At 72.8% G+C, this 56,933-nt stretch carries 52 protein-coding genes and 1 pseudogene (1 of these 53 running past the window's edge); 31 read left to right on the top strand and 22 right to left on the bottom strand.

All coding sequences use genetic code 11. The annotated features are described in order from the left end of the window. The 4 genes from ACL02R_RS22220 to ACL02R_RS22205 form a co-directional block, all read left to right on the top strand. On the top strand, positions 1–2,021 hold the 3' portion of the coding sequence (locus ACL02R_RS22220) for an SUKH-4 family immunity protein (RefSeq protein ID WP_412798727.1). Its footprint begins 268 nt before the window's first position; 2,021 of the gene's 2,289 nt are visible here — the last part of the coding sequence; the start codon falls outside the window, past its left edge; it ends in the stop codon at positions 2,019–2,021. Between the two features lie 88 nt (positions 2,022–2,109). Further along, complete coding sequence (locus tag ACL02R_RS22215) at positions 2,110–3,000, top strand: cellulose-binding protein (RefSeq protein ID WP_412798726.1); 891 nt, start codon at positions 2,110–2,112, stop codon at positions 2,998–3,000. A gap of 97 nt (positions 3,001–3,097) precedes the next feature. Continuing rightward, positions 3,098–4,561: a bifunctional UDP-N-acetylglucosamine diphosphorylase/glucosamine-1-phosphate N-acetyltransferase GlmU gene (gene glmU, locus ACL02R_RS22210; RefSeq protein ID WP_412798725.1), complete on the top strand. Its 1,464-nt coding sequence runs from the start codon at positions 3,098–3,100 to the stop codon at positions 4,559–4,561. A gap of 66 nt (positions 4,562–4,627) precedes the next feature. Beyond that, entirely contained in the window at positions 4,628–5,605 is a 978-nt protein-coding gene (locus ACL02R_RS22205; protein ID WP_362958088.1) for a ribose-phosphate diphosphokinase, read from the top strand. Positions 5,606–5,953: 348 nt separating this feature from the next. Here the strand turns inward: ACL02R_RS22205 and ACL02R_RS22200 are convergent, their stop codons facing one another. Continuing rightward, complete coding sequence (locus ACL02R_RS22200; RefSeq protein WP_412798724.1) at positions 5,954–6,532, bottom strand: TetR/AcrR family transcriptional regulator; 579 nt, start codon at positions 6,530–6,532, stop codon at positions 5,954–5,956. 90 nt (positions 6,533–6,622) lie between these two features. Here ACL02R_RS22200 and ACL02R_RS22195 point away from each other — a divergent pair, with 90 nt between their 5' ends. The 5 genes from ACL02R_RS22195 to ACL02R_RS22175 all read left to right on the top strand — a co-directional run bounded on the left by ACL02R_RS22195 (position 6,623) and on the right by ACL02R_RS22175 (position 10,610). Next, positions 6,623–7,069 (top strand): anthrone oxygenase family protein, encoded by a 447-nt coding sequence (locus ACL02R_RS22195; protein ID WP_412798723.1) that lies wholly within the window; start codon positions 6,623–6,625, stop codon positions 7,067–7,069. A 111-nt stretch (positions 7,070–7,180) separates the two neighbouring features. Next, positions 7,181–7,618, top strand: coding sequence for a DUF4267 domain-containing protein (locus ACL02R_RS22190; protein ID WP_412798722.1), 438 nt, complete (start codon positions 7,181–7,183; stop codon positions 7,616–7,618). A gap of 83 nt (positions 7,619–7,701) precedes the next feature. After that, positions 7,702–8,295: a DUF6879 family protein gene (locus ACL02R_RS22185; RefSeq protein WP_412798742.1), complete on the top strand. Its 594-nt coding sequence runs from the start codon at positions 7,702–7,704 to the stop codon at positions 8,293–8,295. Between the two features lie 50 nt (positions 8,296–8,345). After that, complete coding sequence (locus tag ACL02R_RS22180) at positions 8,346–9,179, top strand: helix-turn-helix domain-containing protein (RefSeq protein ID WP_412798721.1); 834 nt, start codon at positions 8,346–8,348, stop codon at positions 9,177–9,179. A 267-nt stretch (positions 9,180–9,446) separates the two neighbouring features. Further along, entirely contained in the window at positions 9,447–10,610 is a 1,164-nt protein-coding gene (locus tag ACL02R_RS22175) for a methyltransferase domain-containing protein (protein ID WP_412798720.1), read from the top strand. Between the two features lie 16 nt (positions 10,611–10,626). Here the strand turns inward: ACL02R_RS22175 and cpt are convergent, their stop codons facing one another. Beyond that, positions 10,627–11,160, bottom strand: coding sequence for a chloramphenicol phosphotransferase CPT (cpt, locus tag ACL02R_RS22170; protein ID WP_412798719.1), 534 nt, complete (start codon positions 11,158–11,160; stop codon positions 10,627–10,629). A gap of 29 nt (positions 11,161–11,189) precedes the next feature. Then, the gene (locus tag ACL02R_RS22165) at positions 11,190–12,200 is read right to left on the bottom strand and encodes a hypothetical protein (RefSeq protein WP_412798718.1); all 1,011 of its coding nucleotides are present in this window, start codon (positions 12,198–12,200) and stop codon (positions 11,190–11,192) included. Positions 12,201–12,324: 124 nt separating this feature from the next. Between ACL02R_RS22165 and ACL02R_RS22160 the strand changes: the two genes are divergently transcribed. Further along, entirely contained in the window at positions 12,325–12,999 is a 675-nt protein-coding gene (locus ACL02R_RS22160; protein ID WP_412798717.1) for a TetR/AcrR family transcriptional regulator, read from the top strand. On the opposite strand, the gene ACL02R_RS22155 is transcribed toward ACL02R_RS22160, so the two are convergent. Both ACL02R_RS22155 and ACL02R_RS22150 read right to left on the bottom strand, forming a co-directional pair. Continuing rightward, positions 12,956–13,300, bottom strand: coding sequence for a hypothetical protein (locus ACL02R_RS22155; protein WP_412798716.1), 345 nt, complete (start codon positions 13,298–13,300; stop codon positions 12,956–12,958). The two genes, ACL02R_RS22160 and ACL02R_RS22155, sit on opposite strands and share 44 nt — an antisense overlap. Positions 13,301–13,780: 480 nt before the next feature. Next, a complete protein-coding gene (locus ACL02R_RS22150; RefSeq protein WP_412798715.1) occupies positions 13,781–14,209 on the bottom strand; it encodes an ATP-binding protein in 429 nt (142 codons plus the stop codon). Positions 14,210–14,441: 232 nt separating this feature from the next. Here ACL02R_RS22150 and ACL02R_RS22145 point away from each other — a divergent pair, with 232 nt between their 5' ends. Further along, positions 14,442–15,311 (top strand): helix-turn-helix domain-containing protein, encoded by an 870-nt coding sequence (locus tag ACL02R_RS22145; protein WP_412798714.1) that lies wholly within the window; start codon positions 14,442–14,444, stop codon positions 15,309–15,311. Then, positions 15,312–15,542 carry a DUF397 domain-containing protein gene (locus ACL02R_RS22140; RefSeq protein ID WP_412798713.1) on the top strand — a complete coding sequence of 77 codons (231 nt, stop codon included), beginning with the start codon at positions 15,312–15,314 and terminating at the stop codon, positions 15,540–15,542. A gap of 175 nt (positions 15,543–15,717) precedes the next feature. Here the strand turns inward: ACL02R_RS22140 and ACL02R_RS22135 are convergent, their stop codons facing one another. The 7 genes from ACL02R_RS22135 to ACL02R_RS22105 form a co-directional block, all read right to left on the bottom strand. Continuing rightward, positions 15,718–17,121: a transcriptional regulator gene (locus tag ACL02R_RS22135; protein WP_412798712.1), complete on the bottom strand. Its 1,404-nt coding sequence runs from the start codon at positions 17,119–17,121 to the stop codon at positions 15,718–15,720. Positions 17,122–17,285: 164 nt separating this feature from the next. After that, complete coding sequence (gene tgmC, locus ACL02R_RS22130) at positions 17,286–18,416, bottom strand: ATP-grasp peptide maturase system methyltransferase (protein WP_412798711.1); 1,131 nt, start codon at positions 18,414–18,416, stop codon at positions 17,286–17,288. Further along, positions 18,413–19,363, bottom strand: a complete 951-nt coding sequence (gene tgmB, locus ACL02R_RS22125) for an ATP-grasp ribosomal peptide maturase (RefSeq protein ID WP_412798710.1) — start codon at positions 19,361–19,363, stop codon at positions 18,413–18,415. Before tgmB ends, tgmC begins: the two co-directional genes overlap by 4 nt. Next, a complete protein-coding gene (tgmA, locus tag ACL02R_RS22120; protein ID WP_398846553.1) occupies positions 19,360–19,671 on the bottom strand; it encodes a putative ATP-grasp-modified RiPP in 312 nt (103 codons plus the stop codon). The genes tgmB and tgmA overlap by 4 nt, the downstream gene beginning before the upstream one ends. A 216-nt stretch (positions 19,672–19,887) precedes the next feature. Further along, positions 19,888–20,442, bottom strand: a complete 555-nt coding sequence (locus ACL02R_RS22115; RefSeq protein ID WP_412798741.1) for an SDR family NAD(P)-dependent oxidoreductase — start codon at positions 20,440–20,442, stop codon at positions 19,888–19,890. 16 nt (positions 20,443–20,458) lie between these two features. Beyond that, the gene (locus ACL02R_RS22110; protein WP_412798709.1) at positions 20,459–20,881 is read right to left on the bottom strand and encodes a hypothetical protein; all 423 of its coding nucleotides are present in this window, start codon (positions 20,879–20,881) and stop codon (positions 20,459–20,461) included. A 104-nt stretch (positions 20,882–20,985) separates the two neighbouring features. Further along, positions 20,986–21,399 carry a Sir2 family NAD-dependent protein deacetylase gene (locus ACL02R_RS22105; RefSeq protein ID WP_412798708.1) on the bottom strand — a complete coding sequence of 138 codons (414 nt, stop codon included), beginning with the start codon at positions 21,397–21,399 and terminating at the stop codon, positions 20,986–20,988. Here ACL02R_RS22105 and ACL02R_RS22100 point away from each other — a divergent pair. The 7 genes from ACL02R_RS22100 to ACL02R_RS22070 all read left to right on the top strand — a co-directional run bounded on the left by ACL02R_RS22100 (position 21,377) and on the right by ACL02R_RS22070 (position 31,208). Further along, positions 21,377–25,981 carry a DUF6531 domain-containing protein gene (locus tag ACL02R_RS22100; RefSeq protein ID WP_412798707.1) on the top strand — a complete coding sequence of 1,535 codons (4,605 nt, stop codon included), beginning with the start codon at positions 21,377–21,379 and terminating at the stop codon, positions 25,979–25,981. The two genes, ACL02R_RS22105 and ACL02R_RS22100, sit on opposite strands and share 23 nt — an antisense overlap. A gap of 38 nt (positions 25,982–26,019) precedes the next feature. After that, complete coding sequence (locus ACL02R_RS22095; protein WP_412798706.1) at positions 26,020–26,655, top strand: hypothetical protein; 636 nt, start codon at positions 26,020–26,022, stop codon at positions 26,653–26,655. Between the two features lie 247 nt (positions 26,656–26,902). Continuing rightward, complete coding sequence (locus tag ACL02R_RS22090; protein ID WP_412798705.1) at positions 26,903–27,301, top strand: hypothetical protein; 399 nt, start codon at positions 26,903–26,905, stop codon at positions 27,299–27,301. Positions 27,302–27,422: 121 nt separating this feature from the next. Next, positions 27,423–28,709: a hypothetical protein gene (locus tag ACL02R_RS22085; protein ID WP_412798704.1), complete on the top strand. Its 1,287-nt coding sequence runs from the start codon at positions 27,423–27,425 to the stop codon at positions 28,707–28,709. 642 nt (positions 28,710–29,351) lie between these two features. After that, complete coding sequence (locus ACL02R_RS22080; protein ID WP_412798703.1) at positions 29,352–29,987, top strand: 50S ribosomal protein L25/general stress protein Ctc; 636 nt, start codon at positions 29,352–29,354, stop codon at positions 29,985–29,987. A 96-nt stretch (positions 29,988–30,083) separates the two neighbouring features. After that, positions 30,084–30,668: an aminoacyl-tRNA hydrolase gene (gene pth, locus ACL02R_RS22075; RefSeq protein ID WP_412798702.1), complete on the top strand. Its 585-nt coding sequence runs from the start codon at positions 30,084–30,086 to the stop codon at positions 30,666–30,668. Positions 30,669–30,719: 51 nt separating this feature from the next. Beyond that, a complete protein-coding gene (locus ACL02R_RS22070) occupies positions 30,720–31,208 on the top strand; it encodes a hypothetical protein (RefSeq protein WP_412798701.1) in 489 nt (162 codons plus the stop codon). Here ACL02R_RS22070 and ACL02R_RS22065 read toward each other — a convergent pair. Beyond that, positions 31,186–32,394, bottom strand: a complete 1,209-nt coding sequence (locus ACL02R_RS22065) for an MFS transporter (RefSeq protein WP_412798700.1) — start codon at positions 32,392–32,394, stop codon at positions 31,186–31,188. The genes ACL02R_RS22070 and ACL02R_RS22065 overlap by 23 nt on opposite strands. Positions 32,395–32,408: 14 nt before the next feature. On the opposite strand from ACL02R_RS22065, the gene ACL02R_RS22060 reads away from it, so the two are divergent. From ACL02R_RS22060 to ACL02R_RS22050, 3 genes are all read left to right on the top strand, one after another. Next, complete coding sequence (locus ACL02R_RS22060) at positions 32,409–33,818, top strand: recombinase family protein (protein WP_412798699.1); 1,410 nt, start codon at positions 32,409–32,411, stop codon at positions 33,816–33,818. Positions 33,819–34,064: 246 nt separating this feature from the next. Next, on the top strand, positions 34,065–34,958 hold the full coding sequence (locus ACL02R_RS22055; RefSeq protein WP_412798698.1) for a GlxA family transcriptional regulator: 894 nt from the start codon (positions 34,065–34,067) through the stop codon (positions 34,956–34,958). 64 nt (positions 34,959–35,022) lie between these two features. Further along, positions 35,023–35,844: an MBL fold metallo-hydrolase gene (locus ACL02R_RS22050; RefSeq protein ID WP_412798697.1), complete on the top strand. Its 822-nt coding sequence runs from the start codon at positions 35,023–35,025 to the stop codon at positions 35,842–35,844. A 27-nt stretch (positions 35,845–35,871) separates the two neighbouring features. Here the strand turns inward: ACL02R_RS22050 and ppc are convergent, their stop codons facing one another. Then, complete coding sequence (gene ppc, locus ACL02R_RS22045; RefSeq protein ID WP_412798740.1) at positions 35,872–38,604, bottom strand: phosphoenolpyruvate carboxylase; 2,733 nt, start codon at positions 38,602–38,604, stop codon at positions 35,872–35,874. Positions 38,605–38,994: 390 nt separating this feature from the next. Here ppc and ACL02R_RS22040 point away from each other — a divergent pair, with 390 nt between their 5' ends. Then, on the top strand, positions 38,995–40,032 hold the full coding sequence (locus ACL02R_RS22040; RefSeq protein ID WP_412798696.1) for an acyl-CoA desaturase: 1,038 nt from the start codon (positions 38,995–38,997) through the stop codon (positions 40,030–40,032). Next, the gene (locus ACL02R_RS22035; protein WP_412798739.1) at positions 40,032–40,718 is read left to right on the top strand and encodes a TetR/AcrR family transcriptional regulator; all 687 of its coding nucleotides are present in this window, start codon (positions 40,032–40,034) and stop codon (positions 40,716–40,718) included. The genes ACL02R_RS22040 and ACL02R_RS22035 overlap by 1 nt, the downstream gene beginning before the upstream one ends. A gap of 120 nt (positions 40,719–40,838) precedes the next feature. On the opposite strand, the gene ACL02R_RS22030 is transcribed toward ACL02R_RS22035, so the two are convergent. Both ACL02R_RS22030 and ACL02R_RS22025 read right to left on the bottom strand, forming a co-directional pair. Continuing rightward, positions 40,839–41,243 (bottom strand): rodlin, encoded by a 405-nt coding sequence (locus ACL02R_RS22030; RefSeq protein WP_412798695.1) that lies wholly within the window; start codon positions 41,241–41,243, stop codon positions 40,839–40,841. A 153-nt stretch (positions 41,244–41,396) separates the two neighbouring features. Further along, a complete protein-coding gene (locus tag ACL02R_RS22025) occupies positions 41,397–42,239 on the bottom strand; it encodes a trans-aconitate 2-methyltransferase (protein WP_412798694.1) in 843 nt (280 codons plus the stop codon). Between the two features lie 101 nt (positions 42,240–42,340). Here ACL02R_RS22025 and ACL02R_RS22020 point away from each other — a divergent pair, with 101 nt between their 5' ends. Then, positions 42,341–42,838 (top strand): MarR family winged helix-turn-helix transcriptional regulator, encoded by a 498-nt coding sequence (locus ACL02R_RS22020; RefSeq protein ID WP_412798693.1) that lies wholly within the window; start codon positions 42,341–42,343, stop codon positions 42,836–42,838. A gap of 25 nt (positions 42,839–42,863) precedes the next feature. On the opposite strand, the gene lysA is transcribed toward ACL02R_RS22020, so the two are convergent. The 4 genes and pseudogenes from lysA to ACL02R_RS22000 all read right to left on the bottom strand — a co-directional run bounded on the left by lysA (position 42,864) and on the right by ACL02R_RS22000 (position 47,993). Beyond that, the gene (gene lysA / locus ACL02R_RS22015) at positions 42,864–44,273 is read right to left on the bottom strand and encodes a diaminopimelate decarboxylase (protein ID WP_412798692.1); all 1,410 of its coding nucleotides are present in this window, start codon (positions 44,271–44,273) and stop codon (positions 42,864–42,866) included. After that, positions 44,270–44,551, bottom strand: a pseudogene (locus ACL02R_RS22010) (SAV_915 family protein); the annotation flags it as partial. The pseudogene ACL02R_RS22010 and the gene lysA, both read right to left, overlap by 4 nt. Before the next feature lie 751 nt (positions 44,552–45,302). Beyond that, complete coding sequence (locus ACL02R_RS22005; protein WP_412798691.1) at positions 45,303–47,018, bottom strand: hypothetical protein; 1,716 nt, start codon at positions 47,016–47,018, stop codon at positions 45,303–45,305. Between the two features lie 150 nt (positions 47,019–47,168). Next, positions 47,169–47,993, bottom strand: coding sequence for an exodeoxyribonuclease III (locus ACL02R_RS22000; protein ID WP_412798690.1), 825 nt, complete (start codon positions 47,991–47,993; stop codon positions 47,169–47,171). 198 nt (positions 47,994–48,191) lie between these two features. On the opposite strand from ACL02R_RS22000, the gene ACL02R_RS21995 reads away from it, so the two are divergent. From ACL02R_RS21995 to ACL02R_RS21985, 3 genes are all read left to right on the top strand, one after another. Continuing rightward, positions 48,192–49,889 carry a hypothetical protein gene (locus tag ACL02R_RS21995; RefSeq protein ID WP_412798689.1) on the top strand — a complete coding sequence of 566 codons (1,698 nt, stop codon included), beginning with the start codon at positions 48,192–48,194 and terminating at the stop codon, positions 49,887–49,889. A gap of 133 nt (positions 49,890–50,022) precedes the next feature. Continuing rightward, on the top strand, positions 50,023–51,777 hold the full coding sequence (locus tag ACL02R_RS21990) for a hypothetical protein (protein ID WP_412798688.1): 1,755 nt from the start codon (positions 50,023–50,025) through the stop codon (positions 51,775–51,777). 39 nt (positions 51,778–51,816) lie between these two features. Beyond that, entirely contained in the window at positions 51,817–52,308 is a 492-nt protein-coding gene (locus ACL02R_RS21985; protein ID WP_412798687.1) for a GNAT family N-acetyltransferase, read from the top strand. Here ACL02R_RS21985 and ACL02R_RS21980 read toward each other — a convergent pair. After that, positions 52,257–53,309 carry an ABC transporter permease gene (locus ACL02R_RS21980; protein WP_412798686.1) on the bottom strand — a complete coding sequence of 351 codons (1,053 nt, stop codon included), beginning with the start codon at positions 53,307–53,309 and terminating at the stop codon, positions 52,257–52,259. The genes ACL02R_RS21985 and ACL02R_RS21980 overlap by 52 nt on opposite strands. 104 nt (positions 53,310–53,413) lie before the next feature. Between ACL02R_RS21980 and ACL02R_RS21975 the strand changes: the two genes are divergently transcribed. Next, positions 53,414–54,022, top strand: coding sequence for a TetR/AcrR family transcriptional regulator (locus ACL02R_RS21975; RefSeq protein ID WP_412798685.1), 609 nt, complete (start codon positions 53,414–53,416; stop codon positions 54,020–54,022). 121 nt (positions 54,023–54,143) lie between these two features. Here the strand turns inward: ACL02R_RS21975 and ACL02R_RS21970 are convergent, their stop codons facing one another. Continuing rightward, positions 54,144–54,875 (bottom strand): MerR family transcriptional regulator, encoded by a 732-nt coding sequence (locus ACL02R_RS21970; RefSeq protein ID WP_412798684.1) that lies wholly within the window; start codon positions 54,873–54,875, stop codon positions 54,144–54,146. A gap of 145 nt (positions 54,876–55,020) precedes the next feature. On the opposite strand from ACL02R_RS21970, the gene ACL02R_RS21965 reads away from it, so the two are divergent. Next, a complete protein-coding gene (locus tag ACL02R_RS21965) occupies positions 55,021–56,502 on the top strand; it encodes a flavin-containing monooxygenase (RefSeq protein ID WP_412798738.1) in 1,482 nt (493 codons plus the stop codon). After that, positions 56,495–56,933, top strand: a 439-nt coding sequence (locus tag ACL02R_RS21960) for an alpha/beta fold hydrolase (protein WP_412798683.1), incomplete at its 3' end; no start/stop codon positions are given. The genes ACL02R_RS21965 and ACL02R_RS21960, both read left to right, overlap by 8 nt.

Raw genomic sequence — 56,933 nt, 5'->3', positions numbered from 1 at the left:
CCGCGCCGACCGCGCCGCAGGCGGGCGCGGAGGCGACGTCGTTCACGCTGATCCCGCCCGAGGTGCTGGCCGCGCGTCCGCCGGGCAGCCCGGCGCCGGAGCCGCGCGTTCCGGCCGACCCGACCCCGCCCCCGGCCCCGGTGCCCGCCGCACGGCCCGCGGCGGACGAGTCCACGCCGCCGCCGTCCGGCGCCCCCTGGGCGCCCCCCACGCCGTCCCTGGCGGCCGTGTCGCCGCCTCCGCCGCCGCCCGGCGCGTCGGTGCCGCAGCCGCCCTCGCCGTGGGACGACGTGGACGCCACGCCCGCCCGGCGTGAGCCGGCCGACGCCTCGCCGTGGGCCGGGACGGACACGTCCGAGTCCGGTGCGGGGACGGAGTCCGTCGCGCCGCCCGCCACCGTGTTCTCGCCGCCGCTGGCCGAGGACGAGGGGAAGCCCGCCGACAAGGCGCCTTCCGGGCCCACCGGCATGTCCTCCGAGGCGCGGACGGCGATCATGCCGCAGGGCAGCGGCCTGCCGCGCACCGCCGTGCACCCGTCCGTGCCCGGTGCGCCCGGTGCGCCCGGTGCGCCCGGGAAGCCGGACGCGCCCGGCGCCCCCGAGCCTCCGCAGGCCCGCGACACCCCCGCGAAGGCGGACCCGCCGCCCGCCCCGGGCGGCAAGGCGCCGGACGCCGCGGCCAACGCGTACGTCCCCACCCAGGCCGTCTCCCCCGAGGTGATCGCCGAGCTGAAGGCGGCCGCCGCGGGCCGCCCCGCCCCGCCGGACGCCAGTGACCTGGCGCCCCGGCCGCCCGGCAACCCCAGCCCGCTGGCGGAGACCGCCCTCTCCCACCGCCCCGCGCCCGACCAGGCCGTCCCGGGGCCGCCTCCCCCGCCGCCGGGCTTCGTCAGCAGCGCCCCGCCCGCGCCGCAGCCGGCGCAGCACCAGGGCGGGTTCACCCCGGCGCCCCCGCCCGCCGCGGGGACCCCGCCCCCGCAAGGCATCGGCACCCCTCCGCCGCCCCCCGCCCCCGGCGCCGGCTACGGCTATCCCCCGCCAGGCACGCCCACCGTGGGCTCCGGCTACATGGCCGTGCTCCGCTACCGCGCGCCCGACGGCTCCGAGCAGCAGCTCATCCGCCGCTCCGCACCCGGCATGCCGCACCCGGAGTGGCAGATCCTCTACGAGCTGCGCTCCATGAACGTGCCACCGCAGCAGGTCATCGAACTGCACACCGAGCTTCAGTCCTGCGAACTGCCCGGCGCCTACTGCGCCCGCATGATCCGCGAGACGTGGCCCCAGGTGCGCGTCACCCACACGGCCGCGTACGGGCGTGACCTCGCGTCCCGGCAGGCGGGCGTACGGCATCTGGTGGAGCACCAGGACGAGCTGAAGCAGTTCGCCGACGGCCCGCCGCGTTCCGCCCCCGTACGGGCCCCGCTCCAGCCGCAGCAGGCCGCGCCCGCCGTGCCGCTCGACGCCATCGGGCAGGAGCTGGTGCAGGCGTACGGGCCGCAGGGCGTCTTCCGCTACACGCCGCAGGCCGTGTCGCGGCAGGGTGTGCCGGAGATCGTGGCGCAGAGCCTGGTGTGGTCGGGCGTGCCGGTGGAGGTCAACCCGTTCTTCTGGGCGCAGGCCCAGGCGGGACGGCCGATCCCCACGCTGGGCGAGCTGGCGGTGGAGCGCGGCGTGCAGCCGGCGCCCGACGCGGGCTCGTACCTGGTCGTCGGCTCGGACTTCGGGCGGCAGCTGTGCGTGCAGTACGGGACGGCGCACATCGTCGCGGTGCCGCTGGAGGCGGGCCCCGGCGGGCAGCCGGTGCCGCCGCAGTTCGTGAACGCGTCGCTGCCGCAGTTCGCGCGGTGCATGGCGCTGCTCGGCCGCATGTGGCGGTTGCGCTACGGGCTGAACAGCGAGCAGGCCGGACGCTGGACCACCGACTTCCAGACCCAGCTCGGCTCCCTCGACCCGCAGGCGCTCGCCGACCCCGAGAGCTGGTGGGCCGTTCTCCTGGAACAGATGTGGGACGGCCTCCTGTAGGCCCTGCCTGACAAATCCCGCCCGGCGGCAGCGGCTGGCGGCGGACGGCGCTATTTGTCAGACACGGCCTTGCGGGGATCATGTCCTCATGACGGCTTTCCCGAGCGCACGCGGCCGTGGCTACCGGCCCGACCAGGTCGACCAGGTCGTGGCCGGTCTCAGCCGTGAGCGCGACGAGGCATGGCGGCGCCTGGGCGCGCTCGGCGAGCGCGCCGACGCGCTGGCCGACGAGGCGGCGCGGCTCGGCGCCGCGGTGGCCGCGCTGCCGCCGCCGGCGTACGAGTCGCTGGGCGAGCGCGCCACGCTGCTGCTCGCCGAGGTGGAGGCCGAGGCGGCGGCGCTGCGGGAGGCGGCCGACGAGGAGGCGCGCGGGCTGATCGAGCGGGCGTCCGCCGAGGCGCGCGCGCTGCGCGACGTGGCGCGCGCCCAGGCCGCCGACCGGCGCGCGGCGGCGGACGCGGCGGCGGACGACGTGCTCGGCCGCGCGACGGCGTACGCCGGTGAGCTGATGACCGAGGCCAGGCGCGAGGCGGCCGCGCTGCGCGACCAGGCGTCCGAGGCGCTCGCCGAGGTGACGCGCCGCTGCCGCGCCCTCGTCGCCGAGCAGCGCGCCAGGCACACGGCGGAGGGCCGCGCGCTGGACGAGCGGCTGGCGGCCGGGCAGGCGGAGACCGACGCGCGCGTGGACGAGCTGACGTCCCGTGGCGAGGCGCTGCTCGCGCGGGCCCGGGAGGAGCTGGCGTCGGCCGAGGCGACCGCCAGGGACCGCGAGGAGACGGCCGACGCGCGGCGCGCCGAGCTGCTCGCGCGGGCGCGGGAGCGGCGTCAGGCCATCGAGCGCGAGTCGGAGGAGCTGGCCCGCGAACACGGCGAACGCGCCGACGAGGTGCGCGCCCATCTGACGCACATCCGCAGCACCCTGGCGGCGCTCACGGGCCGTACGCCGCGCCGCGCGGCGCCCTGGGAACGCGACGGCTGACCGCCGCCCGGCTCGTACGTCTGCACGGGTGCGGCGGGCCGTGCCCCGGTATCCTGCGGGAATCCCCCATTTCCGAAGGACCGAAGGACGCGATCCCGTGAGCTCCAGTCGCCCGGCAGCCATCATCGTTCTCGCAGCGGGTGAGGGGACCCGCATGAAGTCGTCCACGCCCAAGGTGCTGCACGAGATCTGCGGCCGCTCCCTGGTGGGCCACGCGGTGACGGCCGCGCGGGGTCTCGACCCGGCGGAGCTGGTCGTGGTCGTGGGCCATGGCAAGGACCGGGTGAGCGCCCATCTGGCGGACATCGACTCGGGCGTACGGGCGGTGGTGCAGGAGCGGCAGCTGGGCACGGCGCACGCCGTGGGCGTGGCGCTCGCGGCACTGGCGGCCGACGGGGTGGAGCCGACGGGGACGGTCGTCGTGACGTGCGGGGACGTCCCGATGCAGACGGCGGCGACGCTCGGCTCGCTGGCCGCGACGCACGTGGCGGACGGCAACGCGGTGACGATGCTCACCATGGAGGTCCCCGACCCGACGGGTTACGGCCGTGTCGTGCGCGGCGCGGACGGCTCGGTGGTGGAGGTCGTGGAGCACCGGGACGCGACGGAGGAGCAGCGCGCGATCCGGGAGGCGAACGCGGGCATCTTCGCCTTCGACGGGCGGCTGCTGGCGGACGCGCTGGCCCGGGTGGACACCGACAACGACCAGGGCGAGCAGTACCTGCCGGACGTGGTGCGCATCCTGCGGGAGGACGGTCACCGCGTCGGCGCCTGTGTGGCGCCCGATCACCGCGAGCTGGTGGGGATCAACAACCGGGTGCAGCTCGCGCAGGCGCGGCGGCTCATGAACGACCGGTTGCTCGAAGAGGCCATGCTGGCGGGTGTGACGGTCGTGGACCCGGCGACGACGTGGCTGGACGTCACGGTGACGTACGAGCCGGACGCGGTGATCCACCCCGGGTCGCAGCTGCTGGGCGCCACCCATGTGGCGGCGGAGGCCGAGATCGGTCCTGGCACGCGGCTGCGGGACACGGTGGTGGGCCCTGGCGCGGTGGTCAACAACACGGTGGCGGACAGCGCGCACGTGGGGGCGGGCGCGAACGTCGGCCCGTACGCGTACCTGCGTCCCGGCACGGTGCTCGGCCAGGAGTCGAAGGTGGGGACGTTCGTCGAGCTGAAGAACTCGACGATCGGCGAGGGCACCAAGGTGCCGCACCTGTCGTACGTCGGGGACGCCACGATCGGCGACCACACGAACATCGGCGCCGCCACCGTCTTCGTGAACTACGACGGCGAGGAGAAGCACCACTCGACGGTCGGCTCGTACTGCCGCACGGGCGCCGACAACATGTTTGTGGCACCTGTCACGATCGGGGACGGTTCCTACACCGCCGCCGGGTCCGTCATCACCCGCGACGTCCCGCCGGGATCACTCGGCGTAGCCCGTGGCCAGCAGCGGAACGTCGAGGGCTGGGTGGGCAGGAAGCGCCCCGCCTCGGACGCCGCGCAGGCCGCGCAGGCGGCCCTGGCTGCGATGGAGCGGAAGCCGGGCGAAGCCTGACAGGTACGGTAGGGGATGCCCCCATAAGGGTGAACGAGCGCCGACGCGGCTACAAGGAGACACATCGTGACCGGGATCAAGACCACCGGCGAGAAGAAACTCATGCTCTTCACCGGCCGCGCCCACCCTCAGCTCGCGGAGGAGGTCGCCGCGGAGCTGGGGGTGGGTCTTGTCCCGACCAAGGCCGTGGACTTCGCGAACGGCGAGATCTACGTGCGTTTCCAGGAGTCGGTGCGCGGCGCCGACTGTTTCCTCATGCAGAGCCACACGGCGCCGATCAACAAGTGGATCATGGAGCAGCTGATCATGCTGGACGCGCTGAAGCGCGCGTCCGCACGCTCGATCTCCGTGATCATCCCCTTCTACGGCTACGCCCGCCAGGACAAGAAGCACCGCGGGCGTGAGCCGATCTCCGCGCGCCTGATGGCGGACCTGCTCAAGACGGCCGGGGCTGACCGGATCATCACCATGGACCTGCACGCCGACCAGGTGCAGGGCTACTTCGACGGCCCGGTGGACCACCTCTTCGCGCTGCCCGCGCTGACGAACTACATCGGCGGCCGGGTGGACCGCGACCGGCTGACGGTCGTCTCCCCCGACGCCGGGCGCGTACGGGTCGCGGACCGCTGGGCCGACCGGCTGGCGGCGCCGCTGGCCATCGTCCACAAGCGGCGCGACCCGGACGTGGCGAACCAGGTGACGGTGCACGAGGTCGTCGGCGAGGTCGAGGGGCGGGTGTGCGTGCTGGTGGACGACATGATCGACACGGGCGGCACGATCTGCGCGGCCGCGGACGCGCTGTTCGCCAACGGCGCGGCGGACGTCATCGTGGCGGCGACGCACGGCGTCCTGTCGGGCCCGGCCGCCGACCGCCTGAAGAACTCGCGGGTGAGCGAGTTCATCTTCACCAACTCGCTGCCGACGCCGAGCGAGGTGGACCTCGACAAGATCACCGTCCTGTCGATGGCCCCGACGATCGCCCGCGCGGTCCGCGAGGTCTTCGAGGACGGCTCGGTCACCAGCCTCTTCGAGGGCGACGCCTGATCCCCCTTCCCGAGCGGGGGAAGCCGCCCCACCGGCGGTGACCGGACCGGCCCTCCCCCGCCGGGCGCGTGCGCCCGCGCCGGACGGTGCGTCACGTCCCGGGCGGGCGAGAGGCCGGGCGGCGGAAGGCGTCGCGCCCGCCCGGCTTCCCTGACAAGGCCTCCGCGCCCCGGCACGGCAGACCGGCGGCGGCGTCCGCCGGGGCCGGGTCTGCTCGCGCGAGAGGGGTCGCCTCGTTCGCGCCCCGGGTCCCCCGTTGATCCGCCGCCCGCCCCCGCGTTCGTCACCGATGAGCACCGCATCTGCCGATACGTGCGCCCCGCCGGGAGTACGGGGCACGGCGGCCCGTCAGTAGACGGCGAGCCGGTCCACCAGCATCTGCACCCTCCGGTCGGTGTCCTCCGGCAGCAGGCGTCCCGTCCGGGTCAGGGTCGCCACGCCGTGCAGGCACGCCCAGAACACCTCGGTGAACAGCTCGGGGGCGACGCTGTCCCCGGCGACCCCGCCGAGGGGCTCCAGCAGTGAGGCGAAGGCGTCCTTGAGCGCTTCCGGGGTGTCCTCCTGGGCGTACGCGAGGCCGCCGTCGAGTTGGAAGATGGCGTCGTAGACGGCCGGGTTGCGTTCGGCGAAGTCGAGGTAGGCGCGGGCGAGGGCGTACACCCGGGCGCGCGGGCCGTCCGCGGCGGCGGTCGCGGCCCGCACGGCGGCGGCCAGCTCCGCGGCGCCCTGGAGGGCGACGGCGCCGATGATCTCGCGTTTGCCGCGGAAGTGGCTGTAGAGGACGGGCTGGCTGTACTCGATGCGCTCGGCGAGCCGGCGGGTGGTGACCGCGTCCCAGCCCTGCTGCTCGGCGAGTTCGCGGGCTGTCGCGACGATGAGGCGCTCCCGTTCCGCCCGCTCGCGTTCCTTGCGTTCCTGTACCGACATGATGAGACTCTAGCACCGCTAGACGAGAGAGCAACAGCAGTGTTAGCGTCGCTTCGTCAGCTAGCAGCACTAGACACCAAGGGGCTCGTCATGCTCACCGCGCTTGAGGTCGTCACCACCGTGATCGTCGGGATGATGGTGGGGGTGGAGTTCTCCGTCGCCTTCTTCCTCAACCGGATCTTCAACGCCCTCCCGGAGGACGGCGGCCAGCTCGGCCGGGCCCACGGCGGCCGCATCCTCGGCGCGGTGATGCCGTTCTGGTACATCGGCTCGCTCGTCCTCGCCGGCGTCTGGACCGCCGCCGGGTGGGGCGACGACGGCACCGGCCTCGTCGTCACCGCCGGCGCGCTGCTGATCGTCAGCGTGCTCATGTCGGTGCTGCTGCTCGTCCCGATCAACAACCGGGGCAAGACGTGGACCCCCGAGAACCGGCCCGCCGACTGGAAGCAGCAGATGGACCGCTGGGACCGCTTCCACTACGGCCGCGTCGCCGTCATCACCGCCGCGTTCGCCCTGCTGGTCACCGCCCTCGCCTGACCCCGCGGGCCCACCCCCTCCCCACCATCCCATCCCGGACAAGGCGACCCCAGGCTCTGAGCCCGCACAATCCACCAAGCCCGCCGGCTCACGAAGACTCCCAGGAGAACGATGTCCCTCAAGCGGATCAACACCGTCGTGACCACCGTCTTCATCCTCTTCATCGTCTGGTTCGGCCTGGAGTTCGTCCTGGCCCCGGAGGCGACGGCGCCGGCCTTCGGCCTGCCGAGCTGGCCGTCCGGCGACGGCGGCGGCTTCCTGGTCATCAAGGGGATACGCGACCTCACCCTGGCCCTCGTCCTGGCCGTCCTGCTGCTGACGGGCCACCGCCGGGCGCTTGGCTGGGTGCTGCTGGCGGAGTCCTTCGCCGCCTTCGGCGACATGACGACCGTGCTGGCCCATGACGGCTCCACGGCCACCGCACTCGGCGTCCACGGCCTGACGGCGGCGGCGATGGTGGCCGCCGGCCTGCTGATGCTGCGCGAGACACGCAAGCCGGCGACCTCCCCCGCAACACCGAAGGCAACGCCCGCCCCGCAGCCCGCCTGATCACCTCGGCCTCACCCGGTGGCGCCCGAAACGCCCCTCCCCACCGGACACCCACTTGACGCTCCACGGCACGGCCGACAACGATCGGGCCGCACGGTTCGCCGGATGCCGGGCGAAGGAGGGGCCGAGGAAGGGAGGGGCGCGGTGCGTGCCCGTTCTCTCGGCAAGGCCCTGAACTCCCCCTTCGGCGACTCCAGGACGTATGTCCGGCACCACGCGGAGGTGGAAGGAAACTGAGCCGGCTCACGGGAGACGAGTTCGGGCGGCTGTTCCACTCGTTCGAGCACACCGCTTTCCGCCTTGAGACACGCGAGCGCTACGACGTGGACCATGAGAACGACTCCTTGCGGAAGTTCCTCGCGAAGGAGCGGGACGAACTGCCGTGGATGCGGGACTGGCTGACCATGATCCGTGACGCGACGGCACAGGGACGCCGTTTCCACCGCGTCCGCGTCGTCAGCCTCCCGCTCAGCGACTACAGCCGATTCGGCGTGTGGTGCGCCCAGTTCACCAACGGCGCGGGCGAGGACATCCGCTACCTGACCCGGGACCGCGCGACCGCCGCCGGTCTTCCTCTCCACGACTACTGGCTGTTCGACTCGCACAGGCTGGTCCGCATGCACTTCGACGACAGCGACGCCTTCCTCGGCGTGGCATCACGCCGTCGGACGGGATGAGTTCGCCGCTGAACAGCACCTCGAATCCGTCTAGCGTCCACGAGGCCAGAGTGTCTCTCGGCCGGAGACTCCGTGAGCTGCGCCGGGCCGCCGGCCTGAACGGCAGGCAGCTCGCGGAGTCCCTGTCGTGGCCGCCGTCGAAGGTGTCGAAGCTGGAGAACGGACGCCAGACGCCCACGGACGACGACATCCGCCGGTGGTCCGACGCGACCGGCAGCCCGCAGGCGGCGGAAGCACTCCTCGCCGTGCTGCACACGCGGGAGGTGCGGCACGCCGAGTGGCGGGACGTCCTGCGGGCCGGCCTGCACCCTCACCAGCAGAAGCTGGCCTCGTGGGAGGCGCGCACACGCCTGTTCCGCGTCTTCGAGGCCACCGTGATTCCCGGGCTGCTACAGACCCCCGACTACGCGCGGGCCCGGTTCACCGAAGCGGCACGGCGGCTCGCCGCACCCAGCGGGATCGACGCCGCAGTGGCCGGGCGGATGCGCCGACAGGACATCCTCTACCGCGCCGACAAACGGTTCCACGTCCTGCTGACGGAGGCCGCGCTGCGGTTCCGCCTGTGCGCGCCGCACGCCATGCTCGGCCAGCTGGACCGGCTCATGTCGCTGTCGCAGCTGCCGAACGTGCGGCTGGGCGTCATCGCGTTCGAGACGGCCTACACCGTCGCCCCGTGGCACGGCTTCTGGCTCTACGACGACGCCCGGGTGGTCGTGGAGACGCTGTCGGCCGAACTCGATCTGCGCCAGCCGCAGGAGATCGAGCTGTACGGGGCGGCCTTCCAGCAGCTCGCGCAGGTCGCGTCGTACGGCCGGGCGGCCCGAACGGTCATCAACCGCGTGATCGAGGACCTCGCGCCGCACGCGGCCGACGATGGCGCCTGATTGCGCGACGTACGCGCAGTCGCCACTTTTTCGAGAAACCTGGAGAAATCTCCTGTTTCAGGGCAGGCGTCCGCCCCTACGCTCGCCGTTGACCGGACACCGAGGAGGGAGCGGCGGATGCCGAAGCACGGAGGCGGTACGGGAGACGGCCAAGGCGGCAGCCGGCAGGACGACAGCAACAGCGGGAGCAAGCATGGTGGGGGCGGATCGGACGAAGGGGGCAACACGTCCGACGGTTCCGGTCCCGCGACGGGCAAGTAGGGCTCTGTGACTGCGTGCGAGAGGGAGGCGGGCCCTTCGGGGCTCGCCTCGGCGCTCACCGCGACGGGCGCGCTGACCGCCGACTGGCTGCCCACGTTCCTCGCCGTTCCCCGCGAGCTGTTCGTGCCGGACCGGATCTGGCCGGGCATCGCGGACGGCACGCGGCAGACCGGACTGGTGGACCGTGCCAGGGAGCCCGGGGCGTGGCTCCGGGCGGTGTACTCGGACATCCCGCTCACCACGCAGTGGGACGAGGGGCGGCACACCGGTGACGGCCTGGGGACCACGCCGACCAGTTCGAGTTCCATGCCACGGATGGTGGTCTCGATGCTCGCCGACCTGGAAGTGGGTGAGGGGCACGGCGTCCTCGAAGTCGGGACGGGCACGGGCTGGAACGCCGCGCTGCTCGCCCACCGGCTCGGAGACGGAAACGTGGTCACCGTCGAGTACGACCAGGAGGTCGCGGCGGGCGCGAAGGAGAATCTGCGCCGAGGCGGACGCACGCCCACGGTCGTGGTCGGGGACGGTCGGCGCGGATGGGCGGGCCGAGCCCCGTACGACCGGTTGATCGCCACCTGTTCCGTCGGGCAGGTGCCCTGGACGTGGGTGGGGCAGACGGCCCCGGGCGGGATCATCGTCGCCCCGTGGGGGACGGAGTACGGGGGCGAGTGCGTCGTGCGTCTGACAGTCGGCGAGGACGGTACGGCGAGCGGGCCTTTCACCCGCTCAAGTGCCTTCATGCGGCTGAGGCAGCAGCGCACGCGGCGCCCGCCGTTCGCGGCCTACCTGAAGGGGCGGGCGTGGCCCGCGGGCGGTGCGCGGAGCACCACGATGCTGTCGCCGCAGGAGATCGGCGGATGGGTGGAGCAGTTCGTGATCGGGCTGTGGGTGCGGGAGGCGTTCTGGCGTGCCGAGCGCTATGACGACGGGTCGTACACGCTGTGGACGTACAGCACGGACACCCGGTCGTGGGCCACCACCGACTACGAACGGGGAACCGACACCTATGTGGTCGTCCAGTCGGGGCCGCGCAGGCTGTGGGACGAGACGGAGGCGGCGTTCCGCTGGTGGGTGGATCACGGCCGTCCCGGCTTCCGGCGATTCGGTCTCACCGTGGACAGGCGGGGCGAACGGGTGTGGCTCGACCGGCCGGACAATCCTGTGGTGTGACCCCGGGCGGGGGGTGTCAGGTGACGTGGGACGCGATGGTGCGGGCGCAGGGGAGGGGGGTTGTGTGGGTGGTGTCCACTTCCAGGTCGTAGGTCACGCCCCGGTGCACGGTCTCCGCCTGCGAACGCGCCATCCCCGCCGTCCGGTCGCCCCGCGCCGTCTCCCGCAGGGCCGCCACGTCGGGGGCGCAGTGGACGCCCACCCACAGGACGTCCAGGCCGTCGAGCGCGTCGCGCCAGCGCTGCTGGGAGGCGGCGCCGCCGAGGAACACATCGTCCACGACGAGCCGCGCCCCCGCGCGGGCCGTCGCCGCGAGGCCGCGCATCCACGCCGCCTCCAGTTCGCGGAAGCCCCCGCCGACCCGCACCGCGCCGTCCGCCGCGAACTCGATGCCCTCCCCCGGTTCCCGCAGCGCGGCGGGCAGCGCGTCCACCAGCGCGTCGATCCCGAACGCGAGCCACGGCCCCGGCAGGACCGCCTGGAGGCACCGGGCGATCGCGGTCTTCCCCGAGCTCGACCCACCGTTGAGCAGAATCACGTGCGTGGTCATCGCGTCAATCTAGTCGCGGCGCGCGCACGTCACCTCCCGTATCGCCGCGCCACCGCCGCGAAGGCGGCCTTGGGCTCCCAGTCCATGTCGGGGTAGGCCTGCCCCCGGCCTCCTTCGAGGAGTTTGACGATGCCAAGGCCCGCCCGGTCCAGGTCGTCCCTGGGGTCGCCGTCCGGGCGGTGCGGGTAGCCGGCCAGGGCGAAGAGGTAGACGAACGCGCTGTCCACGCCTTCGGTGTCGAAGATCTCCAGCAGCTCGTCCAGGTACGCGGCCTGGCCCTCCTCGTCGCGCTCGTACACGCCGTTCAGCCGTACGGGCGCCCTGGTCTCCGGGTCGTGCTCGACCACGTCCAGCACCCGCCCGCCGCGGTCCCCCGCGCCCTGGTAGGCCGCGGTGCCGAAGCCGGTGATGGCGAGCGGTTTCGGGCCCTGGGCGAGCGTGCGGACCCCGTCCCTGAACCGGTCGGCGACCTCGGCGGAGCGGATCAGCTCGTACGTGACGATGTCGAAGGGCGTCCAGTCCACCTGCTCGAACTGGATGGCCGCGTACGTGAGCCTCCCCCCGAAGCGCTCGCGGACGGCGGCAGCGGCGTCGCGGAGGAACGCGTTGACGCGCGCGCCGAGTTCGCCCATCGCCTCGGCGGGTCCCCCGGGTCGGCTCAGCAGCAGCGCGACCCGTTCCTCGGGGCTGTCGCCCGGCAGGAACCCGCGGTTCATCACGCTCAGTTCGACCCCCGCGACGAACACGACCGTCGCGCCCTCCCGCCGGAGCCGTTCGGCCCGCTCGGCGCAGTCGCGGAAGAGCGCGAGGATCTCCTCCGGTTCCGACTCCAGCGGGTAGGGCGAGAACCAGACCTCCAGGCCGAGCGCGGCGGCGGCAGCGGCGGCCTGCTCAAGACGGTCCGGGTCGCCGCCGGTGATGTGGACCGCGTTGCAGTGCAGGTCGTCGCGGATGACGGCGAGTTCGCGCCGGACCAGCGCCGGGTCGGACCGTTCGTGGGAGATCCGGCCGTCCACGACGAATCCGGTGTCGTAGGTCATTCCTCTTGCCCGCATGGCGGCGCACGTCCTCTCGGCAGGTTCCTGTCGTCGGGGCCGAGACTCGCAGGAAAAGTGCGTGCACGCAAGTTTGCGCGCGCGCAGTGAGATGTGGAACGCTGCCCCCGTGACGACACCACCGCCGGGGCTGCGGGAACGGAAGAAGCAGGCCACGCGCGACGCGCTCCGCGAGGCGGCCCTGCGCCTGGCCGTCGAACGCGGCCCGGAACACGTCCGCGTCGAGGACATCGCCGAGGCCGCCGGTGTCTCGCCGCGCACCTACAACAACTACTTCGCCAGCCGCGAGCACGCGATCGTGTCCGCCGTCACCGCGGACCGCGAGGCACGGATCGCGGCAGCGGTCGCGGCCCGGCCCGCGGGAGTACGCCTCGCCGACGCCGTCACCGAAGCGGTGGTCGAGCAGTACACGGACACCGGCGAACGCGCCCGCGAGGTCTTGCTGTTGATCACCACCCGGGCCGCACTGCGTGACGCGTTCCTCGGCAGCACGGCAGGCATCGAGCCCCCTCTCACGGCGGCGATCGCCGAACGCCTGGGCGACGCCGCCGGACCGCACACGCCCCGCGTCCTCGCGGCGAGCGTGGCGGCGGCGGTCCGCATCGCGCTGGAGGGCTGGCTCCAGCCGACCGGGAACGCCGGAGGGCTGGTCGTGCCCTCCGGCCCGCTCCCCGACCGGCTCCGCGCGGCACTGGCCCCGCTCGCGCCCGCGTTCGACGCCGCAGAAGGCCCGGCCGGGGTCAGTCCTCGGGATCAGGGTCGGGGTCGGGGTCGGGGTCGGTGAGGATGCGGAAGGCGAGTTCGGTTTCGGTGGGGAGGGCCCGTCGTAGGTGTGCGGCGTGGTCGAGTGCGGCGAAGACGCCGAGGCCGAGGGCGACGTCCGCCGGGTCGGGGGCGGTGGTGTCGAAACCGTCCGGGTTCTCGCCGAGGGCGATCAACGCGCGGCGGTAGGCCCGCCACCAGGCCCGGTCGGTGCGGACGAGGGCGCGGCGGGCGGTTTCGGTGGGCCCCAGCGCCGCGACCACTCCCGATACTGCTCCGAGCGCGCCCGCCACCACGACCTGGCCGATGAGCTTGTGGACCACTTCTCCCCCTCGCTGGTCATGGCAGCCCCGGGTATGGAGGGCTCCTCACTCTTCTCGATCAGTCCGCGCCACCGCCGCCCCAGCAGCGTGCGCGGCCCACAGAACCACCGCCGCGCCCGAGGCCGGGGAACAGGCGACGGCGCACCGGGAACGACATACAGGCCCGGACCGTCCACCTCCCCGAAGTCGGCGACGGACGCCTCAAGCTGCTCCACACACCGCCCACACGCATACAACGGCGCCTCACCCGGCGGCGACGCCACCACGACATCACCCACCCTGGTCACCAGCGTGACCCGGTGCCCGCACCACAACCAGCAGGCACCCACCAACCACTCCTGCACCCTCACCCCTCGCCCTCCCCGGCCCTGGCGAGCACACGCAGCAGGTACAGGAACGCGCCGAACAACCCGAGCAGCACACCACCACCCACCACAGCCCCCACGGCGAGAACGCTCCCGACACACCGCAACGCCGCCATCACACCGCCCCCTCGTCCACCGGATCGAGACCGAGGCTGAACCACATGCTCTTACCGACGACTTCACGGTCACACCCGAAGCCCAGACACATCGCCCGCAGCATCCACAACCCCCTCCCCGACTCGGCATCCCACGCGGGCTCACGAACGACCGGCACACACGGCGACCGGTCCTCCACCCGGACCGTCACCAGCCCGCCGCCCATCACCACCGACAGACAGCAGTACGGATCACCGGCGTGCCGCACGACGTTCGCAAGGAGTTCGGACAGCCCCATCCGGGCCGTCTCGACCGTGGCATCCGACGCACCCCACGCCCGCAACACCAGCGCGACCGTCCGCCGCCACGTCTCGATCCCCCGGGCCCGAGCCAGTAATTCCCAGGCGAACACCTCTGCGTCGGTCGCCGATCCTGTGATGACGGGCATGAGACACCTCCAGCCGCGAAGCGCGGACATGGGCAGCACGGTTCCGTGCACACAGCGGGGTCGTCCGACGCCGTTGCGTGCGGAAGCCCAGCATGTCCAACGCGTGACTCGTCGTCAAGCCAAAGTTTGGCTAATAGCCAAGCTTTAGCTCACGTGTTCGTCAAACCTGGGAGCCGACCCGTGAGCCTCCGGAGTAATCTCACCTTCACGGTGAATCAGCGAAGGGGTACGCATGGCTGTCGTCTCCAGCGGTGGACCGCTGGCCGCGCGGCGCAAGCTCGGCAACGCGCTACGCGTCCTGCGGGATCAGCACGCTTTGACGGCCGAGGAGGTGGGAGGGCACCTCGATTGCCACCTGACCAAGATCAGTCGGCTCGAACTGGGCAAAAGAGCCTGTACCCAGCGAGACTTCGATGCGTTGATGGATCTGTACGACGTGGGCGACGAGCAACGTCAAGAGCTTCAGGCGCTCATGATTCGGGGCAGACAGCGTGTCGCGCCATGGTGGGATGCCTACAGTGACGTCATCACTGCGAGCTATGCGGAGTTCCTGACCTATGAGGCGGAGGCTGCCGCGTGCTTGGAGTACCAGCCGCTCGCCATTCCGGCGCTCTTTCAGACCGAATCGTATGCGCGGGCCATCAGCGGACCGGGATTCACTCCCTTGGGACCGGATCAAGTTGACAGCTTGGTCGAGGTCAAGCTGCGCAGGCAGGAGCGGCTCCGCGAAGAGCACCCCCTGGCCATCGAAGCGGTGGTGACCGAAGCGGCGCTTCGCTCACAGGCGGGTAGTGTCGAGGTGATGCGCGAGCAACTGCGTGCGCTCCGCAATGTCTCGTCGTTGCCCCATGCCTCCCTACGGGTGATCCCGTTCGAAGCGCTGGGGAACGGCGGCGCCACCGGCGCTTTCACCCTGTTCGGAGCAGGCGGTGGCAAGGATGCGGACGTGGCCTTCATGGAGTCCGTGGAGCGCACCACGTTTCGCGATGACGCGATTACCCTCCGCCGACTGAACCGACTGCACAAAAACCTTGCCGAGGCAGCCCTTTCGAAGGAAGGTAGCCTCGAACTGGTGGAACGTATCGAGAAAGAGACCAGGTAGATGAACACTCAGGCCGACCTGTACGCGGCCGACCTTTCCAGCGCGGAGTGGCGTAAGAGCTCACGTACAGTGAACAACGGCAACTGCGTCGAGGTGGCCGAGATTTCCGGCGTGGCTGGCGTCGCCGTTCGTGACTCCAAGAACCTGGACATCCCTCCCACCCGCGTCTCGCGCGGAGCATGGGACACGTTCCTGGGCGCTGTCGCCGCCGACGCCTTCCCGACGAGGTGACCGCAGCTATGCACCTGTGTCCCCGCCCCCTATCGGGCGGGGACTGTCCAGGTCAAAGCACGTGGTAAGCCTGGCGGGCGTTCGTCGGCTTCGTCAAGGACTGACCACTCCCTGACAGCCGAGGTCCTGGCCGGGCAGATCGGGGGCTGAGCGTCGCCGTCTTCGCGGGGCGGCGTTACGGGGTGAGCGCTTCGGCGAGCAGTTCTCGCAGTTCTGTCCCGGCCCGGCTGGTCCCGTACGGTGCGGCCTCCTGGTGCAGGTCGCTCAGGCTGTCGCCCACGCGCGGTGAGCCGATGCTGCGGAAGACGCCGAGGGCGCGGTGGGTCTGCGCGAGCGCGGCGTCCACGTCGCCGATGGCGAGGTGTGTGCGGGCCAGGCCGATGGCGTCGAAGGCGGCGGACCGTACGCGGTGCTCGGGGCGGAGGCCCCGGGCGCGGTTGAGGAGTTCGAGCGAGGACTGCGCGCGGACGCGGCGGGAGGGCCCGTGGTCGTGCTTGACCGCGATCTGGTGGACGACACCGAGCGTCGCGCACAGCTCGGCCTCGTCGAAGAACGCCATGTGCGGGGGTTCGACGGCCGGATCGACGGTGGTGAACAGTTGCCGCGCCGTGCCCGCCGCCCGTTCGCTCTCGGGGATCTGCCCGAGGATGGCGTGGAAGCGGGCGCGGAGGGCGGCGAGCATGGCGCGGGTCGCGGGGGTCGCCTCGTGACGCGCGCCGTATTCGGCGAGGCTGACGAGATCGAGGGCTTCCCGGTAGTGCCCGAGGTGGGACATCTGCCGGGCCATGCACTGGAGGATGTGCGCGCCCAAGGCGCGGTCGCCTGCTTCGCTCGCGGCGTGCAGGGCGGTGATGAAGAGGCGCTGCGCGCTGCGGTGCTTGCCCGCGTCAAAGGTCATCCAGCCCGCTACGGAGCCGAGGTCGGCGACGGCGGCGAACAGGGCACGGGCAGTGTCCTCGTCGCGGTAGCTCGCGGTCTTGAGAAGGTCGTTGGCGTCGGCCATCTGTGCGACGACGGCGCGGCGGGAGAGGACTCCGCCATGCCGGTTGTCCGCGTCGCGGAACACGGTGGTGACGGCGCGGATGCCCTCGACGTCCGTGGCCCCGATCCGGCCGCCGCGCGCGGCGAGGGCGGACGGGGTGGCGGTGGCCCACTGGTGCAAGGGCACGAGCAGGTCGTCGCCGGTGTGTACGTCCCGGGCGTCGTCGGAGTCACGGCTGTGCGGCACCATCATCTCGCTCCTGGTCAGGTGGTCGATCGCGGCCACGGTGGGCGCGGGCTGCCAGGCCATCGCGGGGCCCGTCACCACGGGGGCCCGCCGGTCGGGGAAGGCCAGGTCCGCGCTGGTCAGCAGGACACCCGTACGGTCGCTGAGGAATTCGGCGATGAGCTGGGGCATGGGCGGGGTGGGGACCTCGCCGGCTCGCCATGCCCGCACCCGTCCCTCGGTCGTACGGACGCCCCGTATCCCGGCGGCCTGGGCGCGGCGGTTCACCTCGCGGGCGAGCGCGCTGTTGGAGATACCGGCCTGCGTGAGCCAGCAGGCCAGGGCCTCGTTCGGCCGCCGGGTCCCCGACATGGCCACGCGTCCTCCTGTGCCCCTTGCCGCCGCTGCCGCCGTGAATGCTGAACTGCCCACCGTAGGCATCCGGTTGGCGCCGGGACAGGGCGCGGGGAAGCACAGCGACGGAGCACAACGGGCCGGCGGTCGGCTGCGCCTCCCGTCGCACGGAACCGCTCAGATCAGGCTTTCCGCCAGGTGATGCGCTGTTCGTCCGGGGTGATCGTGATCTCGAACTTGTCCAGAGTCGGTGCCCCGTCCGCACGCCAGAGGAAGACGTGCGTCTCGATGTCGTCCCAGATCCGAGCGGGGCCGCCCTGGCGGACAGTCCATCGCCCGCCTGTCTCGGTCAACGCGGCCCATGATCCTTCGTCCACATCGATCAGCACATGTTCCGTCCGACCGTCCCGGTCGAGGCTGATCCGCTGTGCGCCGGGAGCTGCGATCTGAGCGACGAACCGCGTGTCCCAGTCGTTGATCACCTCAGCCCCGAGGGCCGCCACGCGTTCCTCTCCCTCACTCATGTCGGGCAGCAGTCCGAGCGGCGGCGGCGCCTGGGGCCGGGCGAGCATGAAGGAGATCCGCCCACCGAGGAACGGCCCCGAGGCCGTTCCGTCCTCGCCGACGGTGAGCCGCGCAAGCTCGGAGGCGTACATCCACCCGCCGAGGGTGGCAACGATGATGCCTCCGGGCCGTGTCTGCCTGATCCAGTCGTGCGGGATCGAGACGAGCCCGCACGTGGCGATCACCCTGTCGTACGGGGCGCCTTCCCCATGGCCGGCCAAGCCGTCACCCACGATGAGGTCGGGGTGGAAGCCGACCCGCGCCAGAGCCGTTCCCGCTCGACCGGATACGCCGGGGTCGATCTCGATCGATGTGATCAGCTCGTCCCCCAGGCGGTGACAGCCGAGTGCCGTCGAGTAGCCCGTGCCCGTGCCGACTTCGAGCACCCGATCGCCGTCCTCCACCTGGAGGTCTTCCCACATGCGGACCACCAGGCCCGGCAGGGTGCTTGAGGACGTGGGGGCGCGCATGATCCGACCTCGCAGGTCACCGGGCACAATGGTCCCGGCGATCTGGGTGACCAGGGATACGTCCTCGTAGCAGCGCGCCATCCACTGGGGATCGTCGGACATGACCGGGGTCCAGGCGGTCGGCCCGTCCCCGTCGATCCGCTCGAAGAACCCGCCGCGCAGAAACTCGTGCCGGGGCACGGCCTCGACGGCCTCGCGCCAGGGCTTCGTCCGCAGAGACCCGCCTTCGTCCAGCGTCCGTGCGAGCTGGAGTCTCCACTCCTGCTCCTTGTCGCTCATACCGATTTCCTCTCCAGCAGGTCAGCCATGGCCGCGGTCATGGGCAGACCCGTCTCCGGCTCCAGCCACGCCCACTGGCCGGATGAGTTGCACTCCAGGAACCACCATCGCCCAACGGCGTCGACGGCGAAGTCGAATGCGCCGAAGACCAGCCCGAAATGTTCGAGGTAGGCCCGGATCGGTTTCTCGACGCCCTCCGGAACCTCGACCACCGAGTACGTGAGCTTTGAGTAATCGGTGCGCCAGTCCAGGAGGCCCGAGTCGATACGAACGGCGAAGATCCGCTCTCCCATGACCGTCAGGCGGACATCCGCCACCTTGTCCACGACGTGCTGGAAGAGGTGCGCCGTGCCCGAGACCGATGCATCGATCTCGTCCGCCGCGACCCTCTCGATCCTGACTGTCGAAGACACGCCATCGACCCGGTACAGGGGCGTCGAGAGAGGCTTGTAGACGACCGACCGGTACCGGCGGACGAACTCGCGTGCCTCGATCGGCTCCGAAGTGATCAGCGTCGCCGGAACGTGGAAGCCGCTCGCCACGGCAGCCGCCAGGCCGGAGGGCTTGAACTCGGCGTCTCCGATCCGGTGAGGGTGATTCACGTACAGGCAGTCCGGCAGCGAGGCGAGGACCCCGCCGAGCCCATAACGGGCCTGTGTGATTGCGAACCGCGCAGTCTGCTCGTCCAGGTGCGGGAAGGTGAAGCCCGAGGGCCGGCGGTAGTACATCGACCTGACACGGGCAAGGTCCGCGGTGCGGGTCGGAGTCGTCAGCGACCCGCGCACACCGTGCGGAGTGATGTGCGCTGCGAACGACAGGGTGGTGGGGAAGTCCCCGGAGTCGAACCGTACGACCGGGACGCCCCGGTCGTACAGCTCGTCAACCACCAGGTCGGTCGTGGGGTCGTCCAGGTTGGTGACGACCAGGACCGGTCCGAGATCTGTCACTGGTCGGAGTCGTTACCCGTGTCCTGGTCCCCGCCGCCGTCCCCGCCACCGCTCTGTCCGTCCGACGGGTTGCCCGTGTTCGTGGCCGGGTTGGTGCCTGTGCTGGTGCCATGGCCGGGCATCATCAGGGGCTGGCCGCCCTCGTCGAAGTAACGGCCCGTCTGCGTCGCGGGGTCGAGTTCGACCGTTGCGTATCCACGAGACTGCGCGGGGTACGGAGCCATACGACGCAGACCCCATGGCACCGGTGTGGCGATGCCGTTGGGGAGCGGAGTCCCCTGGGGCATCCGGTCCGAGTGGGCGAACATCAATACCTCCGGAATGTGGGAGATCTTCCTTGAATCGGTCATCGCCAACGGGCCACGTCCGTGGGGGATGAGCACGCGCCCCGTGGCACCGGCCCTGTCCCGCATGTTCCCAACCCGACGGTCCCGATCGTCGAACCGAACGTCATCGTGGATCTTCATCTGATCCGGCATACAGGTCGTCGGCTGCTTGTTCGGGGGGAAGAACACTGGGATCAGCTACTCCACGGTGGGGATGCGGCCTGTGCACGACGGCCCACCTCGCGGGCGAGCGCGCTGTCGGAGATGCCGGCCTGCCCACCGTAGGCACCGGGTTGGCGTCGGGGCAGGGCGCAGGGAAGCACAGCGACGGAGCACAGCGGACCGGGGCGTGAAGGGAGGGCGGGTCTGCGCCGACCTCCTGAGGCAGGGCGCCCGAGGCCTGACCGAAGGCATACCGCACTGAGCCCCGCGCCGCCGTTGATCCGCCCCCGCCGTTGGAGCCGACGGGCATGGCAGGGTGCTCTCGGCGTCGGCCTGGATGGCGCCGGGGACGACAGTGTTCACACAGATGCCGTGGGGACCAAGTTCCCTGGCCAGGGACCGGGAGAAGCCGATGAGCCCGGCCTTGGCGGTGCTGTATGCGGTCGGTCCGGGGCGCCCGGCGCGGGCGTTGATGCTGGAGACGTTGATGATGCGCCCCCACTGTCGGCGGACCATCCCCGAGGTGACAGCGTGGCTGACGCGGTAGTGGATGGTCAGGTTGACGTCGAGAGCGCTCGCCCAGGCACGTATGCGGACGACGCGTCGCTCACGACTCGGGGAGCTTCCCTTGCACGGTGATCACCCGCATCCACGTCTCCAGGGTGGCGACGAACTCGTCGAGGTCCGCAGTGGCGTGGGAGGCCCGCTCGTGCTCCCAGCCGGGATCGAGGACGGCGATGCGGAAACCGTGGCGCCCGTACCAGCCGGCGTCTATGGTGATCTCCCGAGCCCGCAGGCCGCCCTCCTCGGCCACCTCCTCCGCGGTCAGCCACGGCGGTGGTGCGGTACGCGCCCAGTACAGGTCCTCGGAGTCGGTGATCCTGACCCTTCCATCCGGCAGGCGTCGAACCCACAGCTGGTTATAGATGACATTCCAACCGGCCGGAACACGCAACGGGACCAGGCCCCCGTCCTCCGAAGCTGTCATGACCAACGGGGAATTGGCCGGAAGTCGGAAGATCGGGTCCATGCGTCCGCAGCGTAGTGCGAGGGGGACTCGACGCGTCAGCGGAGGCCGGCTTGCCCCCGCCCGCATCAGCGCTGATGCGGCACTCATCCACGAGCCGGCCGCCCTCATGCCGGCTTCTGGCATTCTCCTCGCTGCGGCTGTTCCCGTTGTCGGACGGCGGGGGTGTGCAGGTCGTGGAGTACGTCGGCCAGGACGGTGGCGGCGTTGTCGAGTGTCTCCTGGTCGAATGTCGCGGTGCTGTCGGTCCATGGCTGGGCGTTGACGAGTGCCCGGAGTGTGTCGGGGCGGCAGTGGTCGATGAGGCCGGCGGCGGGGAAGACCGTGCCGGATGTGCCGATGGCCATCCACACGTCGGCATGCCGTGCGGCGTCGATCGAGGCCCGCATCTTCTTGGCGGGGAGGCGTTCGCCGAACAGGACGACGTCGAGGCGGGCGAGGCGTCCGCCCGGAGAGTCAGTGAGCGGACGCCCGTGAGTCCTCGGGGTTCGATCGTGGATGTGCTGTGACAGAACGGTCATTGATCCCCTGAGGGCCGCGTCCCTACCGTGTCTCCATCGCACGACGCCTACGGGGCATGGGGGTTCGGCCGTGGCACGTCCTTCTGATTGGTCTCCGGTGGGGATGGATTCTGATCCGGCGCCGGGTGATCCGGAGGAGGTGCGGCTGCTGGCGGATGAGTTGCAGGCGTTCTCCGATGATGTGGCGGAGGCGTTGGGGAAGGTCCGGGGGTTGGCGTCGGATCGTGCGGTGCAGGACTGGGCGGGGTTGTCGGCGGAGGCGTTCCGGTCCGAGTTCGATGGTGTGCCGGGGAATCTGACGAAGTTGCGGGATTCCTACGACTTGTGTGCGCGGGCGTTGCAGGGGTATTGGCCGAAGTTGCAGGCGGCGCAGGGGCAGGCCGACCGGGCCCTGGACCGTGCGATTGCTGCGCAGGCTGATCTGGCGTCGGCGCAGGGCGCGTTGGGGGATGCGCAGGGGTGGGTGTCGCGGGCTGGTGAGGAGGCGGAGCGGCTTCAGCGGGAGGGGGAACGGGCGGGCGCGCCGCCGGATGAGACGGAGGTGCGTGCGGCGACGCGGGATCGGCGGGCGGCGGATCAGGCCCGGGAGTCCGCGCAGGCGCGGGTGGATACGGCGCAGGACTCTCTGGATGCGGCGCGGGAGCTGGCGCGGCAGGCCAGGGAAATGCGTGAGGAGGCTGCCCGGGAGGCGGCGCGTGACATCGATGAAGCCTCGGATGCGGGGATTCAGAACCGCAAGTGGTGGGAGAAGGCGGTTCATTGGGTCACGGAGAACTGGGACACGATAGTTGATGTGTGCAAGGTGATCGTCGCCGTCCTCGGGGTGGTGGTGATGATCATCGGGGGGCCGCTGGCGTGGGTGGTGTTGGCGGCGGCGCTGGTCGTGCTGGCGGACACGCTGGTCAAGTACGCCAACGGGGAAGCGTCGTTGTGGGACGTCGCGTTCGCGGCGTTGGACTGTGTTCCGGGGCTGAAAGGGCTCACCACACTGGGTGGGCTCGCCCGAGGGCTGAGAGGTGGGCTCGCCGCCGCCCGCACCGGCCTGCGCGGCATGGCCCAGGGCGTCCGTGGCCTCGCCACCCGTGGCCGCGCCATGCTCTCCCACGGCGCCCAGGCCCTCCAGTCCCGCTTCCGCAGCATCCTCCGCACCACCGGCAGCGACCCCGTGGACATGGCCACCGGCCGCATGTTCCTGCCGCAGACGGACCTCACCCTGCCGGGCACGCTGCCGTTCGCGTTCACCCGGCGCGTGGACTCGGGCTACCGGGCCGGGCGCTGGTTCGGCCCGACGTGGTCGTCCACCGTGGACGAGCGGCTCGAAACGGACCGCGAGGGCGTCGTGTTCCTCGCCGAGGACGGCATGCTCCTCGCCTACCCCCACCCCCCGTCCTCCGGCGCCCCCGTCCTCCCCGAGGTCGGCCCCCGGCGCCCGCTGGCCCGTACGCCGGACGGCGGCTTCACGCTCACCGACCCCGCCACCGGCCTCGTCCGCCACTTCCCCGCCCCCGACCGCACGGGCACCGCGCCCCTGGCCCGCCTGTCCGACCGCAACGGCAACCACATCCGGATGGAGTACGACGCCGAGGGCGCACCCACCGACGTCATCCACTCCGGCGGCTACCACCTCGCGCTCAGCACCGACCAGGGCCGCGTCACCGCCCTCGACCTGCTCCACCCCGACGGCACCCGCACCGCCGTACGCCGCTACCACTACACGGACGGCGACCTCACCGAAGTCCACGGCCCTACCGGCCGCCTGCTGAGCCTGGCCTACGACCACCGCCTGCGCGTCACCTCCTGGACGGACTCCAACGGCCGCCGCTACGACTACGCGTACGACGCCCGCGACCGCTGCGTCTCCGAGGGCGGCGAGGCCGGGCACATCGCGGTCACCCTGGAGTACGACGGCACCGACCCCGCCTGGCCGGGCCACCGCGTCACGACGCTGACGACCGCCGCCGGCGACGTCACCCGCTTCGTCGTCAACGACGCGTACCAAGTCGTCGCCGAGACCGACCCGTTGGGCCACACCACCCGCACCCGCTACGACGCCCACCACCACGTCACGGCCTGGACGGACGCCCTCGGCCGCACCACCCGCGTCACCCTCGACCCCGCCGGGCGGCCCGTCGAGGTGACGTACCCGGACGGCGCCGTGTCCCGCTCGGTGTGGGACGGGGCGACGCGGACCGCGACGGCCGCGCTGCCCGGCGGGAGCTGGCTGCGGGAGTTCGACGAACGGGGCAACTGCATCGCCGTCACCGACCCTTCGGGCGCCACCACCCGCTACGCGTACGACGCGCGCGGCGCCCTCGCCGCCGTCACCGACCCGCTCGGCGCGACGACCCGCCTGCGCTGCGACGCGGCCGGGCTGCCCGTCCTGATCACCGACCCGCTGGGGCACAGCACGACACGGCGGTACGACGCGTTCGGCCGGGTCGCCGAATACGCGGACGCGCTGGGCGCCACGGTCGCCGTGCGGTGGACGGCGGACGGGCACCCCGCAGCCCGGCGCGGCCCGGACGGCGCGACGGAGGCCTGGGAGTACGACGGCGAGGGCAACTGCGTCCGCCACACCGCGCCCGACGGCGGCGTGACCACCTTCGAGTACGGCCACTTCGACCTCCTCACGGCGCGCACCGACCCGGACGGCGCGCGCCACACGTTCACGCACGACGCGTCGCTGCGCCTCACCTCCGTCACCGGACCGCGGGGCCGCGCCTGGGAGTACACGTACGACGCGGCCGGACGGCTCGCGGCGGAACGGGACTTCGACGGCCGCACGACCACCTACCGCCGCGACGCCGCCGACCGCCTCGTGGCGCGCACCAACGCGGCGGGGCAGACCGTCACGTTCGCCTACGACGAGTTGGGCCGCCTCACCGGGAAGACCCTCGACGGCGTGGCCTACGCGTTCGAGCACTTCCGCGGGGGCGGCATGGCGCGGGTGACGGGCCCCGGGCTGACGATGGCGTGGGAGCGGGACGCGCTCGGCCGCGTCCGTTCGGAGACGGTCAACGGGCGGACGCTGTCGTTCGGTCACGACGCCGCCGGGCGCCGCGTGTCCCGCCGCACGCCGTCCGGGGTGGTCAGCTCGTACGACTGGGACGCCGCCGGGCGGCGGGTGCGGCTCAACGCGGCCGGGCACACCGTGACGTTCGGCCACGACCCGGTGGGCCGCGAGACCGGCCGCCGCGTGGACGGCGCCCTGTCCCTGGCCCGCGCCTGGGACCCGGCGGGGCGGCCGACGGACCTGGCGGTCACGTCCGGCGGCGGTGACGCGCTCCAGCGCCACGGCTGGACGTACGGCCCCGGCGGCGGCCTGGCCGGGCTGCGGGACGTGCTGCGCGGCGACACGCGCCTCACCCACGACGCGGCGGGGCGCGTCACCGACGTGCACGGCCGCGACAGCGTCGAGTCGTACGCGTACGACCCCGCCGGGAACCAGACGCACGCCTCCTGGTCGGGCCACCGCCCCGGCGTCGAGTCGCAGGGCGACCGCACCTACCGGGGCACGGGCCTGCGGCGCGCGGGCGCGGTGCACTACGAGTACGACAAGGCGGGCCGCATCACGCTGCGGCGCAGGACGCGGCTGTCGCGCAAGCCCGACGTGTGGCGGTACGCGTGGGACGCGGAGGACCGGCTCGTCGCGCTGACGACGCCGGACGGGACGGTGTGGCGCTACCTGTACGACCCGTTCGGCCGCCGGACGGCGAAGCAGCGGCTGGCGGCGGACGGGGTGACGGTCGCCGAGGAGACCGCGTTCACCTGGGACGGGACGACGCTGGTCGAGCAGACGACGAGCGGGCCCGGCATGGCGCGGCCCGTCAGCCTGACGTGGGAGCACGACGGTCTCGCGCCGGTCACGCAGACGGAACGCCGTACGGACGCGGGGGCGGACACCGACGACGACACGGACGCGCGGTTCTTCGCGATCGTCTCCGACCTGGTGGGCACGCCCACCGAACTGGTCGACGAGGACGGGCGGATCGCGTGGAGCGGGCACCGCACGCTGTGGGGCCTCACCGCCTGGCCGGCGGGCAGCTCCGCGCACACACCGCTCCGGTTCCCCGGCCAGTACCACGACCCGGAGAGCGGACTCCACTACAACTACCACCGCTATTACGACCCGGAGACCGCCCGCTATCTCTCCCAGGACCCCCTGGGACTCGACCCGGCGCCCAATCCCCACACCTATGTGCGGAATCCGCTGGAGCAGACCGATCCGCTCGGTCTCGGCCCGTATGTGATTCTGTACCATGGCTCGATGAACTGGCAGGGCACGGAATTCGCGCTCGATCTCTCGCAGACGGCGAAACGTCCCGGCACACCGGAGGCGGGCGTCTACATGACGGACGACTTCACGCGCGCGGCCACGGGTTACGGCCGTGGCGGGCACGTCGTCCGTATCCAGGTACCGGAGGATTTCGCCGCGTCCGTCCGGCAGCTGGGCGGGCCGAACGGGAACCAGCCGGAATTCTTCGTCAACACGCCCGAGGGCCTTGCGGTCGTCAACGAGGGAATCACCGAGATCCTGCCGACCATGGAAGCCATCGGACGGAATTTCGCCGGTAATTTCTGACCGGCCGCCCAGGAAAAGAAAGCAGAGAACGCGCGATCATGACGGACGCCCTCCCGCCCGTTTCCGAGACCACCCTCGGCCACGACATCTTCGGTCCCCTGTGGGCGGCCGTGGACGTCGGCAGCGTGCGCGCCGCCGGGCGTCCGGTGACGACGGTCTCGCCCGCCGCGTTCGCCGAGGCGCGCGGGGACGTGCTGGCGCGCGTGCTCGAACTCGTGCGCCGGATCGGGCGGTTCCAGCCGGGGACGATGGCGATCTTCCACGAGGCGGGCTGGCCCGGGGCGCGGAACGCCGACGAGGCGGGCCTCTACCTGCTGCTGCACGCCGGGGCGATCGAGGACTATCCGCCGGACATGGCCGACCCGGCCGTGGTGGACCGCATGCTGGGGATGGGCGGCGATCTCGTGCTGACGGCGTTCCTGCACGCGCTGGTCGGGGCCGCCGGGGTACGGGGCGGCGGGCTCGCGGAGAACGTGCCGCTGGTCGCCGAGGCGGTGCGCCTGGTGGCCGGGCTGCTGGGGCGGGACGGGGACGCGGCGCTGCGCGACACGTTCCGCATGTGGCGCGTCGCGCACCTGCCGGGCATCCTGCGGCCCGACGCGCCGACCCCGGCCGCCGCCAAGGCGACCTGCCGGGCGTACGCGCACGCGCTGGGCGACGCCATCGGCGTATGAGCCGCGCCACGACCGGGGTTCGCCGCCGCGAAGGACTCCGTCCGGTCCGATCCGCTGTTTCCTGTTGCGAGAAACGGCCTGTCCCCCGCGTGTCCGCTCTGGTAGACAGCACGGTGACGGGGAGGTCGGGGGGCGCGTTGCCCCTTGACTCGCCCAGGACTTCGCATCCGTGACCCTTTGTGCGCACACCGCCGTCCCGGGCTCGCCTGCCCTCCCCGCGCCCACTGCCACCAGGAGGAACGACCAGATGAGAACGCTCACCCGTCTCGCGGGCACCGTCGGTGCCGCGGCCCTGATCGCCGGCGGCGTCGCCGCCTCACCGGCCCAGGCGCGGGACGCCGAGGTCTGTATGTACAACTGGCACAGCCAGGTCGACATCATCGTCGCCGTCGGCTGCTTCCAGCACTACGGCGACAAGATCACGGTCAAGGACAGCTGGGCGGACGGCTACCGCGCCGTGGTCAAGTGGGAGACGGACTACGGCCGCGAGGGCTCGTGCCACAACGCCCTGGGCGAGGGCTGGACGGTGACCTGCGACTACGACTTCGCGGAGAACAAGCACCTCCACTTCAAGACGTGCATCCAGAAGGGCGCCGAGGGCCGGGAGCAGGACTGCACCCCGTGGACGGGCTGGATTCTCACCTGACCCGCGCCTGACCCGCGTCCGCCACGCCCCGCCGGGTGTGGCGGGCGGTGGCGCGCCCTGGGCCCGTTACCATACGGTCGGGTACGGTCCGGTCCGGTCGTGACGGCGGGGGGATGCGGCGATGGAGTACAAGGGCTTCACCGAGGAGGACGTGCGGGCGGCCGTGACGGCGGACGGCGGGCCCGACGCCTGGAAGACGGGGCCCGCGTTCCTGCGCGAGATCGACCCGGACGAGATGAGCGACACCGCCGTGGTCTACGCGCGGGCCGGGGCCGAGTCGGTCAACTCCTGCCAGCTCGCGACGCGTTCGGAGGAGCTGAGCGAGAAATCGGGCGCGGCGGACGGCGTTCCGTTCACCGACGCCGAGGAACGCCTCGCCGAGACCGCGCGCGGGCTCCAGGGCAAGGGCGCGGACGGCATGTACGAGGTCGTGGACACGCTGCGCCTCGCCATGGCGGACGCCATGGACACCAGGACCACCGTCGCGGACCGGCTGAGTGCGCCGGACGGCCTGCACGCGACGGTGCGGCGGCACATCGCCGCCGCCGAGACCGCCTGGGAGTTCGCCATCTGCCAGGTGGACATGCCCGACGACGCCGCCGAGACCATCAGGGAACGGCACCTCCAGGCCGCCGAGCGCGACGCGCGCGTGATCGCCGGTGACATCGCCGACACCATCGACGGCTACCGCACCCGCCTGGTCGGCCGCGCCGGCGAACTCGCCGCCCAGGGCTACGACGTGACGGACGGCGCCCTCGACCTGTGGCTCGCGCCGGGCAACGCCGCGTTCCTCGCGCAGGGCGTACGGCTCGAACTGGAGAAAGCGAAGGACAACCCCGAGGACATCGACTGGGACTTCGCGCTGCGCAACCTGGAACCGTTCCTCGCCGTCATCGACCGGGGCAGGGGCGGGGACCTGACGCTCGACGAGTACCGCTACCTCGACGCGTTCTTCGAGCACGCCGGCGGCGGCGACGCGTACGTCAACCTCGGCCGCCTCCTCCAGGAGCGCGACGACCTGGACCTGTCCGCCGACGACAACGACCGCCTGAGCGGCATCGCGGGCGCCTTCGCGGACGGCATGGTCACCGCCTACGGCCACGACACCGTCCGCATGCCCGACTCGATGGCCCACCTGTTCAAGGTCTACCAGTGGCGCGAAAGCGGCTCCGCCTGGCACGACTTCGAGAAGTTCGGCGAGGTCATGGGCTACGCCTCGGCGACCCCGACGCGGCGGATGGTGGAGGACCTGGTGTCCACGGCCATCGTCGGCATCCGCTCGCAGCACGGCAACACCGGCAGCGACGGCGTCCTGCACGCCGCGCTCCAGAACCTGCCCGTCGCGGCCGAGGAGATCGGGCGGTACGACAACTACTGGGCGGACAAGCGCCTGGAGGCGGCACGGTGACGGCCCGCGGTGGCGTGGTGGCGGCGGTCCGGGGACCGGTCGTGCGGGCGCGCGTACTCGACGAGGCGTCCTGAGGTTCCGGAACCGGGCACGCTGGAGAAGTCGCCGGAAATCTTCCCTCGCTGCGCGGACCTGATCACGAACGACCGGTGGCGGGGAAACATGGCGAGCACCGAGATGGTCCTGCGGGCCGTCGATCCCGGCGACGGCCGCGACGCGCCCGACCCGCGGGAGGTCATCGGGCGCCAGGTGTATTGATCACGAGCGTTGTTGACACGGGCCTGGTCTTGCACATGGCGAAGACCTCCGGTGCCCTGCGACGCACGGCGTCCGACGACGCGGGCTGATCCGCCAGGATGCGAACGACACGGCCTACCACTGGCCCGGCCAGCGCTGGGCGCACTCCCTCGGCGCCTTCATCCCCGGCACGCGCCGCATCCGCCTCGGCCCGCCCGCCTGACCAGGCGGAGAAGGGCACCACGGCGGCCGGGGTACGCTGGAAGGGTTGCTCGGCGAGGGAAGGACCCCTGTGGTTCGGCCGTAATCGACGCGCGCTCCTCGTAGCAGGTCCGTTTCCGGGCCGGGTGACCCGACGACCCCCTGGGCCCGCGACCGGCGGTCCCCGTCACGAGGAGTGCACACATGGCTGACGTGAAGATCAGCGCCGAGACCCGTTCCGAGTTCGGCAAGGGCGCGTCCCGCCGCATCCGTTCCGCGGGCAAGGTCCCCGCCGTCATCTACGGCCACGGCACCGAGCCGGTCCACGTGACCCTCCCGGGCCACGAGCTGATGCTCGCCCTGAAGACCCCGAACGTCCTGATCACCCTGGACATCGAGGGCCGCCAGGAGCTGGTGATCCCCAAGGCCGTGCAGCGCGAGGCGATCCGCGGCTTCCTCGTCCACCTCGATCTCCTGATCGTCAAGCGCGGCGAGAAGGTCACCGTGGAGGTGCCGGTCCTGACCGAGGGCGAGCTGGCGCCGGGCGGCGGCCTGCTGGAGCACGTGCTGAACGCGCTGCCGGTCGAGGCCGAGGCCACCCACCTCCCCGAGTCCGTGACCGTCTCGATCGAGGGCCTGGAGCCGGGCGCGTCCATCCTGGCGAAGGACGTCAAGCTCCCCAGGGGCACCACGCTCGCCGTGGACGGCGAGGACGTCGTCATCCAGGTCCTCCAGCCGCAGGGCGAGGAGCCGGCCGCCGAGGCCGAGGGTGCCGAGGGCGCCGAGGCCGCGGAGGAGGAGGCCGGCGGGGAGCAGGCCGAGGAGACCGCCAACGCCTGACGCGCTCCGCCCCCACGGGGCGCCGCACGCACCACGACGGGCCGCCGGTTCACCCGGCGGCCCGTCGCCGTTCCCCCGGCTGACAGAATGCGGGGTGTGAACGACGAACCCTGGCTCATCGCCGGGCTCGGCAACCCCGGGCCGCAGTACGCCGCCAACCGGCACAACGTCGGCTTCATGGTCGCCGATCTGCTCGCCGAGCGGATCGGGGGCTCGTTCAAGGCGCACAAGTCGCGCGCGAGCGTGCTGGAGGGGCGCCTCGGCGCACCCGGCACGGACGCGCCGCGCGTCGTGCTGGCGAAGCCGCAGACGTTCATGAACCTCTCCGGCGGCCCCGTGACGGCGCTGAGCGCGTTCTACCGCGTGCCGCCCGAGCGGCTCGTCGTCGTGCACGACGAACTGGACATCGACTACGGCGTGCTGCGGCTGAAGCGCGGCGGCGGCGACAACGGGCACAACGGCCTGAAGTCCGTCACCGGTTCCCTGGGCAAGGACTACTACCGCGTGCGCTTCGGCGTCGGCCGCCCGCCCGGCCGGATGGACGTCGCTGCCTTCGTCCTCAAGGACTTCTCCACCGCCGAGCGCAAGGAACTCGACTACTTCGTGGACCGTGCCGCCGACGCCGTGGAGGCGCTGATCACCCAGGGCCTCGAACGGGCCCAGGGCGCGTACAACGGCTGACAGCCCGTCGGGGGTTGACCGCGCGTACAGCCGTGGCCAAGGATGCCCGTCATGGCTGAAACGCGCCGCAGCTCCGCCCGCCGGGCCGGTGAGAGCGCCTTCGGCGCGCTGCTGCTGACCCGCAACGTGCTCCTGCTCCTCGTCGCGGCCCTGCTGGTCGCCGGCGGCGTCCGGGAGTCGTGGGACCTGGTGCCGCACGCCATGTTCCCCGGCGACCGGGAGCAGGGCGACCTGCTGCTGACCGCCTGCGACCGCGAGGTGTGCAGCGGCCTGTTCGCGCCGGACGGCAGGACCGTCGTCCTGGAGCAGGCCATCGGGCGTGAGCCGGGCGAGACGCTGCCGGTCGCGCTCAAGCCGGAGGGCGACGTGGCCGTGCGGACGGGCGCGGCCGGTGCCCTGGTCGCCTGGCTGCCGCTGACCGGCGCCCTGCTGCTCGCCGCCGTCGTCATCGGCGGCGGCCTGCGCCGGCAGCGGACGGCGTGGTCGCTCGCCGCCGTGTCGCTGACGGCGCTCGGCGTCACGTTCGCGCTGGCGATGTGACCACGGGCGCCCCCCTGTCGGCCGGGCGTGGGCGGCGGATCACCATCACCATCACGGTGGCCAGCGCGCACAGCACCCCCGCCGACGTCCACGCGAGGTCGTAGGACCCGGTGGTGTCCCGGATCGCCCCGGCCGCGTACGCGACGACCGCCGCGCCGATCTGGTGCGACGCCAGCACCCAGCCGAAGACCACACCGCCGTCCGCGCCGAAGTGCTCCCGGCACAGCGCGATCGTGGGCGGGACGGTCGCCACCCAGTCCAGGCCGTAGAAGACGATGAAGAACAGCATCGGCGGGTGCACGCTGTCGCTCAGCAGCACCGGCAGGAACAGCAGCGAGACGCCGCGCAGCCCGTAGTAGACGGCCAGGAGGCGCCGCGAGTCGTACCGGTCGGTGAGCCAGCCGGAGAACACCGTGCCCACCAGGTCGAAGACCCCGACGACGGCCAGCAGCGAGGCGGCGACCGTGACCTCCATGCCGTGGTCGTGCGCGCCGGGCACGAAGTGGGTGCCGATCAGCCCGTTCGTGGACGCGCCACAGATGGCGAACGTGCCGGCGAGCAGCCAGAAGACGCCGCTGCGGGACGCGGTGGCCAGGGCGCGCAGCGTACGGCGGGCGGCGCCCGGCGGCGGCGCGGGCGCGGGCGCGTGCTCCGGCCCCGCACCGTACGGCAGCACGCCGAGGTCCTCGGGTCGGTCCCGCATCCGCCACAGCACGAGCGGCACGACCGCCAGCACCGCCAGCGAGACGGTGAGCGCGGCGGCCTCCCAGCCGGGCCCCTCGGCGAGCAGGCCGACGACGGGCAGGAAGACCAGGTTGCCCGCCGCGCCGCCCGCCGTGAGGATGCCGGTGACCAGGCCCCGCCGCGCGACGAACCAGCGGTTCGCGACGGTCCCCGCGAACGCCAGCGCCATCGAGCCCGAGCCGAGCCCGACCAGCACGCCCCAGCACAGGACCAGCTGCCACTGGCTGGTCATGAAGACGGTCAGGCCGCTGCCCGCCGAGATGAGGACGAGCGCGCCGCACACGACGGAGCGGATGCCGTACCGCTCCATCAGGGCGGTGGCGAACGGCGCGGTGAGGCCGTAGAGCACCAGGTTCACGGACACGGCGAACGAGATGCTGCCGCGCGACCAGCCGAACTCGCGGTATAGCTTTGGGGCACACAGTACGGTGAGCAGGAACAAGGGGGGCAGGACAGGTGGACGTCACCATCTACGTACGACTCAGCCTCGATCAGCACGGCGACGAGTTGGGCGTACAGCGGCAGGAGGACGAGTGCCGAGCGTACGCCGCAGCTCGTGACTGGACCGTACGAGAGGTAATCGCAGACAACGACATCAGCGCCACCTCGGGCAAGGTACGGCCAGGGTTCGAGCGGCTGTTGGCGTCCAAGCCGGACGCGATCCTCTGTTGGCACACTGACCGGCTCGTGCGCAAGACGGAAGACCTGCTGCGAGTGATCGCGCTCGGGATCAACGTCCACGCCATCCACGCCGGACACCTTGACCTCTCAACTCCGGCCGGTCGAGCCACGGCCAAGACGGTTACGGCGTGGGCGGAGTACGAGGGCGAGCAGAAGGCGCTGCGGCAGAAGGCTTCGAACCTTCAGGCGGCGAAGAACGGCACGCCGCACAAGACGGGCTTGCGGCCGTTCGGATACGCCGACGACTACGTAACCGTGGTCGAGGCGGAGGCAGAAGCGATCCGCAAGGGCGCGGAGATGATTCTTCAGGGCGAGACCCTGGCGGCTGTCGCTCGCTTCTGGACCGACCTCGGTCTACTCGCTCCCCGCTCGTCGTCCGGCACGGCGAAGGGCGAGGCGAAGGGGTGGGGTGTGGGCGGAGTGAAGAAGGTACTCATCTCCCCTCGGTACATCGCACAGGCCACCTACCACGGCGAAGTGGTAGGCGCGGGCCAGTGGCCCACGATCCTGGACGAGGTCACTCACTACGCCCTCGTGTCGGCACTGACGAACCCCAAGCGCTTCACGGGTGGTGCACGTACCGGCTCTGCCCCTCAGACCCTGCTCGCCGGACTGGCTACCTGTGAGCGATGCGGGGAGGCCGTGCGCGGCGGCATGTACCGAGGGACCCCGGTCTACCGCTGCGGACAGAAGCACGTACGCGTACCCCGAGAGCTGGCCGACAAGCGAGCCGGTAACGCCGTCCTGGCGCGGATCGTCTTCCCCGACTTCCTGCCCTGGGTTCTCGCCGCTCGGCAGGAGGAGGGAGACGACTCGGCCCACTTTCACCAGGAAGCTCAGACCCTGCGGGAGCGGCTCGATGGGTTGGCCGTGGCCTACGCCTCGGGGTCCATCACCCTGTCGCAGATGACGGCCGGTACCGAGGCAATCCGGGCCAGGCTCGACGAGATCGACGAGAAGCTGTCGGGTGTCACTGGCCTGCCCCCGATCGACCCCGTGTCCGGCATCGCTGGCCTGATTCAGGACTGGCCGAACACTCCACTCCCCGTCCGTCGGGCGTGGGTCAAGTTCGTCACCACGATCACGATGCATCCGAACGGATTCAAGAAGGCGGCGAAGATGACCGTGGACGACTACATGACCGTGGAGTGGAACCACACCGCTGACGACGAATCCGACGCGTAGCCTGCCCCGCTCGATTCGGCCCCGCTCTCACCGGAGGGCGGGGCTTTGTCGTCCGGGCGGGCAGGCGAGGAAGGCCCTGCCCATGGAGGCTGTAGCCAGCACACGCCGTACGTGTAGGAGCATGGTCACTGACCTGCGGAGACGGTCGGCGAACCTCTCGAAGGTGTCGACGTACGTCTGTATGTCCCTGGGGTCCCGTGTCGTGATCTCCGAGTGGAACGTCTCGACAATCACAAGCCGGTCATCGTGGATGCTGAAACACGTCATTACGACGTGCGCACCTGCGCCGTCACCCCCGGCGAGGTCGCCACCGACGCCGACTTCACCGTCAACGTCCCGCACGGCCCCGAGACGCTCGCCGAGGCGGACACCGTGATCGTCCCCGCCGCGCACGACGCCGACGAGCAGTACGGCCCCGGCGCCCTCCCCGCCCCGCTCGCCGCCGCCCTGGCCCGCGTCCGGCCAGGCACGCGCATCGCCTCCATCTGCACCGGCGCGTACGTCCTCGCCGCCGCCGGACTGCTCGACGGGCTGCGCGCCACGACGCACTGGAGCGCGTGCGCCCACTTCGCCGCGCTCCACCCGGCCGTCCACGTCCAGCCCGACATCCTCTACACCGAGAACACCGGCCCCACCGGCCAGGTCCTCACCTCCGCCGGGGTCGCCTCCGGCATCGACCTGTGCCTGCACCTCGTGCGCACCGACTTCGGCGCCCCGGCGGCCAACGCGGTCGCGCGCCGCACCGTCGTCCCCCCGCACCGCGAGGGCGGCCAGGCCCAGTACACCGAACCGCCCGTCCCCGCCCCCCGCGCGGACGCGACCGGCAAGGCGCGCGCGTGGGCCCTCGACCGGCTCGACCGGCCGCTGACGCTGCGCGACCTGGCGGGGCGGGAGGGGACGAGCGTCCGGACGTTCACCCGCAGGTTCCGCGAGGAGACCGGGGTGTCGCCGCAGCGCTGGCTGACCCTGCGGCGCGTGGACCGGGCGCGGCGCCTGCTGGAGGAGACCGACCTGCCCGTGGAGCGCGTCGCGGAACGGGCGGGCTTCGGCACGGCCGCGTCGCTGCGGCAGCACATGGGCGCCGTCCTCGGCGTCTCCCCCAGCGCCTACCGCCGCACGTTCCGCGGCCTGACCGGCTGACCGGCCGACCGGCCGACCGCGCCGCCGGAGTGCGCGATCCCCCGGCCCGTGGTGTCCTGGGAACGTGTCGTCTACGTCGCTCTCCTACGCCGTCCACACCGCGGGCGGGCCCGGCCTGAACAAGGCGTCGGTGCTGGTCATGGGCGACCGCGAAGCCCTCCTGGTGGACGGCCAGTTCACCGTCGCCGAACAGCACCGCGTCGTGGCGGCCGTGCTGGACAGCGGCAAGCGGCTCACCACCGTCTTCGTCAGCGCCCCCGACCCCGACTGCTACTTCGGCCTCGAAGTGGTCGCGGCCGCCTTCCCCGACGCGCGGATCGTCGCCATGCCCGGCACGGTCGAACGCATCGCCGCCAGCTGGGCCGAGAAGCGCGAGACCTGGCGCAACCTCGGCCCCAACCTGGCCACCGACATCATCGTCCCCGAGGCCATGACCGGCACGACCCTCGACCTGGAGGGCAGGACGTTCGAGGTGCGCGGCGGCGACCCGGCCGACCCGGCGCTCGCGGCCCGCACCCAGTACCTCTGGCAGCCGGAGGACCGGGCGCTGCTCGGCGGCGTCCTGCTCTTCGCCGGACTGCACGTCTGGACCGCCGACACCCGCTCCCCGGAGGAACGCGCCGACTGGGACCGCACCCTCGCCGAGGCCCAGGGCCTCCAGCCCGGCTACGTCGTCCCCGGCCACCGCGCGCCCGACACCGCCACCGACGCGTCCGCCATCGCGTTCACCCGCGCGTACCTCGCCGCGTTCGACGAGGAACTGGCCAGGACGGACGGCGCCGCCCCGCTGGCGGACGCGATGCGGCGCCGTTTCCCCGGCCTGGACGGCATGCTGAACCTCGACCTCGGGGCCAAGGTCGCCACCGGCGAGATGAGCTGGCGCTGACCCCGGCCCCCGCCGCCGCCCCCGGGCTCAGCCGGTGTTGCGCAGCCCGGCCGCCACACCGTTGACGGTCAGCAGCAGCGCACGCGCGAGCAGCTGGTCCGGCTCCTCGCCCCGCGCCGCCGCCTCGCGCTGCCGGTGCAGCAGCGTGACCTGGAGGTACGAGATCGGGTCGAGGTAGGCGTCGCGGGTGTGCAGGGTGCGCTGGAGCGCCGGGTCGGAGTCCAGCAGGTCCTGCTCGCCGGTGATGCGCAGGACCTCGGCGACGGTGCGCTCGTGCTCGGCCCTGATGTCGTCGAAGATGTGCCGCAGCTCCTGCGGGACGAGCGTCTCGACGTAGTGCCGGGCGATGCGCAGGTCCGTCTTGGCCAGGGTCATCTCGACGTTGGACAGGAAGTTCCGGAAGAAGTGCCACTCGGCGTACGCCTCGGTGAGCACGTCCTCCAGCCCCGCCTCCCGCGCCGCCGCGAGGCCCGTGCCGACGCCGAACCAGCCGGGCACGATCTGCCGCGACTGCGTCCAGCCGAACACCCAGGGGATCGCCCGCAGCCCGTCGAGCCCCGCGCCGGTGTCGGGGCGGCGCGAGGGGCGCGACCCGAGGTGCAGCTCGGCGAGCTGGTCCACCGGCGTGGAGGCGAAGAAGTACGCGGGCAGGTCCGGGTCCTCGACCAGCCGCCGGTACGCGCCGTGCGCCGCCTCCGAGACGGTGTCCATCGCGGCGTCCCAGCGCGTCAGGTCCTCCACGGCCTGGCGCGGCGCCGTGTGCAGCGCGGACGCCTGGAGGGTGGCGCCGACGGTGAGTTCGAGGTTCTCCCTGGCCAGGGCAGGGACGAGGTACTTGTCCGAGATGACCTCGCCCTGCTCGGTCACCTTGATCTCGCCCTCCAGCGTCCCCCACGGCTGGGCGAGGATCGCGTCGTGCGTCGGGCCGCCGCCACGGCCGACCGTGCCGCCGCGGCCGTGGAACAGCCGCAGCCGCACGCCGTGCCGGTGCGCGACGTCGCGCAGCCGCCGCTGCGCCCGGTGGATCTCCCACTGCGAGGTCGTGATGCCGCCGAACTTGGACGAGTCCGAGTAGCCGAGCATCACCTCCTGCACGTCGTCGCGGAGCGAGACGAGCCGCCGGTAGGAGGGGTCCGACAGCATCGCGTCGAGCAGTTCGTCGGCGATCTTCAGCTCGTCGGTCGTCTCCAGCAGCGGCACGATGCCGATCCGCGCCCAGCCCGCGTGCAGGTCCACGAGACCCGCCTCGCGCGCCAGCACGGCGGCGGCGAACACGTCGTCCGCGCCCTGGCACATGGAGATGATGTACGACTCGACGATCTCCGGGCCGAAGGTGTCCAGCGCCCTGCGGACCGTCTCGAAGACACCGAGGGTCTTGGCGCCCGCGGCGTCCAGCGGCGCGGGCGTCGGCGCCAGCGGGCGGCGGGAGCGCAGCTCGCGGGCCAGCAGCTTCGTGCGGTACTCGCGCGGCATGTCCGCGTACCGCCAGGACTCCTCGCCCAGGCGGTCGAAGAGCTGCCCCAGCGCGTGGTGGTGCGCGTCGGCGTGCTCGCGCACGTCCATGGTCGCGAGCTGGAGGCCGAACGCCGCCAGCGTCCGCATCACGCGCTCGACCCGGCCGTCCGCGATCAGCCCGCCCCGGTGCTCGCGCAGCGACCGCTGGACGACGGCGAGGTCGGCGAGCAGTTCGCCGGTGCCCAGGTAGTCGCGGCCCTCGGCGTGCGGGGTGCCCTCGGCGAGGCGGGTCCTGGTGTTCTGGAGCTTCTGCCGGATGCAGGTGACCTTGAGCCGGTAGGGCTCCTCCGCGTTCAGCCGCTTGTAGCGCGGCGTGATCTCCGGCAGGCGCTCCAGGTCGGCGGCGAGGGAGTCCAGCAGCTCCTGGCTCGCGCCGGAGTTGCGGATCGAGTTGGACAGGGCGCTGCGCAGCTGGTCGATGTGGTGCAGCGCGCCGTTGATGCCGTGCTCGTGCTGGAGGAGGAGGACGTCCCAGGTGACGGTCGGCGTCACGTTCGGGTTGCCGTCGCGGTCGCCGCCGATCCAGGTGCCGAAGGTCAGCGGCCTGCTGCCCGACGGCAGGGGGGCGCCGGCGCGCTCCAGCTCGATCGTGAGGTCCTCCAGCACGTCGCCGACGGCGTCGGCCTGGAGTTCGTCCAGGTAGTAGACGGCGTTGCGCGCCTCGTCGGCGGGCTCGGGGCGGACGACACGCAGCTCGTCCGTCTGCCAGATGAGGTCGATGTACTCGGCGAGCCGCAGGTCGGTCGAACGCGCCTCGGCGGCGGGGCGGTCGAGCAGTTCGGCGATCTTGCGGAGCTTGGTGAGGACGGAGCGGCGCGCCGCCTCGGTCGGGTGCGCGGTGAAGACGGGGCGTACGCCGAGGTTGGCGACCGTCTGCCGCAGGTGCGCCGGGTCGGCGTCCTTCAGCATGTCGGCGGTGCGTGACAGGACGCTGCCCTCGGCGGCGCGGCGCTCGCTCAGCTCGCGCCCGCGATGCACCTGCTCGGTGACGTTGGCGAGGTGGAAGTACGTCGCGAAGGCGCGGACCAGCTTGGCGGCGGTGGCGAGGTCGGTGTCGCCCAGCAGCGCGGCGGCGGCCTCGCCGTCGGTGCGGGTCAGCAGCCGGACGCGCTCGACCAGGTCGAGCAGCTCGGGACCGTCCTGCCGGACGAGGGTCTCGCCCAGAAGATCGCCCAGACGGCGGATGTCGGCACGCAGCGCGGTACTGCTTTCCGGGGCGCCCTTCGTGTCCGGGATGTCTGACACGCCCAGGGGCTCCGGCGCTCTCTTGCTGTCTGGACTGCTCACGGGTGCGGCTCCTCGCAGCTCGTTCTCTCGGCAGATCGTTGGCACGTGGGCGGACCGCGCTGTCCGGCGGGTCAATCGTAGTCAGCCCCGGTCACACGACCGGAAGGGCGCGGTCGGTTCCGGTCGGAGGCCGTGTGGCGCCGTCGCGTACTGCAATACTTACGACACCGTAGGTTACGGTCGCCCGCCGGACCGGCGGCCCGCAGCGGCCGCCCCGCCCCGCGCGGCGCTCCCCCACAGACATCCCCCACCAGTTCCCCGGCCCACCCCCCGATTCCCGACGGATTCGCGCATCCCCCGAATTCCCCCGCCGGACACCCTCCGGCAACGCTCCACCCGAGGACGTTCATGAGCTCTTCCCCTGATCTGGCGCCGCCTTCCGCCACCCCCGACCCGCAGCACGAGCCCGACGGCCCGCCGTCCGCCACCCTCGGCGGCGAGCAGCGCAGCTCGGCCGAGCAGATCGCGCTGCTGCTGTTCATCGTCGTCCCCTTCGTCGCCCTGGTGGCGGCGGTGCCCCTGGCCTGGGGCTGGGGGGTGAGCTGGGTGGACCTGGCGCTGATGACGGTCTTCTACTTCATCGGCTGCCACGGCATCACGATCGGGTTCCACCGCTACTTCACGCACGGCGCGTTCAAGGCCAGGCGGCCGATGCGGATCGCGCTGGCCATCGCCGGGTCGCTCGCGGTGGAGGGGCCCCTCGTCCGGTGGGTCGCCGACCACCGCAAGCACCACAAGCACTCGGACGCCGAGGGCGACCCGCACTCCCCCTGGCGCTACGGCGAGACGCTGCCCGCGCTGCTGAAGGGCCTGTGGTGGGCCCACATGGCGTGGATGTTCGACACCGAGCACACGAACCAGCAGAAGTACGCGCCCGACCTGATCAAGGACCGGGACATCCGGCGGATCTCGCGGCAGTTCGTGCTGTGGACGGTGGTGTCCCTGCTCACACCGGCGGCGCTCGGCGCGCTGATCACCTGGTCATGGCAGGGCGCGGTGACCGCGTTCTTCTGGGCCTCGCTGGTCCGGATCGCGCTGCTGCACCACGTCACCTGGTCGATCAACTCGATCTGCCACGCGGTCGGCAAGCGCCCGTTCAGGTCGCGCGACCGCTCGGGGAACGTGTGGTGGCTCGCCGTCCTGTCGTGCGGCGAGTCCTGGCACAACCTGCACCACGCCGACCCGACGTGCGCGCGGCACGGCGTGGACCGCCGGCAGCTGGACTCCAGCGCGCGGCTGATCAGCTGGTTCGAGAAGGCGGGCTGGGTGTACGACGTCCGCTGGCCGAAGCAGGCACGTATCGACGCCAAGCGGAGCAATCCGGACAGCAATGGTGCGGAAGCGGAACAAAACCGCAAGGAAACGCCTGCGGCCCACGCGGCATGATGGAGAGCGTGGCGACCGACAACAGCATCAAGAACGACGGCAACGACCGGCCCGCCCGCCCCACGAGGCGGGCCCGTCGGCGCATGACCGGCACGGAACGCCGTGAACAGCTGCTGGACATCGGGCGCACGCTCTTCGCCGAGCGCGGCTTCGACGGCACGTCGGTGGAGGAGATCGCGGCGAAGGCCGGGGTCTCCAAGCCCGTGGTGTACGAGCACTTCGGCGGCAAGGAAGGGCTGTACGCGGTCGTCGTGGACCGCGAGATGAGCCGGCTGCTGGAGATGGTGACCAGCGCCCTCACCGCCGGGCACCCGCGCGAGATGCTGGAACAGGCGGCGTTCGCCCTGCTCGACTACATCGAGCAGTCGACGGACGGCTTCCACATCCTGGTGCGCGACTCCCCGGTGGCCCAGGCGACCGGCACGTTCGCGTCCCTCATCGGGGACATCGCCACCCGGGTCGAGGACATCCTCGGCCGCGAGTTCAAGAACCGCGGCTTCGACGCGAAGCTGGCGCCGATGTACGCGCAGGCGCTGGTCGGCATGGTCGCGCTGACCGGGCAGTGGTGGCTGAACGTGCGCCGCCCGAAGAAGGGCGAGGTCGCCGCGCACCTGGTCAACCTGGCGTGGCACGGCCTCCAGGGCCTGGAGCACGACCCGAAGCTCGTCGGCAGGCGCCGCAGCTGAGCCCCGGGCGCGAGACGGCACGTCAACGCGGAGCGGCCCCCTCCCCGGGGTGAAGTGGGGAGGGGGCCGCCGCTTGCGGAGCACCGGTCAGAAGGCCGAAGAAGCCGGGTCCGCCGGTCCTCAGTGGCGCGAGACGCCGTTCTCCGACAGGACCGACAGGTCCGACAGGAGGTGCGACAGCGGAGCGTCGCCCTGGACCTGGGTGGAGTTGTCGGAGCAGTTCTGGAACGCCTTGTTGTTGAGGAGGTCCTGAACGCCGACGTTGACCAGCGCCACCAGGCTCTGGGCCTCGACCTGCGGCACGGCGATGCAGGGCTTGTTCAGCGAGCCGTTGACCAGGGAGATGTTCGGGCTCATGTAGCCACCGGTGGTGGTGTTGCCGTACGCCTGGCCGGCGCCGTTGCCGTTGACCGTCTGCGGCCCGTTGGCGTCGCCGCCGATGGCCATGGCCGGGGTGGCAACGGCACCGGCCACGCCGAGGGCGGAGGCCGCGACGGCAACCGTGGCAAGCGTCTTCTTGATCACTGGCTTGTCCTTCCGAATGACGGGGTGCCCTGTTCTTGGAGCGACCTGAACAACGCGTACGGAGGGATTCGGTTGCCGCCGTTCACCCGTTCCGACCAATCCGGGGCCTCTCGCGGCGGCTCGTTGACCTGCCGTCCCGCCCCGGTGACGGCGTCACGCCCGCCGGGCGACCGCGAAGATCCGGCGGAACGGGAAGACCGTGCCGTGCGGCCCGGCCGGGTAGGCGGCGCGCAGGGCGTCGCGGTATCCGGCGAGGAACGCGTCACGCTCGGCGCGGTCGTCGTCCAGCGCGGTGAGGACCGGGCGCAGCCCCGTGCCCTTCACCCAGTCGAGGACCGGGTCCTCGCCCGGCAGGACGTGGAGGTACGTCGTCTCCCACGCGTCGACGTCACAGCCGAGCGCGGCCAGGGCGTCGAAGTAGGCGGCGGCGGAGTGCGTCGCGTCCGGGTGGCGCAGGACGCCGCCGAGGCGGTCGCGCCAGCGGGGGGACGCGCACAGCTCGCGCAGGAGGACGTGGCTCGGCGCGTCGAAGTTGCCGGGGACCTGGAAGGCGAGGACGCCGTGCGGGGCGAGGGCGGCGGTCCAGTCGGGGAAGCGGTCCACGTGGCCCGGCACCCACTGGAGCGCGGCGTTGGAGACGATCAGGTCGAACGTCCCGTCGGGCCGCCAGGTGGCGAGGTCGGCGTGCGCGAAGTCGAGGGAGCCGCCCCCGGCGAGCGGGCCGGCGTACGCGCGGGCCTCGGCGAGCATGGCGGGCGAGTTGTCGTAGCCGGTGATGCGGGCGGCGGGGAGGTGCTCGGCGATGACGAGGCTGGGCTTGCCGGGGCCGCAGCCGAGGTCGGCGACGCGCGGGCCCGCCCCGGCGGCGGGGCGCAGCGGGGGGACGCGGGCGAGCAGTTCGTACAGCGGGCGGGTCCTGTGGCCGCTGTGGCGCTGGTACTGGGCGGGGCTCCACTCGACGGGGCCGGGGCCGGGCGCGGGGGTTCTGGACGTCATGACGGCATGCTGCACCGCTTATCTCTCGACGTCAAGAAACTTGATGTGATGAGACTTCATGTCGTGAGACTTCATATCGACACAACAACTAGACTGTGCCCATGGAGGACGAGGTTGACCGGCTGGTGGCGGCCTGGCGGCGCGAGCGCCCCGACCTGGACGTGGAACCGCTGGAGGTGCTCAGCCGCGTCAGCAGGCTGGCCAGGCACCTGGACCGCGCGCGGCGTCTCGCGTTCGCCGAGCGCAACCTCGAACCGTGGGAGTTCGACGTGCTCACCGCGCTGCGCCGCGCGGGCAGCCCGTACCAGCTCTCCCCCGGCCAGTTGCTGACGCAGACCCTCGTCACCTCAGGCACCATGACCAACCGCATCGACCGGCTCGCCAAGAAGGGCCTCGTCGAGCGGCTGCCCGACCCCAGCGACCGGCGCGGCGTCCTCGTCCGGCTGACGGAGGCGGGCCAGCGCCAGGCGGACGAGGCGCTCGCCGGGCTGCTGATCCAGGAACGGGCCCTGCTGGGCGACCTGACCGACCGGCAGCGCCGCGAACTCGCCACCCTCCTGCGGGTGCTGACCGCCCCGTTCGACAACATCCCGATCTGACGGCGGCGCGCCGGTCCCCAGGTCCTCAGCCCAGGTCGCGCCGCGCCAGGTCGTCCGGGGACTCCCGGCGCACCAGCAGCCGCGACCGCCCCTCCCCCACGCCCACCACGGGCGGGCGGCCGGCCGTGTCGTACGCGGAGTCGCACGCGGACGCCGCCGACAGGTGGTACGCGCCCGCCACCGGCAGCGCCAGCAGGTCGCCCGGCCGCACGTCGCCCGGCAGCGGCACGTCGCGGGCGAGCACGTCGCCCGCCTCACCGTGCCGCCCGACGACCGTCACCGGCCGTGGCCCGGCCTCCGGACGGCGGCCGATGAGCCGGGGCGCGTACCGCTCGCCGTGCAGGGCGGGCCGCGGGTTGCCGCTCATGCCGCCGTCGACCGCGACGTACGTGCGGTCCGCCACGCCGTGCCCGACCGCCAGGACCCGGTGGAGCGCGACGCCCGCCGGGCCCGCCACTGCACGGCCCGGCGCGACGGCCAGGCGCGGCGCGGGCAGGCCGTTCGCCGCGCAGCTCTCCATCAGCTCGGCCCGCAGGCGCGGCGCGAGGGCGCGGATGTCCAGCTCCTCGTCGCCCGGCCGGTAGGCGACGCCGTGGCCGCCGCCCAGGTTCAGCTCCGGCAGGACCGCGCCGTACCGGTCGCGGACCCGGGCGAGCAGCCCGACGAGGCGGCGGACCGCCGAGAGGTACGGCCTGGGCGAGGTGATCTGCGAGCCCAGGTGGCAGTGCAGGCCGACGAGTTCGAGGCGCGGCTGCGCCAGGACGCGCCCGATGGCGTGCTGCGCCGAGCCGTCCGGCAGCGCGAGGCCGAACTGCTGGTCCGGCGTGGCCGTGCGCACCCTCTCGTCCGCCCCGGCCGCGATGCCGGGGGCCACGCGGAGCAGCACCTTCTGGCGTGACCCGCGCGGAATTCGCGCGGCCAGCCGCAGGATCTCCTGCGTGCTGCCGATCACGATCCGGCCGACGCCCAGGCGCAGCGCGGCGCGCAGGTCCTCGGGGCTCTTCGCGTTGCCGTGCAGCACCATGCGCTCCGGCGGGAAGCCCGCGACGACGGCCAGCTCCGTCTCGCCCGCCGAGCGGACGTCGAGGCCGAAGCCCTCCTCCTCGATCCAGTGGACGAGGGCGCGGCACAGGAACGCCTGGGCCGCGTAGTAGAGGTCGGTGTCGGGGAAGGCCGCGCGGTAGGCGCGGCAGCGGTGCCTGATCTCCGTCTCGTCCAGGACGTACGTGGGCGTGCCGTGCCGTTCGGCCAGCTCGGCGAGGCGGACGCCGCCGACGAGCATGTCGCCGCCGTCCGCCGCGAACTGGGCGGAGCGCGGCCAGACAGCCAGGTCGGGGACGCGGCGCGGGCCGTGGGGCGTCGCCTGCGCGGGGACGCGCGGGGCGGCCGGGGGGAGCTGGGAGCGGGTCTGCTGCGGACTGATCTGTGTGGTCATGCGGATGGACCTCCCGTCACGCGGCAGCGAGCGCCCGGCGCGGCGAGCTGCGGGTCAAGGGTGAGTGCGGTGGTGCCGAGGGGCGCGGCGAGCGCGCGGAGGGCGGGTTCCGACAGGCGGACCCGGCCCTGCCAGGGGCCGAGCGCGGCGGTCAGGCGTGCTTCCGTGGTGAAGGCGACGGCGGTGCGGACGCCTTCGGGGTCGCGGAAGAGGCGGACCACGCATCCGGCGGGACCCGGCCGGACGGGTACGTGGAGGGGTCCGGCCGGGCCCCGATCGCGGAGGTCGGCTTCCCCCGGGTCCCCGGCGGCGCCGCCGGGGGACGAGGCGGGAGTCGAACAGGTGTTCGTACAGACGTTCGTGCGGAGAGGCATCGTGTGCGCTCCAGGGAGTCCGTGACGTGCTGCCGGTACGCGCCGCCCCCGCGCGGGGCGGCGTGGAGTCGACGTCATGCGCGGTTCCACGGGTGCGGCGGGGCGCCGACAGGCCCTTTGACGCGCGGCGCGCCGCCGTTGACGCGTCCGCTACTCGCGGGCCGCCGCGGGGCGGGGTGGGGCGGACGCGGACGTGTCTCCGCGCGGGAGGGGCCTCATGCTCATGCGGAACTCCTCTGGGGCACGACGAAGGGCCACGGCGGGCCGGGTGCGGATGGAGTCGGCAGAGGGCGGTCAAGGGGCGTCCCGGCCCCTCCCCTGTCCTGGTGCCACGTCGGCCGAGGTCAGCCCCGTCGCGACGGCCGGCACGGCACCTCGCTGCGTTGCCGCATCACCCAAGTGCGCCCAGCACGAGGGCGATCCGGCACCTTGCGATGCACCGCACCGGCCGCCGCTCCTGCACGGGCAGACCTCGGCCGACGTGGCACCACCCAGTGTCCGCCGGTCGCCGAGTGCCGGGAAGGGAGTGTTTGCGCCAAAGCGTACGAATGCCGCACGCGGGGGGCGCGGGCCGCCGCCGGCCGCGCGGCGGCGCGCACGACGGCGCGGGCGGCGGCCGATGCCGGTGGTCGGGGAGCCGCCCGGCCCGCCGTACTCAGTACATCTTGACGCGGTGGCGCAGCTCGTCCAGGGCCGCCGCCATGGGTAGCCCGTCGGTGGACCCGCGCCCCCCGTCGATCCACCACGGGACACCAGGACCGGCGGACTCCACGACGTCCCGGGCGGCCTGTTCGTACGGCCGCGCCTCCTTGCTGCCGGGCTCGGCGCCCTCGGGAGCCGTGGTGCCGCTCGTGACCAGCGCCGCGGGGCCCCCGTCCTCCGACACCGACTGCGACAGCAGGTCGTCGCGGAAGGCGGGGTCGGCCAGCAGTTCGGCGGACAGCTCCTTGTTCAGCGACACCGTGTGCAGCACGTTGCCGATCGTGTAGTGGATTCTTCCCTGCGTCGGCCCGCCGAACGCGCTGTTCCAGTCGTCCTCGGGCGACTCCGTCGGCCCCATGGCGGCGACGGCCACCGTCGCCAGATCGCGGCCCCAGTGGTCGCCGGGAGCGACGCGGGCGGACGCCATGAGGTCGCTGAAGAGGCCCATCTCGGACGGCTCCAGGGGACCGGAGCTGAGTGCCGGGGCCGATTCCTGGAGCCAGCCGGTGCGGGAGTTGTAGACGAAGCGCCGCGCGAGGTACGGGACGTCGTCCGCGCTGTCCGGATCGTGCGGATCGATGCCGCCTATCGCGGGGTTCAGCAGCATGTTCACGCTGTCGGCCAGCCGCTCGTACACGACTCTCCTGCGGCCCTGCTCCCCGGGGTCCGGCGCTTCCGCGGGGAAGCTGTCGAAGTTCAGGTCGTCGGCGAAGCCCTTGCCCAGGGTGCTGTGCAGAAGGATCAGGTACTCCCGTTCGGCCTCGGTCAGGTCCCTGCGCGCCGCGCCCGGTTCGTCCCCCGGGCCGTAGACCGAGTGGAAGATCGCCTCCAGGCCGGCCGAGTACCGCAGCGCCAGGTCGTGGTCCATGGGCTCGCGCGAGTCGAACTGGTCACGCAGCCCCTCCGCGGCCCAGATCGCCATCTCGGGGGTGAGCCAGACGCCCAGCGGCCCGCCCGTGAGGTCGAGGCCGGTCGGACCGAGTTCGGCCGCCGTGGCGGCGAGGTAGCCCCGGTAGCTGTTGATGGCGTCGTCGATGTCGGAGGTGGCCTTCTCCGCGTCCTCGACGGCCGCCGAGAAGTGGCGCCCCCTGATCTCGGAGATGTCGCCCTCGCTCAGGTGGAACCGCCCGTCGCGCTCCACGGGGACGATGGAGAACCCGTTCACCGGGATCGACAGCTCGCCCGGGACGCCGCCGGCGTTCTCGCCGAACAGCGCGTTCATGTCGTCGACCTTCCCCCGGGCCGCCCGGTAGTCGGCGCGCGCCTTGGCGAGGTGTTCCTTGTACCGGTCGTCGAGCTGTCCCGGTCCGTGGACGCGGTCGCGGACCTCCTCCTCGGCGCGGACGGCCCGGTTGATCACCTTGATGAGCAGCCGCACGGTGTCGTCCACGTCGTCCCCGCCCAGTGCCTGGTCGGTGGCCCTGATCCGGCCCTCGGCGTCCACGAGGCTGTCCCCGTCGAGGGAGCCCGCCTCGGCGGCGAGTTCGGTGGCGCGGCGGGACAGGTCACTCACCTTCGAGACCTCGGACGCCGCCCGCAGGTACGCGGCGGCGGCGTCCGCCATGTCGTCGGTGTCGATCTCCGCCACGAACTTCCCGCTGTCCGTCCAGGGAGCCCGCCACTCCCCCTCGACGTCTTTCCGGCTGAAATCGACCGCATGGTCAGCCATGTCGCCCCCGCAAACTCCGCAGTGATGGTGAGGTGCGGATCGTACTGGGCGCCGAGCCGTTTTCGCACGGGTCTTCGACCCTCGGACCGGCTGCCCCGAGGGCGCCGACGAGCGTTGCCTTCTGTGAAGCCGCCGTGCCTCTCCGGGGGGTCAGGCGGCGGGCGGGGTGGCCTTGAGGTCGTAGACCGCGGTGACCGGGGCGTGGTCGGACCAGCGTTCCGCGTGGGTCGCGGCGCGCTCCACGTACGCCTTCACGCAGCGGGCGGCCAGCCCCGGCGTCGCCATGTGGTAGTCGATGCGCCAGCCCGTGTCGCGGTCGAACGCCTGGCCGCGGTAGGACCACCAGCTGTACGGGCCCTCCTGCGCCGGGTACTGCGCGCGGACGACGTCCGTCAAGCCGCCGTCGTCCGGCGCCAGGACGCGCGTGAGCCAGGCGCGTTCCTCGGGGAGGAAGCCGGAACTCTTGCGGTTGGCGCGCCAGTTCTTGAGGTCGGCCTCGCGGTGCGCGATGTTCCAGTCCCCGCAGACGAGGACCTCGCGGCCCGCCGCGGCGGCGCGGGCGCGCAGGGCGGTGAGGTAGGGGAGGAAGGCCGCCATGAAGCGTTCCTTCTCGGCCTGCCGCTCCGTGCCCACCTCGCCGGACGGCAGGTAGAGGCTGGCCACCGTCACGCCCGGCAGGTCCGCCTCGACGTAGCGCCCCGACGCGGCGAACTCCGGCGCGCCGAAGCCGACGCGCACCGCCTCCGGCTCCCTCCGGGTCAGCAGCGCGACGCCCGCGCGGCCCTTCGCGGCGGCCGGGGCCCAGACGGCGTGCCAGCCCTCGGGGCGGCGCACGGCCTCGGGCAGCTGGTCCTCCAGGGCGCGGACCTCCTGGAGGCACACGACATCGGCGTCCGTCGCGGCGAGCCAGGGGAGGTAGCCCTTGCCGGCGGCGGCGCGCAGGCCGTTCACATTCGCGGTCGTCACGGTGAGCACGGGACGAGCCTACGCGGGGCGGGCGGGAGCCGGGACGTGCGTTCCGCACCCGTTTGCTCCACGAAACGACGGGGACGCGCCGACGCGAGACGAGCCGCGTTGCACAAGATGGTTACCGCACAGGTGACTTGGTCGCTAGGCTGCCAGGAGGACCGTGACAGTGCACTTTGCGGGGGCGATGTGACCGAGCGGACACCGGTGGATTTCACCCGGGACGATGTCGAACGCGGCGGCTGGGCCCCGTGGACGACGAGCAGGAAGTTCGGCGCCGAGCTGGACACCGACGACATGGCCGACACCGCCGCCGCCTACCTGCGGGCCGCGTCCGAGGTCTCGGACGTCGGCGGCCTCTCCCGCCGCGCCACCGAACTCGCCGCCGACGCGGGCTGCCTCGACGGGGACGCCCTCGTGGACACCGAGGGCCGGATCAGGGCCACCGACCAGGCACTCGGCGAGGACGGCGTGGACGGCACCGTGCGGCTCCTCGTCCGCACGATGAACCAGGCCCTCAAGGCCGGGGAAGAGGTGGCCGAGCTGGTCCACGGCGGCGGCAGGCTGGACGAGCGCTTCGCGAACCGCCTGGAGGCGGCGCGCGGCGCCTACCAGGACGCCGTGTCGCAGATCGCCGCCCTGAACGCGGACATCCCGCCGGACAAGGCGCTGCTGCCGCCCTGGCCCGTCACGACGCCCGGCTACTCGTTCACCGTGGAGGCGACCGGCGGCGCCTACACCCTCCCGGCGACGGCGGCCGACGGCATCCGGCGGCACCACCTGACGGCCGCGCGCCAGGACGCGGCGGTCACCGGCAAGGACATCGCGGACACCATCGAGGTCTACCGGCGCGGCCTCACCGCCGCCGCGGCGGAGCTCGACAGCACCTACGGCTTCGACCTCACCGGCGGCCCGCTGAGGCTGTGGACCACGCCGGACATGGCGATCTGGGCGGCGGAGGGGCTGAAGCACCCCGGGCTGGACGACGGGCGCGCCTGGAACGTCGAGGACCGCCTGCGCTGCACGGAGGGCCTGGACGCGATCGTCCGCTCGGTCTTCGGCACGAGCGGCGACCCCGGCGCGCCGGTGCGGGACATGACCGGGGACGAACGCGCGTACCTCCTCGCCTTCTACAAGGCCCTGGGGCAGGAGACGGACGCCATGGGCATGAGCGCCCTGTCCCCGCTGAGCGGGCCCCTCGCCGAGCCGGGCGACGAGGGGCGCCGCACCGAGGTCTTCCAGCGGCTCGCCAACGGCGTGAACATGCTGCTGGACCCGGAGATCGGCGGCATCGACCCGCGCGACCCGGACGCGCGCGACGACCTGCCGGGCGCCGTACGCCGCTTCGTCTACGACGAGCCGCGCTACGACTGGAGCGCCGAGCCGGGCCCCGGCGGCGTGGACGCGCACTGGCGCGCCATGGAGGACCTGCGGCTGTTCGGCGACCTCATGGGAACGGCGAGCGTCGGCCCCGGCGAGCACTTCGGGCGCGACCTGGCCGGGGCGGCGGTGCGCATCCAGGACGAGCTGGTCGGCTCCCCGGTGGACTGGGCCGCGCACGACCTGCCGCGGCCCGGCGACGGGGGCCCCGAGGGCATGCTCAGGGCGGTCTCGGAGAACGGCGCGCTGTCCGCCGCGCTGCTGGCCGACGAGTCGTTCCGCGACGGCCTGCTCCACGTGCCGTGGGAGGAGGGCGTGGGCCCGGGGCTGCTGGTCGAGAACGGGACGACGCTCCCGCCGGGGGTCGAGCCCGGCAGCGCGGCGGCGCGCCCGTACGAGCGTGCGGCCGAGGAGTTCGCGGCGCGCGCCACGCGGGGCGACGGCGACGGGTGGACGGTCCGGCCGGGGGCGTGGCGGCTGGCGCAGGCGGTGGACGACGTGGTGGAGCGCGCCGGGGCGGGGTGAGGCGGCGTTCGCGGAAGACAAGGGATGGACGGCGCGGTGCGGCCGGACTCCGGGGGCGGGAAAGTCTTACGATGCGGGGACTTTCCTGAGTAGGCTCCGCACTCACCAGCACTGGGTTCTTTGCGGGAGCGACATGGCCGAGCAGACACCGGTCGATTTCAGCCGGGCGGAGATCGAGGCGGCGCGCGACGACTACCCGAGCAGCAGGCCATGGGCGATGAGCAAGAAGTTCGGCACCGAGATCGACGCCGACGACATGGCCGACAGCGCGGCGGCCTACCTGCGGGCCGCCTGCGAGGTCTCGGACGTCGGTGACCTCTCCCGCCGCGCCACCGAACTGGCCGCCGACGCCGGCTCCGTTGACGGGGACAAGCTCGTCGACGGCGAGGGGCGGATCAGGGCCACGGACCAGGCACTCGGCGAGAGCGAGGTCGACAAGACCGTCCGCGCGCTCTTCAAGGCCGTCAACCGGGCCGTCGCGGCCGAGGAGGAGGTCCACGACCGCGTGTGGGGCCGGGGCCAGTGCGAGGACACGTTCAAGGCGCACCTGGCCGCGGCGCGTGCCGACTACCACGCGGTCATGGCCGAGGTGGAGGCGCTGGGGGCGCCGGTCGAGCCGTACGACGACGAGCCGCTGTCACGGACGGTGAACGGCTTCACGTTCACCGCCGAGCCCTACGGCGAGGGGTACGTCCTCGCCGCCGGTGTCCTCACGCGACTCAGGGAACGCCACTTCGACGAGGCCGTGTCGGACGCCGAGGGCGCGGCGTGGGACATCCACGACGCCATCCACAGCTACCGCAAGGACCTCGCCTCCGCCGCCGCGGAACTCGACCCGACGGGCTTCGACCTCACGGGCGGGCCGCTGAGGATGTGGCTCACCCCGGAGATGGCGGCCTGGGCGGCGAAGGGGCTGGTCGGGCAGTTCGAGAACGCCGGGTCCCTCGACATCGGCCTGGTGTGGCAGTACACCGACGGCCTCGACGCGATCTTCCGCTCCGTCCACGGCGGCGGGGACGAGCCGGGCGCCCCGCTCCGTGACATGACCGAGGCGGAACGGCGCTACCTGCTCGCCTTCCACCGCGCCCTGGGCGAGGACGGCGGCCCGTACGGGCGCGACTACCTGACCGGACTCGCCAGCGGACTCGTCCCGCTCGACCCCGGGGACGAGGGGCGCAGGCGGGTCGTGTTCGAGCGGCTGGCCGACAGCGTGACCATGCTGCTTGACCCGGAGATCGGCGGCATCGACCCGCGCGACCCGGACGCGCGCGACGACGTCCCGTCCTCCGTGCGGCGCTGGGTGTACGGAGAGCCGGACATCGAGTGGCTGAAGCCCGTCACCGACCGCCCCAGCGGCGCGGAGATCTGGGACATGCAGCAGCTCACCGGCTTCGGCGACCTCATGTCGGCCGGGCGCCTCACCCCCGGCGAGCACCTGGGCAGGGACATGGCGGAAGCGGCCGTGCGCCTCCAGGGGCGCATGGACCGGACGGACATGGACTGGGGCGACTGGACCGACCCGCGGCGGGACCTGGCCGGTCCTGACAACATGCTGCGGGCCGTGTCGGCGGACAAGGAGCTGTCCGCCTCCCTGCTGACCGACCCGGCCTTCCGCGAGGGGCTGCTGTCGCGGTCGTGGCCGGTGGGCGCGGGCCCCGCGATGCTGATCGAGAGCGGCACGACGCCCCCCGAGGGCGCCGCGCCCGGCAGCGCGGAGGCGCGGCCGTACGAACGGGCCGCCCGGGAGGTCGCGGAGGCGGGGTCGCGGGCGGGCGTCCCGTGGTGGATCGAGCCGGGCCGCATGTCGCCCGGGGGGCAGCGGGTGGAGGCGGCCCTGGCGGACGTGCGGGACCGTGCCGGAGTGCCGGCGGCCGGGGGCGTGCGGTGACCGCGCGGACCACCGGCGGCGGCTTCGTACGATGGCCGTATGACGATAGTGACCGCCCGGTTCGACGATCCCGACGCGCGCATGCTGAACGATCTCGTGCAGGCGGAGTACGCCGAGCGGTACGGCGGTGCGGGGGACGTCACGCCGCTCGACGCCGGGATGTTCGTCCCGCCGCACGGGCTCTACCTGCTGGTCTACGACGACGCGGGCCGTCCCGTGGGCACCGGCGCGTGGCGCGCGCACGAGGCGGCCGAGGAGGGCTACGCGCCGGGCGACGCCGAGCTGAAGCGCATGTTCGTCCGGCGGGAGGCCCGTGGGCGCGGGCTGGCCCGCAAGGTGCTCGCCAGGCTGGAGGAGGAGGCGCGGGCCGCCGGCCGCACGCGGCTGGTCCTGGAGACCGGCACGCGGCAGCCGGAGGCCATCGGGCTCTACCGCAGCAGCGGCTTCACCGAGCTGCCCTTCGAGCAGGGCTTCGGGACCTACCGGGACTCGCCCGAGAGCGTGTTCTTCGCCAAGTCGCTGCTGCCCTGACCACCCTGGCCACCCTCGCCGCCCTGGCCGGGGGCCCCGCGGCGCGCGCCGAGCAGCATCGCCGCGACCCCGAGGACCGTCCACACGGCGAGGACCGCGAGGGAGAACGCGCCCCCGGCGCCGTCGAAGAAGGACACCGAGCGCAGCAGGGACGTTCCCGCGCCGGTCGGGAGCAGGCGGCCGAGGGTGGAGGCGGGCTCGGGCAGCAGCTCGGGGGCCGAGCCCGCGCCGGACCACGGGTTGCCGAGCAGCATGACGAGCAGCGCGCCGATCCCGATCCCGGCGGGGCCGATCAGCGTGGCGATGCCCGCGACGGTGACGCCGCCCGCGAGGACCATCAGGGCGAGGACCCCGGCCACCGCGAGCCAGTTCCCGGCCAGCACGCCGAGCCAGCCCAGGCCGATCGCGGCGCCCACGGCGCCGACCAGCACGGCGGCGGCGGCGAGCGTGAGGACGCCGGTCAGCCCGCGGATGCCGATCGTGACGACCAGCGCGCCGCCCGCGATGCCCGCGATGGCCAGCGGCAGGACGCTCGTGTTGAACGCGGCGCCGCGCGGGTCGCCCTCCGGCGCGGGCACGACGTCGGTCACCCGGACGTCGGTGCCGGGGGGCGCCTGGTTCTGGGCGGCCTGGGTGAGGAGCTGGGCCACGACGGGCCCGCCCGCCGTGGCGGTCAGCACGTCCATGCGGCCCTCGCCGCCTCCGGGGCCGCCCGAGAGGACGAACGCGCCGTAGACCTCGCGGTCCTCGACGGCGGCGCGCGCCTCGTCCCCGTCGTCGTAGACGTGGACGTCGAAGGCGCCGTCCGCGCTTCGGAGCGCGTCCGCGACCTGCCCGGCGGCGGCCGGGGGCCCGGCGACGCCCACGGGCAGGTCGTTCGGGGCGGTGCGTGCCGCGGGCCACGCGAAGGCCCAGATGGCGAAGGCGACGAACACCGGGAGGCCGAGGACGACCGCGGCCAGCCGGCCGCGCGGGACGGAGGGGCGGGGTGCTGCCTGCACGGGGTGCCTCCAAAAAGAAGGATCGTTCGTTTTTCTGCGCGCCCCACCGTGCGGCACCGGGCCGCCTCTTGTCAAGAAACGAACGTTCGTTTTACGCTTCGTCCATGCCTCGCGTATCCCCCGCACACATGGAGGCCCGCAGGCGACAGATCCTGGAGGGCGCCGCCCGCTGCTTCGCGCGGGACGGCTTCCACGCCACCTCCATGCAGGACATCCTCAGGGAGACCGGCCTGTCGGCCGGAGCGGTCTACCGCTACTTCCCGGGGAAGGACGCGATGATCGTGGACCTCGCGCACCACGTCCTGCGGGAGGTCGCGGCCGTGTTCCGGGACGCGTCGCTCGCCGAGCGGCCGCCGCTCCCGGACGTCATCCTGGGCGACTCGCTCACGCGCGCGGCCGACCTGCTCACCTTCCCGCCGTCGCTGATCGTGCAGGTCTGGGCGGAGACCGTGCGCAGCCCGGAACTGGCCACGGTGCTGCGGACCGGGCTCAACAACCTCGTCGGGCACTGGCGGGTCCTCGTGGAGGCCTACCAGCGCAACGGCTGGATGCGGCCCGACGTCCCGGCCGAACACGTGGCGCGGACCCTGGCGGCATGCGCACAGGGCTACCTGCTCCAGTCGGCCCTGGTGGACCGGCAGGACGTGTCCGTGGTGGTGGAGGGCCTGCGCGGCATCATGTCGATCGACGCCCCCACCACTCAGGGGACCTGACCGGCGCCCCCGACCACCCCGCCGGGCCCAGCCCCGCGTGTGCGGGGAGCAGGGTCTTTGTACTGCGGGTTTGGTGCTGTGAGAAGTGGATTCCGCTCAGCTCACCCCGGCCGGAACGGGTTCACGTGTCGGGGGGGAGGTCTTCGTCGAGGCGGCGGTCCAGGGCCAGGGACACCTCCGCGTACACCGCCTTCTTCGCCAGTGGCCGCAGCCGTTCCAGTGCCTCCGTCAGGCGTCGCACGTCCTCCGCCGCCAGGGGCCGCCGGTGGCCCGGGGCGAGGATCTCGGGGAGGACGTGTTCCCGCAGCAGGCCGGTGAAGACGTCGGCCAGCGCGTCGGCGTACGCCCGCAGCTGCCGCCCGGCCGCCAGCATCGCCGACAGCGGGATGCCCTCCCCCGCCAGCGCGGCGGACGCCTCCAGCAGGTCGCGGCTGACGTGCACCAGCTCCTCGCCGTCCACCGCCACGTAGCCGATCTCCAGGGCCGCCGCGAGGTCGGCGGACGCCGGGCCGGCGAAGTACGCGGCCAGTTGCCCGGGGGTGAGGCGGACGGGGCGTTCCTCCGCCCACGGGCGCGGCTCGCGCAGGCCGAGGAGTTCGGCGGTGTGCCCGGCGTCGCGGCCCTCGGTGAAGGCGGTGAGCAGTTCGGCGATGCCGCCGAGGGTGTGCCCGCGCGCCAGGAGGCCGTCGATGGTGCGGAGCCGGGCGAGGTGGCGTTCGTCGTACCAGGCGACGCGGCCCGCGCGGCGGGGCGGCGGGAGGAGACGGCGTTCGCGGTAGTACCGCAGGGTCCGCTCGGTGATCCCGGCCGCCTGCGCCAGCTCCGCCGCGCGGTACTCCCGTCTGCCTGCCACGCGGCGAGTGTAGGCGGACGGGCGGTGAACGGGCGTCCGGCAAAGGCGCGTTCGCCCCCTACCGATCGGTAGTCACCTGTCCTACGCTCCCACTGTGCCAGTGAACGCTGGCAGCATCGCAGCGCTCGCCAGGGAGGCCGGTCGCATGGGCGTCGTCGGGACGGAGCACGTACGGGTCGCCGTGATCGGCGCGGGTTTCGGCGGCCTCGGGGCGGCGGTGCGGCTGCGGCGCTCTGGCGTCACGGACTTCGTGGTCCTCGAACGGGCGGACGCGGTCGGCGGGACGTGGCGCGACAACACGTACCCGGGCTGCGCGTGCGACGTGCCCTCGCACCTGTACTCGTTCTCCTTCGCGCCCAATCCCCGCTGGCCGCGCGCCTTCTCGGGGCAGCCGCACATCAGGGCGTACCTGGAGTGGGTCGCCGACACGTACGGCCTGCGCCCGCACCTGCGGCTCGGCGTCGGCGTCGAGTCGGCGCGCTGGGACGGCGACGAGCTGCGCTGGGTCGTGGCGACGAGCGGCGGCGGCACGCTGACGGCGGACGTCGTCGTGACCGCGACGGGCCCGCTCTCCGACCCGAGGCTGCCGGACGTGCCGGGCCTGGACGGCTTCCCCGGCCGGGTGTTCCACTCGGCGCGCTGGGACCACGGGCACCCGCTGCGGGGGCGGCGGGTCGCGGTGGTCGGGACGGGCGCGTCGGCCGTGCAGTTCGTGCCGCGCATACAGCGCGAGGCGGCGGAGGTCACCGTCTTCCAGCGCACCCCGCCCTGGGTCCTGCCGCGCGCCGACCGGCCCATCAGCGGCCTTGAACGGCTCCTGCACGCCCGGCTGCCCGCGACCCGCGCGGCGCGCCGCCGACTGCTGTGGGGCATACGGGAGATGCAGGTCGGCGCGTTCGCGTCCCGCCCGGACATGATGCGCGGTCTGGAGAAGCTCGCCCTCCTCCACATGCGCCGCGCCGTCAAGGACGAGGACCTGCGCCGCCGCCTCACGCCCGGCTACCGCATCGGCTGCAAGCGCATCCTGCTGTCGAACGACTGGTACCCGGCCCTGGCCAGGCCGCACGTCCGCCTCATCGACGCGGGGCTGCGCGAGATACGCGGCGGCACGCTCGTCGCCGACGACGGCCGGGAGACCGAGGCGGACACGATCGTGTTCGGCACCGGTTTCCGCGTCACGGACCTGCCGATCGCCCGGCGCGTCCAGGGCGCGGACGGGACGACCCTCGCCGAGTCGTGGCGCGACGGCATGGCGGCCCTGCGCGGCACGACGGCGGCCGGCTTCCCCAACTTCCTGACCGTCATCGGCCCCAACACCGGCCTCGGCAACAGCTCGATGATCCTCATCATCGAGGCCCAGCTCGCCTACCTCGCCGACTACCTGCGCGCCCTCGACCGGCTCGGCCCCCGCGCCGCCCTGACCCCCAGGCCCCAGGCGGTCGCCGCGTGGAACGACCGCCTCCAGGCCCGGCTCGCCCGTTCGGTGTGGAACACCGGCGGCTGCGACAGCTGGTACCTCGACGCGCACGGCCGCAACACCACCGTCTGGCCGGGCACCACCCGCGAGTTCCGCATCGCCACCCAGCAGGTCGATCTCTCCGAATACGAGGTGCTGCGCCATGCCTGAGCCGTCCGCCCACCCGCCGTTCCCGCAGCAGTCCGCGCGCCGCGACTGGGCTGTCCGCATCGTGCCCTCCACGGGCGGCGCCCGCCTGCACACCGAGATACACGGGCCCGACGACGCCCCGGCCGTCGTCCTCGTGCACGGCTGGACGTGCAACACCGCGCTGTGGCACGGCGTCCTGCACCGCCTCCTCCCCGACCACCGGGTGGTCCTCTACGACCAGCGCGGCCACGGCCGTACGCCGCCCACGCCCGGCAACTGCGACGCGGACGCGCTCGCCGACGACCTGTGCGCCGTCCTCGACGCGACCGTCCCGGACGGCACGCGCGCCGTCGTCGCCGGGCACTCCATGGGCGCCATGACGGTCGTGGGGGGGGGGGGGGGGGCGGGGAGGGGGGGGGGGGGGGGGGGAGAGGGGTGGGGGTTTACCCAGA

The organism is Streptomyces sp. MS19 (assembly GCF_047200595.1).
In the GTDB taxonomy this organism is placed as follows: domain Bacteria; phylum Actinomycetota; class Actinomycetes; order Streptomycetales; family Streptomycetaceae; genus Streptomyces.
Note: the sequence above shows the minus strand (reverse complement) of the source record. Positions and strands in the feature narration are given on the sequence as shown.

What these genes read in the sequence shown, in the direction of transcription:
- ACL02R_RS22145 (WP_412798714.1), top strand. Translation starts at nt 14,442, where the DNA reads ATGGCTGTCGTCTCCAGCGGTGGACCGCTGGCCGCGCGGCGCAAGCTC.
- ACL02R_RS21985 (WP_412798687.1), top strand. Translation starts at nt 51,817, where the DNA reads ATGACGATAGTGACCGCCCGGTTCGACGATCCCGACGCGCGCATGCTG.
- ACL02R_RS22190 (WP_412798722.1), top strand. Translation starts at nt 7,181, where the DNA reads ATGTCCCTCAAGCGGATCAACACCGTCGTGACCACCGTCTTCATCCTC.
- lysA (WP_412798692.1), bottom strand. Translation starts at nt 44,273, where the DNA reads ATGACCACACAGATCAGTCCGCAGCAGACCCGCTCCCAGCTCCCCCCG.
- ACL02R_RS22095 (WP_412798706.1), top strand. Translation starts at nt 26,020, where the DNA reads ATGACGGACGCCCTCCCGCCCGTTTCCGAGACCACCCTCGGCCACGAC.
- ACL02R_RS22135 (WP_412798712.1), bottom strand. Translation starts at nt 17,121, where the DNA reads ATGTCGGGGACCCGGCGGCCGAACGAGGCCCTGGCCTGCTGGCTCACG.
- ACL02R_RS22215 (WP_412798726.1), top strand. Translation starts at nt 2,110, where the DNA reads ATGACGGCTTTCCCGAGCGCACGCGGCCGTGGCTACCGGCCCGACCAG.
- ACL02R_RS22140 (WP_412798713.1), top strand. Translation starts at nt 15,312, where the DNA reads ATGAACACTCAGGCCGACCTGTACGCGGCCGACCTTTCCAGCGCGGAG.
- ACL02R_RS22200 (WP_412798724.1), bottom strand. Translation starts at nt 6,532, where the DNA reads ATGTCGGTACAGGAACGCAAGGAACGCGAGCGGGCGGAACGGGAGCGC.
- ACL02R_RS22035 (WP_412798739.1), top strand. Translation starts at nt 40,032, where the DNA reads ATGGAGAGCGTGGCGACCGACAACAGCATCAAGAACGACGGCAACGAC.
- ACL02R_RS22110 (WP_412798709.1), bottom strand. Translation starts at nt 20,881, where the DNA reads ATGGACCCGATCTTCCGACTTCCGGCCAATTCCCCGTTGGTCATGACA.
- ACL02R_RS22100 (WP_412798707.1), top strand. Translation starts at nt 21,377, where the DNA reads ATGTGCTGTGACAGAACGGTCATTGATCCCCTGAGGGCCGCGTCCCTA.
- ACL02R_RS21990 (WP_412798688.1), top strand. Translation starts at nt 50,023, where the DNA reads ATGGCCGAGCAGACACCGGTCGATTTCAGCCGGGCGGAGATCGAGGCG.
- ACL02R_RS22085 (WP_412798704.1), top strand. Translation starts at nt 27,423, where the DNA reads ATGGAGTACAAGGGCTTCACCGAGGAGGACGTGCGGGCGGCCGTGACG.
- ACL02R_RS22165 (WP_412798718.1), bottom strand. Translation starts at nt 12,200, where the DNA reads ATGACCTACGACACCGGATTCGTCGTGGACGGCCGGATCTCCCACGAA.
- tgmA (WP_398846553.1), bottom strand. Translation starts at nt 19,671, where the DNA reads ATGTTCGCCCACTCGGACCGGATGCCCCAGGGGACTCCGCTCCCCAAC.
- ACL02R_RS22150 (WP_412798715.1), bottom strand. Translation starts at nt 14,209, where the DNA reads ATGCCCGTCATCACAGGATCGGCGACCGACGCAGAGGTGTTCGCCTGG.
- tgmC (WP_412798711.1), bottom strand. Translation starts at nt 18,416, where the DNA reads ATGAGCGACAAGGAGCAGGAGTGGAGACTCCAGCTCGCACGGACGCTG.
- ACL02R_RS22090 (WP_412798705.1), top strand. Translation starts at nt 26,903, where the DNA reads ATGAGAACGCTCACCCGTCTCGCGGGCACCGTCGGTGCCGCGGCCCTG.
- ACL02R_RS22105 (WP_412798708.1), bottom strand. Translation starts at nt 21,399, where the DNA reads ATGACCGTTCTGTCACAGCACATCCACGATCGAACCCCGAGGACTCAC.
- ACL02R_RS22005 (WP_412798691.1), bottom strand. Translation starts at nt 47,018, where the DNA reads ATGGCTGACCATGCGGTCGATTTCAGCCGGAAAGACGTCGAGGGGGAG.
- ACL02R_RS22195 (WP_412798723.1), top strand. Translation starts at nt 6,623, where the DNA reads ATGCTCACCGCGCTTGAGGTCGTCACCACCGTGATCGTCGGGATGATG.
- ACL02R_RS22080 (WP_412798703.1), top strand. Translation starts at nt 29,352, where the DNA reads ATGGCTGACGTGAAGATCAGCGCCGAGACCCGTTCCGAGTTCGGCAAG.
- ACL02R_RS22020 (WP_412798693.1), top strand. Translation starts at nt 42,341, where the DNA reads ATGGAGGACGAGGTTGACCGGCTGGTGGCGGCCTGGCGGCGCGAGCGC.
- ACL02R_RS21965 (WP_412798738.1), top strand. Translation starts at nt 55,021, where the DNA reads ATGGGCGTCGTCGGGACGGAGCACGTACGGGTCGCCGTGATCGGCGCG.
- ACL02R_RS21975 (WP_412798685.1), top strand. Translation starts at nt 53,414, where the DNA reads ATGCCTCGCGTATCCCCCGCACACATGGAGGCCCGCAGGCGACAGATC.
- ACL02R_RS22025 (WP_412798694.1), bottom strand. Translation starts at nt 42,239, where the DNA reads ATGACGTCCAGAACCCCCGCGCCCGGCCCCGGCCCCGTCGAGTGGAGC.
- ACL02R_RS22070 (WP_412798701.1), top strand. Translation starts at nt 30,720, where the DNA reads ATGGCTGAAACGCGCCGCAGCTCCGCCCGCCGGGCCGGTGAGAGCGCC.
- cpt (WP_412798719.1), bottom strand. Translation starts at nt 11,160, where the DNA reads ATGACCACGCACGTGATTCTGCTCAACGGTGGGTCGAGCTCGGGGAAG.
- ACL02R_RS22040 (WP_412798696.1), top strand. Translation starts at nt 38,995, where the DNA reads ATGAGCTCTTCCCCTGATCTGGCGCCGCCTTCCGCCACCCCCGACCCG.